The following is a 55,228-nucleotide window of genomic DNA, read 5'->3' as shown; positions in this document are numbered from 1 at the left end:
TCCTCCTCCGCCGCGGGCAGCGCGTCGGCCAGCTCGGAGGCGGCCAGCGCGACCATGTCGACGCCCTGCCGGCACATGTTGCGGGCCTGCTCGAGCGCGTCGGCCGGGTTGATGTTGCCGACCTGGATCAGCTCCCAGCCGTCCTGGCCGTCGACGAACTCCTGCGCCTTGACGACGAAGGACTCGTAGTAGCCGTTGTCGTTGAGGTCGCCGGGGCTGAGGACGCCGATCCGCACCTCGCCGTCGCCGTTGACGTCGGGCTGCTCTCCCGACGCGGAGCCGCCGCCGGAGCCGCCGCCGGAGCCGCCGCCGGAGTCGTCGGCGTTGTTTCCGCAGGCGCTCAGCGCGACGACGGCGACGGCCGCCAGTGCGGCGGTGCGCCGCAGGGGTCTCGTGGTGGACATGTCCTGCCTCCCGGTTTCTGAAAGGGGGTGGTCGGGTGGGTGGAGCCGGTGGTGCGTGTGCTGCGCGACCGGCTCAGCCGGCGCTGTCGACCAGGTCCGCATACGCGATGCGCTCCTGCTCGAAGACGGCGTCACCGGTGGCGGCGACGAAGAGGGGGAAGCCCATGCGGCCGACGGCGGCCACGCGGGTGGGGTCGACGCGGGTCTGGCTGCCGTCGGCCAGCAGCTCCTCGGAGACCCGGACGCTGACCACCTCGGCCAGCACGATGTGCACGCCCGAGAAGCAGGAGGTCGGGTCGCCGCGGTCGATGGTCTCCAGCACCCGGCACTCGAGGTGGGCGGGGCTCTCGGCCAGCCCCGGCGCGGCCACGACCTCCGAGGGGCGCGTGGTCCAGCCGACCAGCGCGGCCTCGTCCACGTCCGCCGGGTACTCGCGGGCCACGGTCTCGATGTGGTCGACCAGCGCCGTGGTCGTCACGTTCACCACGAACTCCCCGGTGGCCTCGAGGTTCACCCAGGTGTCCTTGGGCTCGGGGCTGGCCTCGCGGACGGTGCCGATCGTCACCGCGAGCGTGGGCGGCTGGCCGCAGACCGGCATGAAGTAGCTGAACGGTGCCACGTTGAAGCCGGCCGGGCCGACGGTCGAGATCATGGCGATGGGCCGCGGCACGACCAGCTGGGAGAGCAGGCCCTGCAGCTGTGCGGGGGAACGGCCGCCGAGGTCGATGGTCCTCACGCGCGAGCTCCTCCCGGGACGAGGGCGGGCCGGACCGGCCAGCTGGGGACGGGGTCGATGCCGGCCCGGCGCAGCAGCGCGGCCCGGCGGCCGGCGGCCTCCGCGCGCAGGGCGCCGAGGTCGACGGTGGTGACGCGGCCGTCACGGACGACGGGGCGGCCGTCGACGAGCACGTCGCGGACGGTGCCGCTGGGCGCGCCCCACACCAGGTGCAGCGCCAGGTCGCCCCGCGGGGTCCACGCGGGCGCCGTGCCGTCGAAGACCACGAGGTCGGCGCGCTTGCCGACCTCGATCGAGCCGATGCGGTCGCCGAGGCCGAGCGCCTCGGCGCCGCCGCAGGTGGCCACGGCGAAGGCGTCGGCGGCGGTCAGCGGCGGGTCCCCGGCGGCGGTGTCCCGGGAGATCCCGGCGAGCAGCCCGGCCGCCCGGAGCACGTCCGGGGTGTCGCCGGCGTTGTGCGCGTCGCAGCCCAGCGCCAGCCGGCCGCCGGCGCGGAGGAACTCCGCGTGCCGGGAGGCGCCGGTGTAGCCCTGCCCCAGCCGCAGGTACGCGCCGGGGCAGACGGCCACCGCGGTCCGCGTCTCCAGCAGCGCGGCCAGTTCGTCGTCGTCGAGGTGGACGGCGTGCCCGAGCACCAGCCGCGGGCCGAGGACGCCGAGGTCGGCCAGGTGGGTGACCGGGCGCTTGCCGCTGCGGGCGGCGTAGGCCCGCCCGTCGGCGGCGCTGGGCGACAGGTGCCAGGTGACCTGCGTGCCGGCCGCCTCGGCCAGCGCGGCCGCGCCGGCGAAGAGCTCGTCGCTGGCCAGGTCGTGGCCGACGAGCGTCACCCAGGCGCCGACCACGCCGTCGCCGGGGAGGTCGGCGAGCAGCTGCTCCTGGCGGGCCAGCACCTCGGCGGCGGGACCGGACCAGGGCAGGCCGGGGACGTCCCAGCCCCAGGTGCCGACCCGGGCGCGGACGCCGGCGGCCGACAGCCCCCGGGCGACCGAGAGGGGGTGGGCGACGGTGCCGGGCTCGGCGATGGTGGTCACGCCGTTGACCAGCGCCTCCACGGCCGTGAGGGCCGCCGACACCTCGTCGTCCCCCGGCTCGTGGGCGGAGTGCACCGGCACCGCCCAGTCGAAGATGGCCTGCTGGGCGTCGATGTCGTCGGGGATGGTGCTGCGGACCAGCGGATCGCCGGTGGTGTGCTGGTGGGCGTCGACCAGGCCCGGGGTGACCACGCAGCCGGCGGCGTCGATCTCCCCGGCCCCCGGGTGGGCGGCGCGCAGTTCTGCGGCCGGGCCCAGGGCCAGGATCGCGCCGTCGCGCACGGCGACCGTGGTGCGCTCCAGCACGGCCCGGTCCGCGCCCATGGTCACGACGTCGCCGTCGACGACGAGCAGGACGTCGCCCATCACGGCACCACCAGCACGCGGCCGACGGTGCTGCGCTCGCACAGGAGCTCCTGCGCGGCGCCGGCCTCCTCCAGCGGGAAGGTGCCGGCGACCAGCGCGGTTCCCCCGTCGGCGAACAGCTGCAGGGCCGCGGCCATGTCGCTGGGCAGGTAGCCGCCGGCGCCGAGCAGCTCCAGCCCGCGGTGGAAGGCGTCGGAGAGGGAGAAGGTGACCTGGTCACCGGTGGTGTTGCCGAGGAAGACCAGCCGGCCGCCGATCCGCAGGGCCGCCAGGGAGGCCGCCCAGGTGGCCGGGCCGAGGAACTCGAGGACGACGTCCACGCCGCGGCCGTCGGTGACCTCCGCGACCACCCCGGCCAGGGCCTCGCCGCCGGTGACGACGTGCTCGACGCCGACCTCCCCCAGCGCCGCGGCCTTCTCGGGGCTGCCGACCGTCGCGATCACGCGGGCCCCCACCCGCTGGGCGATCTGCACCGCGGCCAGGCCGACCGACCCGGCGGCGGCGTGCACGAGCAGCGTCTCCCCCGCGCGCAGCCGGCCGACGCGGACCACGGCGGAGTGGGCGGTCGCCCACGGGGTGGGCAGGCAGGCGGCGTCGGTCAGGTCGACGCCGTCGGGGACCGGGTGGGCGGCCGAGGCGGGCGCGACGACGTACTCGGCGAGGCCGCCGTCGACGGTGGCGCCGACGATGCGCAGGTTCGGGCAGTGGCCGCCGCGGCCCTCGTGGCACAGCGGGCAGGCGCCGCAGGGGAGACTGGGGTCGAGGAGGACGCGGGTGCCCACCGGCACCGGTGCCGCCTCGCCGGCCGCCTCGACGACACCGGCGACGTCCATCCCGGCGACGTGCGGCAGCTCGAGCCCGGGCAGGCGGACGTGCCCGCGGCGCTGCAGGACGTCGAGCTGGTTGACCCCGCAGGCGGCCACCCGGACCAGCACCTCGGCCGGTCCCGGGGCGGGGACGGGGCGGTCGACGAGGGAGAGGACCTCGGGGCCGCCGAAGGCGGTCTGCACCACGGCTCGCACGCGCTCGCCCCCTCCCTCCGGTTCGCTCGGCCGTCTCGCATCGTGGATCGACAGTTCACGATGTGGACCGGTGCGCGTCACTGTGGTCGGGGCCGCAGGCCGTGTCAACGGTCAGGCCCAGGCCGTTACGCAATCAACGCGCTCGTAACACGGGGCGACCGCCCGGTGACGCCGGTCACCGGCTCGCGGTGACCGGCATCGCCCCGCGGGGGCCCGTCGTCAGAAGGTGAGGACGGCCTTGCCCACGCGACCGGCCCGGACGTCGTCCAGGGCGCGGTTGATCTCGGCGAAGGGGTAGCGGGTCAGCAGCCCGTCCACCGGGAAGCGGCCGGCCCGGTGCAGCCCCACCAGCCGCGGCAGGAACTCCTCGGGAACGCTGGCGCCGGCGGTGATCCCGACGACCGACCGGCCGGTGCCGAGGATCGAGCGCCACTCGAAGGACATCTCCGCACTGGCCCCCACCCCGATGACGCCGCAGACGCCGAGCGGCGCCAGCGACTCGACGGCGGCACGCAGCACGTCGGCCCGGCCGGTGGTGTCCAGGCTGTACTGCAGTCCCCCGGCCACCTCGGCGCGGACCCGCCCGGCCAGGTCCGGCTCGCCGGCGACGACGGTGTGGGTCGCGCCCAGCTCCCGGGCCTGCTCGAGCTTCGCCGGGTTCACGTCGACGGCGACGATCGTGGTGCAGCCGGCCTCGACCGCGCCCAGGATCGCGGCCGCACCGACCGCGCCGGCGCCGAAGACGCCGATCGAGCTGCCCGGCGCCGGGCGCAGCACGTTCAGCACGCCGCCGGCACCGGTCTGGAACCCGCAGCCGAACGGCCCGACGACGGTCAGGTCGGTGCCCTCGGGCACCTTGACCACGCTGCCGCGCCGGGCGAGCACGTGCGTGGCGAAGGAGGACTGGCCGAGGAAGTGGCCGTGCACCGGTTGCCCGTCCTGCGACAGCGCCGTGCTGCCGTCGGGCCGGGTGCCGATGAAGTTGCAGACCCAGAAGTTCTCGCAGTAGGCCATCGCGTCGGCGCTGCAGGGGCCGCACTCGCCGCAGAAGGCGAACGTCAGCGCGACGGGGTCCCCGACCGCCAGGTCGGTCACGCCCTCGCCGACCTGCTCGACCACGCCGGCGCCCTCGTGCCCGAGCACCACCGGCGGCGTCATCATGGAGCGGAACTCCAGGTCGGTGCCGCAGATGCCGGTGCTCACCAGCCGCACCACCACCTCGCCGGCGCGGGGTGGTGCCAGCTCGAGCTCCACGAGCTCCAGGGGTCCCGCGGGATCGCGCAGGACGGCGGCGGTCACGGCAGTCGGTCGACCGGTCATGCGTGTCACGGTACGAGAGACCGTCTTGACTGACGAGATGCCCGCGCCCACGATCTCGGCATGACGACGTCCGTCCGCGAGGGCCTGCAGTTCATCGACGGGACCTGGACGCCCGCCGCCGGCAGAGGGCGCCTGGAACTGGTGGACCCGGCCACGGGGCAGCCGTTCGCCACGGTCGCCGAGGGCGGCGCGGCCGACGTCGACGCGGCGGTGGCCGCGGCGCGCCGGGCGGCCCCCGGCTGGGCGGCGACCAACCCCACCGACCGGGGCGCGCTGATCTCCCGCTGGTCGCAGCTGGTGTTCGAGAACGCCGAGCGGCTCGCCGCGCTGGAGGCCCAGGACGTCGGCAAGCCGCTGTCCGGCGGGCGGATGAACGCCTTCATCGCCGGCGGCATCATCGGCTACTTCGGCGGTGCGGCCGACAAGCTCACCGGCGTCACGCTGCCCACCCGCAGCCCGGACTTCCACGGCTACACGCTGATGGAGCCGCTGGGCGTGTGCGCCGTCATCACGCCGTGGAACGTGCCCGCCGTGCTGACCGCGGCCAACGCCGCGCCCGCGCTGGCCGCCGGCAACACCGTCGTCCTCAAGCCCTCGGAGGTCGCGCCGCTGGTCGTCCTGGCGCTGGCCGAGCTGGCCGCCGAGGCCGGCATCCCGGCCGGCGTCCTCAACGTCGTCACCGGCGGCCCGCAGGCCGGCGCCGCCCTCTCCGGGCACGCCGGCATCGACCACCTGAGCTTCGTCGGCTCGACCGCGACCGGCCGGGCGATCATGCGCTCGGCCGCCGAGAACCTGGTGCCGGTGAAGCTGGAGCTGGGCGGCAAGTCGCCGAACCTGGTCTTCGCCGACGCCGACCTGGACGCCGCGATCCCGGCGATCGTCGGCTCGATCACCGAGAACGCCGGGCAGAACTGCTACGCCGGGTCACGCCTGGTCGTGCAGGCGTCGATCGCCGACGAGGTGCGCGAGCGGGTCGTCGAGGCCATGCGCGCGGTCCGGATCGGTGCCTGGGACGAGGACCTCGACATGGGCCCGCTGGTCAACGCCACGCAGCGCGAGCGGGTGCTCGGCTTCCTGACCGAGCTGCCCACGACCGGGGCCCGCGTGCTCACCGGCGGCGGGGTCCCCGCCGACCGCGACGCCGGCTGGTTCGTCGAGCCCACCGTGGTCGACGGCGTGGGCCCGGACGCCCGGATCGTCCGCGAGGAGGTCTTCGGCCCGGTGCTGGCCATCCAGACCTTCGCCGACGACGCCGAGGCCCTCGAGCTGGCCAACCGCACCGACTTCGGGCTGCTGTCGTGCATCTGGACCTCCGACGTCTCCCGGGCGATCCGGACGGCCGCCGGCGTGCGCAGCGGCCAGGTCGCGGTGAACCAGTTCCACGACGCCGGCGTGATCGGCTTCCCGTTCAACATGCAGAAGGACAGCGGGTTCTCCCGCGGCGGCGGTTACGCCGCGATGCGGGAGTACACGCAGGAGAAGGCCGTGGCCATCCGCCTGCTGCCGCCGCGCGCCGTCTAGTCTCGCTGGTCCCGGTGGCGCGGCCGGGCAACACCGCGCGTCCCGCCTCGAGCCCCTCCGGAGCGCGAGTTGACCCTCACCGACCCCCGTACCGAGCCCGCTGCCGGATCCCCCGGCGAGCAGTTCGACCACCACTCCGCCGAGGCGAACGCCGACCCGGTGGCCTACTACCGCCGGTTCCGCCGGACGCAGCCGGTGGGGTGGACCGAGGCCCACGAGGGCTTCTTCTTCACCACCCGGCACGCCGACGTCGTCCGCATCGCCCGCGACGACGCCACCTTCTCCTCCGAGCGGGCGCCGGCGGGCGACCGCGGCATCTCGTTCGTGATCCCGTTCGGCCCGGGGCTCGAGCAGTACCCGATCGAGCTCGACCCGCCGCGGTCCACGCCCTACCGCGAGCTGATCAACCCGCTGCTGTCGTTCGAGGCCGTCGAGGCGTTGCGGCCGATGATCGCCCGGCACACCACCGCGGCGATCGACGCGTTCGTGGAGTCCGGATCGGTCGACTTCGTCCGCGACCTGACCAACCCGGTGCCGGCCGCGATCACCCTGGACTGGCTGGGCTTCCCCACCGACGACTGGAAGAAGCTCGCCGGGCCCGTGCACGACATCTTCGCCAGCGTCCCGGGCACGGAGCGGGCGATGCGCGGCGTCGAGGGCCTGATGTACCTGGAGTCCCGCATCCGCGAGCTCATCGCCGCGCGCCGGGAGGACCCGCGCGAGGACGCCGTCTCCGCGCTCGTGCACGCCGAGCACCCCGCGGGCCGGCCGTTCACCGAGCAGGAGCTCGTCTCGGTGATGTACCTGCTGGTCGCCGGCGGCGTGGACACGACGACCTCGCTGACCGGCTCGACGCTGGTGTGGCTTTCGGAGCACCCCGAGGAGCGGCAGCGGCTGATCGACGACCCGGCCCTGCTCGACGTCGCCGTCGAGGAGTTCCTGCGGGTGTTCGCCCCCTCGCAGTCGATGGCGCGGACGCTGCTGGCGGACGCGGAGATCGGCGGGGTGCCGATGCGCGCCGGCCAGCGGGTGCTCATCCCCTGGGTGGCGGCCAACCACGACCCCGAGGTCTTCCCCGACCCCGAGCGCGTCGTCCTGGACCGCAACCCGCAGCGGCACCTGTCCTTCGGCATCGGCACCCACCGCTGCGCCGGCGCCCACCTCGCCCGGGCGATGTTCGGCGAGATGATGCGCCAGGTCCTCACCCGGCTGCCCGACTACCGCGTCCTGCCCGAGGGGTTGGTCCCCTACCCCACCCGCGGCAACCAGACCGGCTGGGACGCGATCCCGGCGCTGTTCACCCCGGGGCCGCGGCTGGGCTCGGCGCCCGCCCCCGCCGCGATCGTCACCCGCGAGCTCGAGGTGACCGCGGTGCGCCCGGTGGCCACCGACGTCGTCGCGGTCACCTTCGCCGACCCGTCCGGCGCGGAGCTGCCCGCCTGGACCCCCGGGGCGCACCTGGAGGTGCGGCTGCCCTCGGGCCGGCTGCGGCAGTACTCCCTGTGCGGCGACCCGGCCGAGCCGACCTGGACCGTCGCCGTCCTGCGGGAGGCCGCCGGCCGCGGCGGGTCGGTCGAGCTGCACGAGCTCGCCCGCACCGGCGCCCGGCTGACCGTCCGCGGCCCGCGCAACCACTTCCCGCTGGTCGAGGCGCCGGACTACCTGCTGGTCGCCGGCGGCATCGGCGTCACCCCGATCCTGGCGATGGCGCGGGAGCTGACCGGTCGCGGCGCCTCCGTGCGCGTGCTCTACGGCGGGCGGACGGCGGCGTCGATGGCCTTCGCCGAGGACCTCGCGACGCTCGCCGGGGACCGGGTGCAGCTGCTGCCGCAGGACGTGCACGGCGTGCCGGACCTCGCCGCCGCCGTGGCTGCGACCGGCCCGGGGACGGCCGTCTACTGCTGCGGCCCGGCGCCGATGATCGCCGCCATGGAGGCCGCGTGCGCCGCGGCCGGGATCTCCGGGCGGCTGCACGTCGAGCGCTTCACCGCTCCGGAGGAGGAGGTGGCGGTCGACACCTCGCACGACGTGGCCTTCGACGTCCACCTCGCCCGCACCGGGACGACGGTGACGGTGCCGGCCGACCGCCGCATCGTCGAGGCGCTGCGCGACGTCGTCCCCACGCTGTCGTCGGACTGCGAGAAGGGCTACTGCGGCGCCTGCGAGACGCGGGTGCTGGCCGGGGTGCCCGAGCACCGCGACTCGGTGCTCACCGAGGAGGAGCGCGCCGCGGGCCGCTCGATGATGGTCTGCGTCGGTCGCGCGAGGACGCCGTCCCTCACCCTCGACCTCTAGCCCGTCCCCTCCAGCTCCTCGACGAGATCTGCACAGTCGTCACCATCAGGGCCGGATGCTGACGACTGTGCAGATCTCGCCCGGCTCTCAGCGGCCGAGGGCCGCGCCGATCTCGCCCACCACGGCGTCCGGCCGGCCCTGGGTGTCCGCAGAGGTGTAGCGGAGGACGGTCCAGTCGGTCAGGACGATCCCGTTCTGGCGGCGGAGGTCCCGGACGAAGACGTCGCGCTCGCGGTGCACGTCGCCGTCGAACTCGACGACGAGGCGGTGTTCCGGCCAGGCCATGTCCACCTCCGCCAGGATGCGGCCGTCGCCGTCGACGATCCGGTACTGCAGCACGGGTCCCGGCAGGCCGGCGTCGTGGAGCAGCCACCGGAGCACGGACTCCATCGGCGAACCGGCACGCGGGTTGCCGAGCGGTAGGACGTCCCGCGCCCGTCTGGCCCCCCGGCCGCCAGGACGCCGGGCCAGTGCGTCGGTGAGGTCACCGGGCGAGCAGAACCGCCTGAGCACCTGGTCGGTCACCGCGAGCAGGGCGGCGGGCTCCAGGACCGAGGCGAGGTCCCGCCACGTGCGGGCGGGCGTGGTGACGGGGAGGCCCCGGGACTCGGTGAGATCGGCCGGGACACGGGCGGTCCGGTGGATGCAGCGGTCCTGCCGGGCGCGCACCGAGCTCCCGGGGTCGACGGTCAGGTGCACCCGCGCGTCGCGCGGCTGCAGCGGGATCTGCAGCCCCCACAGCTCCGCCGCCGTCCGGTGGCTGGCGACCGCGCCGGGTGGTGCGGTCAGGAGGACGGCGGCGACCCGGGAGTCGACGTCGTCGGCCAGTGCCCGCGGCAGGTAGGTGTCCCGGGAGAGCCGGCGCACGCCCGGGTGGCGGAGTGCCCGCTCACCCAGGCCGGCGGCGAGGACCTCCGAGCGGGTGGTGGGGCCGTGGACGCGGAGGCGGGGAGAGCGGCTGGGCACCGGCGCAGGGTGCCCGGAGCGGCCCATCACGCGCTCGCGCCGTCCACAGCCGCGACGAGATCTGCACAGTGGGCGGCATCAGCCGCTGATGGTGACGACTGTGCAGATCTCGTCGAGGGGACGGGGGGCTCGGTCAGCCGAAGATGTCGCGGCGGATCCCGCAGTGCGCGCCGAGGGTGCCGTCGACGACCTGGGTGACGCCCAGGTCCATGGCGACCGAGCACAGCGAGTACGCGTCGTCGGCCGACAGCCCGACCCGCCACTGCAGCAGGGTGATCATCTCCTCGACCGCCATCCGGGCGGCCGCGTCGAGGTCGGCGCCGAAACCGTGCGTGTACCAGTGGGTGCCGGTCTCGAGCATCGGCGCGCGCAGTCGCAGGTCGTCGACCGCGGCCAGCCGCACGGTCGCGTTCGCCGAGGCCTCGATCGCCGTGCCGCACACCTCGCCGTCGCCCTGGGCGAAGTGCGGATCGCCCCAGTAGACGCCGGCGCCCTCGCGGAACACCGGGTAGAAGACGGTGGCGCCCGGGCCGAACCGCCAGTTGTCCACGTTCCCGCCGAAGACGCCCGGAGGGATGCTGGAGAGGACGTCGTCGCCTCCGGGCAGCACGCCCATCAGCCCGAAGTGCGGCCGGACCGGCACCCGCACCGGCCGGGTGAACGGCTCCTCCACGCGGGCCGACGCCGGCGTCCGCCACCCCGGGACGTCGTACAGCGCCCGCGAGGTGAAGTCGTAGCCGAAGACCGGCTGCGCGATCGTCGGGAACTCGCCGGCCGGCACCCCCTCGGAGGAGTCGAGCTCGTAGACGGTGATCCGCTCCTTGCCGTACGTGTCGTACAGCAGGCCCCAGTTGGCGGCGCAGTTCGAGCCGTAGGGCACCCGCGGGGCCATGGTCCCGATGCGGACGGCGACCGCCCCGCCCGGGCGCGCCCCGGCGACCGCGACGGGGCCGGTGAGCACGTGCACGCCGGGCCCGCGCTCCGCCTCGGGGATCGCCGCCCAGATCTCGTCGAGGGCGGCGTCCATCATCAGCTCCGGGGCGTCCCCCGCGTGGTGGGTCACCGCCTCCACCGCGACCGCGGCCCCCGAGGCGACCTCCAGGACCGGTGCGGCCGCCGGGTCGATGGCCCCCCAGCGCACCGTCGCCGGCGTCGCCGGGAGCGCGTGCTGCGAGGGGGCCGGGGCGGCGAAGGTGCGCTCGGCCTGCGGCGAGAGCGCCAGGAGCGAGGTGGCGGTCGTCATGCGTCGATCGCACCGCGCGCGCGTTACCCGGCTGTTTCCCCTGCGTGACATGTCGTATCGCATGTCGGGACGGCGTACACACTCCGCGGGACACGAGGGCCTGCCGGTGGCCTGACGGCGGACGTCCGGGCATGCGCCATACTGGAGGACCGATAACGATTCCCATGCCGAGGAGCTCCGTGCGTCGCACCCCGGCCGCCGTCCTGGCGGTCCTCACCGGCCTGGCCCTGGCCGGCTGCTCGGACGGGGACGCCGGACCGGTCACCGACGCGGGGGATCCCGCGAACTGCCCCGGGGAGGTCCTCGACGTCGTCGTCTCGGTCGCGCCGTGGGGTTCGGTGGTGGACCAGCTCGGCGGCGACTGCACCACGGTCACGACCGTGCTGGGGCAGGGCGCGGGCGACCCGCACGGGTACGAGGCGACCGAGGGGGACGTCGCGGCCTTCGCCGACGCCGACCTCGTCGTCTACAACGGCCTCGGGTACGACACCTGGGCGGCCGACGCCGCGGCCGGCGTCTCGCCGCGGCCGGTCGTCGTCGACGTCGCCGAGGTGGCCGGCGCACGGCCCGGCGACGACCCGCACCTGTGGTACGAGCCCGAGCTGCTCCCGCGCGTCGCCGACGCGGTGACGCAGGCACTCAGCGAGCTCTCCGCCGACGCCGCGCCCTACCTGCAGCAGCAGCGCCAGCGGTTCACCACCGAGCTGCAGCCCTACGTCGAGGCGCTGGCCCGGTTGCGCGAGGTCTCGGCCGGCCGCTCGTACGCGGCGACCGAGCCGGTCCTCGACCGCACAGCCCGGGCCGTCGGGCTCACCGACGCCACCCCCGAGGGCTACCGGTCCGGCGTCCAGGGCAGCGGCGAGCCGGCCCCGGGCGACGTGGCCGAGTTCGAGGCCGCACTGGTCGCCGGGCGGGTCGACGTCCTCGTCCACAACACGCAGACCGTCGTCGGGCTGCCCGATCGGCTGCGGACCGCGGCCGAGCGGGCGGGCGTCCCCGTCGTCGAGGTCACGGAATCCCCGCCGGACGACGACGGTTCGTTCGTCGAGTGGCAGGTGGACCAGCTGGAGCGACTCTCCGACGCCCTCGAGGACTCGGTGTGACCGCGGGCCTCGCGACGACCACGCCCGGCGGGACGACGCGGCCCCCGGCCCTCGTCCTGGACGGCGTCAGCGTCGTCCGCGGCGGCCGGACCGTCTGGTCACAGGGCACCCTCGCCGTCCCCGCCGGGGCGGTGGTCGGGGTCATCGGCCCCAACGGTGCGGGCAAGACGACGCTCTTCCAGGTGGCGCTCGGGCTGCTCCCGGTCGCCGCCGGCCGGGTGGAGGTGCTCGGCGCCGCCCCGCGGCGGGGCGACCGGCGGATCGGCTACGTGCCGCAGAACTACACCGCCGCCCTCGGTGACGCGATCCGCTGCCGGGACCTGGTGACGCTCGGCCTGACCGGCCACCGCTTCGGCCTGCGCCGCACGACCGCCGCCGACCGGGCCCGCGTGGAGGAGGCGCTGCGCCGCGTCGGGGCGCTCGGGTACGCCGACCGGCGGATGTCGGAGCTGTCCGGCGGCCAGCAGCAGCGCGTGGCCATCGCCCAGGCGATCGTGGACGACGCGGAGCTGCTGCTGCTCGACGAGCCGCTGGCCAACCTCGACCTGCGCAACCAGCAGGAGATCGTCACGCTGCTCGGCGAGCTGCGCCGCGAGCGGTCGGTGACGATCATGGTGGTGGCCCACGACCTGAACCCGCTGCTGCCGGTCCTCACCGACGCCGTCTACCTGCTCGACGGCCACCCGCACCACGACCCGATCGGGGACGTGGTCCAGGAGGACCTGCTCACCCACCTCTACGGGACGACGGTGCGGGTCGTGCGGACGGCGCAGGGCGACCTGTTCACCCGCGCCACCGGCCCGGACCCGTCATGAGCGCGCTCGCCGCCTCCGTGCAGTTCCAGTCGAACTGGTGGGACGTCCTCCAGACCGGCTTCATGCGCAACGCCCTGCTCGGCGGCTCGCTGGTGGCGATCGCCGCCGGCCTGCTCGGCTACTTCGTCGTCACCCGGAGCAACGCCTTCGCCGCGCACGCCCTGGCCCACATCGGCTTCCCCGGCGCGACCGGTGCCATCCTCGTCGGCGCCCCGGTCACGCTCGGCCTCGCCGTGTTCTGCCTGGGCGGGGGGCTGCTCATCGGCCTGCTCGGGCGGCGCGTGGCCGAGCGGGAGATCGCCACCGGCACGGTCCTGGCCTTCGCCACCGGGCTGGGGGTCCTGTTCGGATCGCTGGCCAGCGCCAACGCCAGCACCACCACGTCGGTGCTCTTCGGCAACCTGCTGGCGGTCTCCGACGACGAACTGGTCGTGTTCGCCCTGTTCACCGCCGCGGTCGTGGTCGTCCTCGCCCTCGTCGCCCGGCCGCTGGTGTTCGCCTCGGTCGACCCGGCCGTCGCCGAGGCGCGGGGGGTGCCGGTGCGCGCGCTGGGGGTGGCGTTCGTCGTCCTGCTCGCCCTCACCATCACCATGGCGGTCCAGGTGGTGGGCACCCTGCTGCTGTTCGGCCTGGTCGTGACCCCGGCCGCGACCGCGCTGCGGCTGACCGCCCGGCCGGGACGGGTGGCGGCGATCTCCGTCGCGATCGCGCTGCTGTCGGTGTGGACGGGCCTGGTCCTCGCGGCCATGTTCAACCTGCCGCCGAGCTTCTTCGTCGTGACGGTCTCGGTGCTGACCTGGGCCACCGTGCTCACCGCCACCCGCCGGCGCGGTCGCACCGCCTCGGGCGGCGGCGGGCACGGCGGCGGCGGGCACACCTCCGACGTCGTGCCGACTGCGAGCCGCGCAGCGGCGCTGTGAGGCACATCTCAGGGGTTCGGCTGCATCTCACTCCCGTGGGGCTGTTTCCCCGGCGGGCCGGGAGGGGAGGCTGTCCTCCATGGAGGACACGCAGCGCGAGGCCCGGGTGACCACGGAGAACGCCGTCGAGCAACTGGTGGACGAGGCCCGGGGGGACCAGTCGACCGCCGGCCCGGTGTCGCAGCTGCTCGCCAACCCCCGCCGGGTGCGCCGGGCCTGAGGCGGGCCCCCCCCGGCTCACAGGCTCGCGACGGGCCCTGCCGGGAGGCCGGCCGTCACAGACGGCTCACGCACCACCGGCGCCCCGGCTCACCCGGGCGCCTCTCGTCACCCAGTGCAACCAACCTGGGTCCGGGACCGGCGTGCCGCGAACTGCTCCGTCACGAGCCGGTGCACGATCCGGACGTGACCGCAGCCGCCCTCTCCCTCGCTCCCGCCGACGACGTCGCGGGCCCCGTCCGCCGCAGTCGCGCGGAGCGGCAGGCCATCGTGCTCGACACCGCGGAGCGGCTCTTCTCCTCCCGCAGCTCCCGCAGCGTGGGCATGGACGAGCTCGTCCGCGAGACCGGCCTGGGCAAGATGACGGTGTACCGGCTGTTCAAGAGCAAGGACGAGCTCGTCGGCGCCTACCTGGCCCGGAAGGCGGCCACCGTGCTCGGCGCCGTCGACGCCGACCTGGCCCGGCTGGACGGCGACCCGCGCGCCGCCCTGCTCGCGGTCGTGGACATCGTCGAGCGCGACGTCACCCGCGCCGGCTTCCGGGGCTGCCCCTTCACCAACGTGAGCAGCGAGTACGACGACCCGACGCACCCGGCCCGCAACGCGGCCGCGGACTACAAGTTCCAGCTCCACGCCCGGCTGGAGCGGCTGGCCGACGAGCTCCTGCCCGGGGCGGGCGAGGACCTGGCCGCCCAGATCCACCTGGTCATCGACGGGATGTACCTCTCCGGCGGGTTGCTGGGTCCCGACGGGCCGGCCGCGCACGGGCGCCAGCTGGCCGAGCGGCTCATCGACGCGGCCCCGGTCGGCTCGACCGCCACGGCCTGAGGCGCTGCGCCGGGGGTGTCCCCGTCCGGACGAGCGGCGACGCCGTGCGGACCGCAGGATGCAGGGGTGACCGACGACCGCAGCCGCCCGGACCTCGACGACACCACGGTGGAGGCCCTCGGCAAGCTCTCCGAGGCCCTCGAGACCATCGAGCAGGCCCGGGGCCAGCTCTACGGCTTCCACCAGCACTCCGGCAAGGCCGACCTCCTCCTCCAGGACGCCGTGCAGCTCTTCCGCGAGGCCGGGCACACGCAGCTGGCCGACGACCTCGACCGCGACCTCGTGGGCCGCAACGTCATCGCCGACCGGTGGACGTTCCAGATCGTCGAGGACTACGACGCCTCGTACTGGTCGGTCTTCCGGAGCTTCGACGAGCGTGCCCGCACCGAGCTCTCCGGCGGCGACCGGCACGTCTACGAGGCGCGGATGAAGCAGCGCGAGCGCACGGCCGGCCACCCGAGGCACGAGGCGGGGCCCGCGCTGGACGACTGACGGACCGGGCCGTGCCGCTGCACCGGCGTGTCGGCCGGTGCTCACGACCCCGCCGTTTCCGCGTGGTCCGGACCGGGCACCGCAGGACCATGACGATGCCCGATGCGGACGGCGCCGGTTCCGAGCGAGAGGCGCGGCCGCTGGGTGCGGACAAGGCGCCCGGCGAGGACCGGGAGTCGCTGGGCGAGACGCAGGGTCCCGCCGACGGGATCGCCGGCCCCGCCTGGCCGCCTGCCGACACCGAGCCGGACGCGAATTGATCACGAACGGTCCCGTGGCCGTTTGACCTTCCCTCCCAGGGGCAGACTCCCGGCGTGACCATGCCCCCGTCCCCCGCCGACCCCTACCCGGGACCTCCCGGCGCCTCCGGCACGCCGGGGCCTGCCGCGCCGGGCGGGACCGCACCCGGCGGTGGCCTGGCGGGCGGGACGGCCGGTGGAACGGCCGGTCACGGTCCTGCGGGGCCTCCCCGTGGCGCGACCGGCGGCCCGGCCACCCCGCGGCGCCACACCGGCCGGACGATCGGCCGGACCCTCGCGCTGGCCCTGCTCGTGTTCGTCACCGTGGTGCTGGTGCTGTTCGTCGTCTTCAACACCCAGAGCGTCGACATCAGCCTGGTCTTCGCCGACGTCAACGCGCCCCTCGTGCTCGCGCTGCTCATCGCCGCCGTCCTGGGGGCGCTGGTCTCGGCGCTGGCCGGCGCCGTCCTGCGGGCCCGCCGCCGCAACCGCTGACGTCGCGGCGGCACGCGCCGATCAGCCGAGAGCGAGGACGAGGCACACCCCGGTGAGGACGGCGGCGAGCGGCGTCATCACCAGGCGTTCGGGCCTGCTGCGCGACGCGGCGTTCATCACGACACCGAGGGCGAAGTAGCCGGTCAGGACCCACAGCGCGACGTCCACCAGGCCGTCGGGCAGGACGTCGGAGGCCGCGGCGGCCTCGAGCAGCACGAGCGCGACGGCCCCGTACACCACGATCGAGACGGCGCTCCCCACGCGCAGCGCCGCCGAGAGCACGACGTGCTGCCCGCCCCACGCGAACCGGCCCCACGGTGCTCCGGCGACGAGGGCGGCCTGGAACACGGCGAGGCAGCCCAGCACCACGACCCCGAGGGCGGCGACGGCGATCACGCCCGCACCGTAACGGCGGCGGCGGGGCCGACGGGCACGCTGCGGTCCCCGTGACCCGCGGCTCCTCCGATGGGGTCAGGTCCTCCCCTCCCCAGCGTGTCGGACCGCCGTGCGCTTGCCGTTGTTACCGACGAGTAATAGTGTTTGTTACCGACGGGTAGCAACTCGTCGGACACGGCACGGAGCACGGGAGCCACACGCGCATGAGCCACTACACCGCGAACCTGCGGGACCTCGAGTTCAACCTGTTCGAGTTCCTGGACACCAAGGACCGGTTCGGCACCGGGCCGTTCGCCCAGATGGACGCCGAGACCGCGCGCGGCGTGCTCGCCGAGATCCGCCGGCTGGCCGAGGGGCCGATCGCGGAGTCCTTCACCGAGGCCGACCGCAACCCGCCGGTCTTCGACCCGGCGACCTCCTCCGTGGTGCTGCCCGAGGGGTTCAAGAAGTCGGTCCGGGCCCTCGCCGAGGGCGAGTGGTTCCGCCTCGACCTGCCCGAGGAGCTCGGCGGCTTCGGCGCACCCGTCGCGCTGCGCTGGGCCGCCTTCGAGATGATCCTGGGCGCCAACCCCGCCGTGTTCATGTACGGGTCGGGCCCCACCTTCGGCACCGTGCTGTGGGAGCTGGGCACCCCCGAGCAGAAGAAGCTCGCCGAGCTGATGATCGACCGGCAGTGGGGCGCCACGATGGTGCTCACCGAGCCCGACGCGGGCTCCGACGTCGGCGCCGGACGCACCCGGGCCGTGCCGCAGCCCGACGGCTCGTGGCACGTCGAGGGCGTGAAGCGGTTCATCACCTCGGCCGAGCACGACCTGAGCGACAACATCATCCACCTGGTGCTGGCCCGCCCCGAGGGGGCGAAGCCGGGCACGAAGGGCCTGTCGCTGTTCGTCGTCCCCAAGTTCCACGTCGACGTCGAGACCGGCGAGCTCGGCGAGCGCAACGGCGTGCACGTCACCAACGTCGAGAAGAAGATGGGCCTGAAGGTCTCCACGACCTGCGAGGTCACCTTCGGCGACGGACCGGTCCCGGCCAAGGGCTGGCTGGTCGGCGAGGTGCACGACGGCATCGCCCAGATGTTCCGGATCATCGAGTACGCCCGGATGTTCGTCGGCACCAAGGCCATCGCCACCCTGTCGGCCGGCTACCAGGTGGCGCTGGACTACGCGAAGAACCGCATCCAGGGCGCCGACCTGGCCGCCACGGCCAAGGACGCCCCGCGCGTCCCGATCACCCACCACCCCGACGTCCGGCGCTCGCTCATGCTCCAGAAGGCCTACGCCGAGGGCATGCGCGCTCTGTACCTGTACGCGGCGACCTTCCGCGACCAGGTGATGGACGCCCAGGCCGCCGGTCAGGCCGGGAGCGAGGAGGCGCAGCTCGCGGCCCGCGTGAACGACCTGCTGCTGCCCGTGGTCAAGGGCTTCGGCTCGGAGCGGGCGACCCAGCTGCTCACCCAGGAGTCGCTGCAGACGCTGGGCGGCTCGGGCTACCTGCAGGACTACCCGATCGAGCAGTACATCCGCGACAGCAAGATCGACACCCTCTACGAGGGGACGACGGCGATCCAGGGCCAGGACTTCTTCTTCCGGAAGATCGTCAAGGACGGCGGCGTCGCGCTCACCTGGCTGGCCTCCCAGATCCAGGCCACGATCGACGCGGAGGCCGGCAACGGTCGCCTCAAGGAGGAGCGGGCGCACCTGGCCACCGCCCTGGGCGAGGTGCAGTCGATGCTCACCGCCATGTTCGGCCACCTGACCGCCGCCCAGGACGACATGGCCAACGTCTACAAGATCGGCCAGAACACCTCCCGGTTGCTGCTGGCCGTCGGTGACCTGGTCACCGCGTGGCTGCTGATCCGGCAGTCCGAGGTCGCCCTCGCCGCGCTGTCCGGGGAGGTCAGCGAGCGCGACCGGCACTTCTACGAGGGCAAGCTCGCCGCCACGCGCTTCTTCGCCACGCAGGTGCTGCCGCGCCTGGCCGGTGAGCGGGCCATCGTCGAGGCCACCGACAACTCCCTCATGGAGGTCGACGAGGCCGCGTTCTGAGCCTCCTCTCCGCCCAAGTGGCCACTGCGGCGGAGAGGACGGGGTCACGGCCGCCTCCCCCGCCCGGGGAGGCGGCCGTCGCCGTTTCCGGTTCCGGGACGGCGGGCATGCGTCTCCCGACAGCGACCGCCCCCCGGGAGGCTCGCGTGACCGACCCACGATCCGGAGGCAGAACGGACCGATGAGCGACCCCCAGAGCACCGGCTACGGCGACTCCCCGGACACCGCCGACAGCCGCGAGAACCTCGTCGACGGCCAGACCGGGGACGACGCGAGCGACCGCGGCGAGCTCGACACCACCCTCACCACCGACGACGACGCGCAGCGCGACGACTCCGTCGTCCGCGGCGGCAACGACGCCGGCTAGATCCAGCCGTGCCGCTGGGCGGCCGCCACGGCCGCGTGCCGGTTGGGCGCGCCCAGCTTCGCCGCGGCCGCGGAGAGGTGGTTGCGGACCGTCCCCGGGGACAGGTGGATGCGGGCGGCGATCTCCTCGACCGGCGCGCCGGTCGCGGCCAGTTCCAGGACGTCGGCCTCCCGCGGCGTGAGCGGGCTGTCGCCGGCGCTGATCGCCTCGGCGGCCAGTTCCGGGTCGACGTAGCGTCCGCCCCGGTGGACGGTGCGGACGACGTCGGTCAGCACCGACGACTGCACGGTCTTGGGCAGGAAGCCGCGCACCCCGGCCTCCAGCGCCCGCTTCAGGTGCCCGGCGCGCCCGTGGCCGGTCACGATGACGCAGGCGCAGCCGGGCAGCAGCCCGGCCAGCTCGGCGGCCACGGAGATCCCGTCCCGGTCGGGCATCTGCAGGTCCAGGACCGCGACGTCGGGCGCGTGCGCCCGGGCCATGGCCAGCGCCTCGGCGCCCGACGCGGCCTGGGCCACCACCTCGACGTCGTCCTCCAGGGCCAGCAGCGCGGCCAGCGCCGACCGGATGAGGTTCTCGTCGTCGGCCAGCAGCACCCGGATCACGCGACTCCCTCCACCGGCACCGTCGCGGCGAGCACGAACCGCCCGCCGTCGCGACCCGCCGTCAGCCGCCCGGAGGCGGCGGCCAGGCGCTCGGCCAGACCGGTGAGCCCGCTGCCCCACCGCGGCTCGCCCGGCCCGGCCCCGTCGTTGACGACCGTCAGCGTCGCCGAGCGGTCGCCGGCGGCGAGGGTGACCGTGCACGTGCCGGCGCGGCTGTGGCGCAGCACGTTCGTGACCGCCTCCCGGACCACCCAGCCCAGCGCTGCCTGCACGTCCTCCGGCAGGGCGCCCCCGTGCTCCTCGCCGGTCACGGTGCAGCTGACCCCTGCCGCGCGCAGCACGGAGCGGGCACCGGCGAGCTCGCCGGTCAGGTCGGCGGTGCGATAACCGCGCACCACCTCGCGCACCTCGCGCAGCGACTGCTCGGCGATCCGGCTGATGTCGGCGACCTCGTCGGCCGCCTCGGGCCGCTGCCGCCGCACCAGCTCGCCGGCGAGCTGGCTCTTCACCGCGATCGCCGAGAGGTTGCGGCCCATGACGTCGTGCAGGTCGCGGGCGAACCGCAGCCGTTCCTCGGCGACGGCGAGCTGCAGCTGCACGCCGCGGTTGCGCTCGGTCTCGACGACGACGTCGAGCACCCACACCGAGAAGCGGAAGGCCACCGCCAGCCCGCCGACGGCCAGCGCCACCGTGACCCCCTGCGCGACCGCACCGGCGGCGGGCCTGCCCACGGCCGCGGCGGCCAGGCCGACGAACGCGCCGGCCGCCGCGGCTGCGCCGGCGAGGACCCGGGAGGACCAGAGGGGGGCGGCCGCGGCCGGCACCATCGCGAGCGGCAGCCCGACCGCCCACACCACCGCCTCGGGCGAGGAGGACCCGTGCGCGGCGGCGAGACCGACCCCCGCCGTGCCCAGCGCGACGAGCCCCAGGGAGCCGAGCAGCGCCGTCGGCGCAGCCGGCGCCTGGCGGGGAGCGGACAGCCCGGCCCGGGCCAGCGCGATCCCCAGCCCGCCGACCGCGGCGCAGCCGGCCACGTGGGCGGCGACCAGCGCCGGGCCGGCCTCCGCGGCGACCGGCGCCAGGGCGAGCAGCGCCAGCGCCGGGGTGAGGCCGAGCCAGCCGTAGAAGGACCACCGGGTGTACAGGTCCAGGCGCTGGGGCGCGGTGCGGCTCTCCCACCACCGCGTGACGGTCGGCACGGCGAGGATGCTGCCGTACCGGCCACCGGTGGCGGATCCCGCGGTCACCGGCGGGGTGCCCAGCGGAACACCCGCGGCACGACGACGGCGCCGGCGAGCAGCCAGGCCGCCAGCACGGCCAGGGGCAGCGGTGCGGCGGCCCAGGCACCGGCGAGGTCGACGACGTCGCCGTCCGCGGTCCGGCCGGTCAGGCCCAGCGTGGTCAGCTCGACCACCGGCGTGAGCGGGAGGAGGCGGGCGACGTCGGCCAGCTGGCCGGGCAGGACCGACAGCGGGTAGAGCAGGCCCGACAGCGCCGTCGTCGCCACCACCAGCGGCAGCGTGGTGATCTGGGCGCTCTCCGGACTGCGCGTGAACGCCGTGCTGGCCAGCGCGAGCAGCACCATGAGGGCGGCCCCGCCGACCAGCGCGACCAGCGGCAGCACGACGTCGACCGGCGCGGCCCACTCGCCGATGACGGCGACGCCGGCCGTCACGAGGGCTACCTGCCCCAGCGTGACCAGCAGGGTCGGCGCGGCCGTGCCGAGCAGGACCTCGGCCTCGGAGAGCTCGCCGGTCCGCATCCGCTGGAGCACCAGCTCCTCGCGGCGGGCCACGAAGGTCGTGACGAGGTTGTAGTAGGTGAGGAAGACGAGCGTGACGCCGACGGCGGCCACGAGCAGCTGCGGGCCGGCGGCAACCTCGTCCCCGCCCAGGCCCAGAGCGGGCACCGCCGCCACGAGCAGCAGCGGCAGCAGGACGGAGTTCACCAGCGCGGTGCGGTTGCGCACCAGCAGCCGGGTCTCGGCGCCGGCCAGCACGCGGACGCGGCGGGTGCGGGAAGGGGTGCGGGTGGGAGCCATGGGGGCGGTCCTCCGGAGTCGGTGCGGTCAGGCGGCGCGCGCCGGGTACGGGGAGTCCTCGGGGGCGTCGGCGACGGCGAGGAAGGCCTGCTCGAGGGTCGCCGAGCGGGCCTGCAGGCCCGTCAGGGGCACACGCTCGCGCTCGGCCCAGGCCAGCAGCCGGGTGAGTGCGGGCTGGAGGGCCGGGGTGTGCAGCTCGACCCGCGGTGCCGCGCGCACCGGCCGCACGCCGGGCAGCGACGGGAGCGCGGGCGCGCCCGGGGGGAGCTCGAACCGGATCGTCGCCGGCTGGGTGGCGGCGATCTCGCCGGCGGTGCCGCTGAGCACGATCCGGCCCGCGCGCATCACGGCGATGCGGTCGGCCAGCTCCTCGGCCTCCTCCAGGTGGTGCGTGGTGAGGACGACGGCGGCACCCTCCGCCACGTGCCGGCGGACCAGCTCCCACACCGCGCGGCGGCTCTCCGGGTCCAGGCCGGTGCTGGGCTCGTCGAGGACGACGACCCGTGGCCGGCCCAGCAGGGCGAGGGAGAGGTCCAGGCGCCGGCGCTCTCCACCGGAGAGGCTGCGCACCGCGACGTCGGCCCGTCCGGTCAGACCGACCTGGGACAGGGCCTCCGCCACGGGCCGCGGAGAGGTCAGCGTCCCGGCCCAGAACCGGACGGTCTCGGCCACCGTCAGGTCGCCGGGCAGCCCGCCGGCCTGCAGGAGCACGCCCAGGGACGGCCGGACGGCGGCCCGCTCGGTGAGCGGGTCGCGCCCCAGCACCCGGACGCGGCCCGCGCTCGGACGGGCGAGCCCCTCGACGACCTCCAGCGCGGAGGTCTTGCCGGCCCCGTTGACGCCGAGGAGGGCGAAGACCTCTCCGGGCCGGACCTCGAAGGAGATGCCGCGGACCGCGGGAAAGGCCCCGTAGCGGCGCTCCAGGTCGACGACCTCGACGGCCGGCGGGCCGCCGTCCGTGGCCGGGGGGACGGGGGACGGGTGCATGGGACCTCCTGGGGCGGGGCCCGGCCGCGGCGCGGCGGGGTGCTCGGGGACACCTCCAGGCTGCCGCCGGGCGGGCCCGGGCACAGGTGCCGGCGCTCACGACCCGGCCGCCCACCTGCACGGGCGCACCCCTGACACGTGTCACGGGTGCGCCCGCCGGACGGGCCCGTCGCGAGGGCGACCTACCCTGGGTGCCGTGCCGAGCGCCGCCCGTCCCCTCGCCGGGGGGACCCGGCTCCCGCCGGCCGAGTGGGCGCGGCGAGCCGCGGCGCACGCCGAGCGGGCCGATGCGCTGACCGCCGGGCACCGCGCCCGGCGGCCCCGCGGCGAGACCCACCCGATCGAGGACTTCCTCTTCACCTACTACGACACCCGCCCGGCGCTGCTGCGCCGCTGGCACCCCGGTGCGGGCGTGGCGCTGCTCCCCGATGACGGGACGCCCGCCCCGCAGGCCGGCACCCGCTGGTACCGCACGGACGCCGACGGCGTGGTCGCCCTGGACCCGGCCGCCTACCTGGCCGACCGCGACGGCACGGTCCGCTTCGTCGCGCGCCTGCTGGCCGCGACCGCGAGCCGGGCCCCCTTCACCGGCTGCTTCGGCCTGCACGAGTGGGCGATGGTGTACCGCGCCGACGAGCGGCGCCACGCGCTGCCGCTGCGGCTGGGGCGGGCGGGCACCGACGCCGTCGTCGAGGCCTCGGCGCTGCGGTGCACGCACTACGACGCGTTCCGCTTCTTCACCCCCGAGGCCGCCGACCGCGCCGCGCTGCAGCCGACCCGCGCCACGCAGGTCGACCTCGAGCAGCCGGGCTGCCTGCACGCCGGGATGGACCTGCACAAGTGGTCGCTCAAGCTGGGACCCGCGGTCCCGGGCGAGCTGGCGCTGGACTGCTTCGCGCTGGCCGCCGACGTCCGGCTGCTGGACATGCAGGCCTCGCCCTACGACCTGCGCGCCCACGGGGAGCCGGCCGTCGCCGTCGAGACGCCGGAGGGGCGCGCCGAGTACGCCCGCCGGCAGCGCGCCCTGGCCGACCGCGGTGCCGTCCTGCGCGGGCGGCTCCTCGAGGTCTGCGACCGGCTGCTCGCTGGACGCCCGCCCGTCGCCGCGCCGTCCCCGGCTCGCCGTACCGTCGGTGCGTGACCTCTCGCCCGATGGACTCCGTGCGCACCGACCGCTGGCTGACCCTGGACGGGACGACCAACACCCGCGACCTGGGCGGCCTGCCCACCGTCGACGGCGGGACGACGCTCCCCGGGCGCGTGCTGCGCAGCGACAACCTGCAGACCCTGACCGACGCCGACGTCCACCGGCTGGTGTCCGGCCTCGGCCTGCGCGAGGTGATCGACCTGCGCAGCACCGCCGAGGTCCTGCTGGAGGGCCGCGGGCCGCTGCGGTCGGTGCCGGGGGTCGTCCACCGCCACTTCAGCCTGCTGCCCGAGCGGGGCCACCACACCGACGTGTTCGCGGTGGAGGAGACCGAGGTCCCCGAGCTGCCCGGCGGCTGGGCCGAGTCGCTGCTGCCCCGGCAGGTGGCCGAGCAGGACGAGGGCGAGCCGCCGGCCGTGCGGTCCTACCTGGGCTACCTGGAGCACCGGCCGGAGAACGTGACGGGGGCGCTGCGCGCGCTGGCCGCCGCGGACGGCGCCTCGGTGGTGCACTGCGCCGCGGGCAAGGACCGCACCGGCGTCATCGTCGCCTTCGCCCTCGCCGTCGCCGGCGTTCCGCAGGAGGAGATCGTCGCCGACTACGCGCTGACGGCGGAGATCATCGACGCGCTGGTGGCCAAGCTCGCCACCTCCCCGACCTACGCCGAGGACCTGGCTCGCCGCGACGTCGCCGTCCACACGCCGCGGGCGGAGACGATGCAGCGCGTGCTCTCCCTGCTCGACGAGCGGCACGGCGGCCCCGCCGGCTGGCTGGCGGCGCACGGCTTCGGGCCGGCGGAGCAGGCCGCCCTGCAGGCGCGGCTGCGCGGCTGAGGGCGCTCAGCCCCCGCGGCGGTCGGCCAGGGCGGCGGCCAGGAGGTCGTCGGCCACCCCCCACTCGCCGGAGTGCACGGCCACGCCCACGGTGGTGCCCACCTGCACCGGCCGCCGGGCCAGCCGGAACGGCTCGGTGAAGCACGCCCGCACGCGGGTCAGCACGGCCTCGGCGTCCGCGGGGCCTCCCAGTCCGGGCAGTAGGACGGCGAACTCGTCGGCACCGAGCCGCGCCACGGTGTCCGCCGGGCGGACGGCGGCGCGCAGCCGGGCGGCCACCTGGCGGAGCAGCTCGTCGCCGGCCTGGGCGCCGTGCTCACCGTTCACGGCGGCGAAGCCGTCGAGGTCGCAGCAGAGGACGCCGACGGACTGGTCGGCCCGCACCGCGGCCAGGGCGGTCTCCAGCCGCTCGCGCAGCAACCCGCGGTTGGGCAGGCCCGTGAGCGCGTCGTGGGTGGCCTGGTGGCGCAGGGTCTCGGCGAGCCGGGCGCGGTCCACCGCCACCGCGATCGTCGAGGCCGCGGCGCGGAGCCGGTCGAGCGGCTCGCCCTCCAACCCGGCGGGCGTGCGGCCGGCCGGCCAGCTGGCGGCGACGACGCCGAGGAAGACTCCGCCCGCGACGAGCGGCACGGCGAGCGCGTCGGTGACCCCGCCGGCGCCCAGCAGGTCGCGGACGGCCGGGCTGCACGACTCCCAGCGCAGCACCCGGGGCGCGCGGTCGGTGAGCATGCCCACCAGCTCGGGGGTCTCCTCGGCGTGCAGCTCGAGCGGCAGGGGATCGGCCGATCCGCTGCCGGCCACGGCCCGCAGCCGACCGGCCCCGGTCTCCCACAGCAGCAGCGTCGTCCGGTCGCAGCCGACGACACCGGGCAGCGCGGCGGCCGCCTCGGCGCACACGGCCGCGGCGTCGGGGGCGGCCGCCACGGCCGGGCCCAGGGCCGTGAGGGCGGCGGCGCGGGCCGCCTCGGCGCGGGCCTGCTCCAGGGCAGCCCCCCGTTCGAGAACGGCGGCGGCCAGCCCGGCGTAGGCGCGCAGCACGGCAGCGGTGTCGCCGGCGGTGCCCGCGGCCGGGGCGTCGCCCGCCGCGGGCAGGGCGGCCAGGCGCCCGTGCCAGCGGCGGCCGGAGACCACGTCGACCACGACGGCGCCGGGTGCCGGCGCGGTACCGGCGACGAGCACCGCGGCGAGGCCGGCCACCTGCTCCGCCGGGACACCGGCGGCACGCGACAGCACGCCCTCGCCGTCCGCGGCGGTCACAGCGAGGAGCACCCCGGCACCGGGCAGGGCCCGGCCGGCATGGGTCAGGAGGTCGGTCAGGGCATCGGCGGGCTCGGCGCCGGAGGCGAGGCCGCCGGCCGCGGCCTCGAGCGCGGCCAGGCGCCCGGGCTCCCGGCCGTCCCGCCCGTCGGGCGGCGGGGTCGCGCGGTGCCGGCGGCGCAGCGGCCCGCCCCGGTCAGAGGTCCTCACCTGCATCGCATCGGCACGGTGGTCATCCCGGTTGAGCGCGACCGACCCGTGCGAGGGGGGCGAGGCGGAACGGGCACGACGTCCACCCCGGAGCGGCCGGGTCCGGTCAGCGCGCCGGGGGGCCGCCGGCGGGCACGGGGCCCTCGCTCCGCCGGAGCCGCTTGTGCCGGTACATGTCGGCGTCCGCGGCACCCAGGACCTCGTCGGCCGCGCCGTGCTCGCCGGAGTGGACACCGACGCCCACGCTGGTGCCGACGCCGACCCGCCGGTTCCCCAGCCGGAACGGCTCGGCGAAGCCGGCGTGGATGCGCTCGACCACCTGCGCGGCGTCCTCGGGCGCGGACAGACGGGGCAGGACGACGGCGAACTCGTCGCCGCTGAGCCGACCCACCACGTCGCCCGGCCGGATCGCGCCGCGCAGCCGCGCGGACACCTGCCGGAGGAGCTCGTCGCCCGCGGCGTGCCCGAGCGTGTCGTTGACCTGCTTGAACCCGTCGAGGTCGCAGAAGAGGACCGCCACGTGCCGGTCCGCCGGGTTCGTCGCCAGCGCGCGCTCCAGCCGCTCGAGGAGCAGCCCGCGGCCGGGCAGGCCGGTGAGCGTGTCGTGGGTCGCCTGGTGGCGGACGGTCTCGAGCAGCCGGGCCTTCTGCAGCGCGGTCGCGCCCTGGTCGCCGACGCCGCGCAGGCGGGCGAGGACGTCCCCGTCACGGCTCGGTACCGGTGCGCCCGCCGCCCACGAGGCGGTGGCCACCCCGAGCAGCGTGGTCCCGGCCAGCAGGGGGACGGCGACGACCTGGGCGACCCCCAGGCGCGCGAGCAGCTCGTCGAGCACGGGGCTGCTGGCCCCGACGGTCAGGAAGCGCGGTTCCCGGTCGGTGAGCATCCCGACCAGTTCGGGGATCTCCTCGGCCGTGAGGACGGCCCGCGCCAGCACCTGGGTCGCCTCCAGCGCCAGCCCTTCGGACGCGGCCGTGCGCAGCGCGCCGGCGGCGGGGTCCCACAGCAGCACCGAGGCGCTGGTGGAGCCGACGACGCCCGGCAGGGCCGAGGCCACCTCCCGGCACACGGCCTCCGCATCCGGCGCCGCCGACAGCCGGTGCGCGAGCCCGAGCAGCGCCTCGGCGCGGCGGGCCTCCAGGCGGGCCTCGTCGAGCGCCATGACCAGGTCCAGCGCGGCCGCGGCGTGGCCCGCGTAGGCGGCCAGCATGTCGCGTTCCGCGCCGAGAGCGCCGTCGCCCGGCCGGTTCAGGGCCGCCAGGCGGCCGTGGTGGCGGCGGGGGGAGCGCACCTCCACCGAGACTGCACCGGCGCCGAGGTCGTCACCGGCGAGCAGCCGGCGGGCGAGCAGGGGGACCTGCTCGGCCGGGACGCCGGACGCGTGCACCAGGGGCGGGCCCCCCTGCGGCGAGGCGACGGCGAGCAGGTAGCCCGGCGCGAGGACCGCGGCCGCGGCCCGTTCCACGATCCGGTGGAGCACCGCCTCGAGGTCGTCGGCGGCGACGAGGTCCGCCGCGGTCGACTGCAGTGCCCGCAGCTGCTCGCGCAGGGCGGCCAGCTCCGCGTCCTGCCCGCCCCGCGCGCGCCGGTGCCACCAGCGGGGTCGCCGGTCCCAGGTCAGGTGGTAGACGCAGGCCGGGTGCCCGTCGGACTCGCACTCCTCGTGCACGACCGTGGCCGGCCGCAGGCCGAAGATGGTGGGGACCATGCCGATCAGGCCGCGCGCGTAGTCGCAGTCCAGCCGGGAGTGCCGGAAACCGTCGTGCAGCCGGAAGCTCACGGTGGCGTGGGTCGGGCCGCAGGCGACGATCCGCATGGTCGAGGTCGTGCTGAAGTTGCCGACCGCCCGCGGCAGCTTTCGGTAGACCTGCTGCGGGGAGCCGAGCGCGCGCACGAGCAGGACGACGGCGGGGCTCATGCCGCCGCTCAGCGACTCCGCCCCGACCCGGAACATCGTCTCCGGGTCGCCGAGGACCTCCGTGGCGGCCGTGAACAGCCGGATCCGCGTGTCGTAGCTCGTCCACCGCGAGGGCCGCGAGAGCTCCTCGGCGCTCAGCGCGATCCCGGCACGACGGAGCACCGCGTCGACGGCGGCGTCGCCGCCGTGCTCCCGCACGTACGCGAGGACCAGGGCCGTCGTGGCCCCGGACGTCTCCCGCGGCTCCTCCCCGGGACCCGGGTCAGGGCGCTCCTGCTTGTCCACGGGGGGCATATCGGCACGATGGCGTCTCGGCCGCACCCCGGCCACCCCCTCGGGGGGAGGAGCCCGCTACGACAGCGGCCCTGCACCCCGGTGGGGTGCAGGGCCGCCGGGCGGACGGCTCAGCGGCCGTTGGCGATGGTCAGCAGCTCGTCGCGCAGCGCGGGGCTGGGGGCACGGAACAGCGCACGCTCCAGGGCCCGGCGGGTGCGCGAGGCCTGCCGACGCTGACGCCAGGTGGACACGGTGCTCATTGCTGCTCTCCGGAGGTCGTCGGTGCGGTGACATCCGTAGTATAGCAGGCGAACGCCGGTCTATTCCTCAGGATCGTCGGTGAGTCACGGACGAAGCTTAAGAACGTCACCCCGCCGAGGGAGATGTGCCATCAGTCCGTCACCAGCGCCGCGCGCGCCGCGGCCCGCGCCGCCGCCGGGTCGGCGGCGGCGAGCGCGGCCTCCGCGGCGCGGCGGCAGGCGTCGTGGGTCACCGTCGCCAGACGGGCGCCGACACCGGCCACGGACGACGCCGCGCACGACAGCGACGTCACGCCCAGGCCGACGAGCACGCAGGCCAGCAGAGGGTCGGCCGCCGCCTCGCCGCACACCCCGACCGGCTTGGCCGCGCGGACGCCGGCCTCGGCGGTGTGCCGGACGAGGGTGAGCAGCGCCGGCTGCCACGGGTCGGTGAGGTCGGCGAGCTCTCCGGAGAGGCGGTCGGCCGCGAGGGTGTACTGCGACAGGTCGTTGGTGCCCAGCGACAGGAAGTCGACGTGCCGCAGCAGCCGGTCGGCGAGCAGGGCGGCCGAGGGCACCTCCACCATCACCCCGGGAACGAGGCCGCGGGCGCGCACGCGGCCGGCGAAGTCGGCCGCCTCCGCCTCGGTGGCCACCATGGGGGCCATCACCCAGGGGACCTCGCCGGTGCGCCGGGCGGCCTCCGCGATCGCGTCGAGCTGGCGCTCGAGCAGCCCGGGGTCGCGGCGGGCCACCCGCAGCCCGCGGACGCCGAGCGCCGGGTTGGCCTCGGCGGGCGGGGTGGCGAAGGCCAGCGGCTTGTCGGAGCCGGCGTCCAGCGTCCGGACGACGACGCGGCGGCCGGCGCACGCGGCGAGGACCGCGGCGTAGCCGTCGGCCTGTTCCTCCGGCGAGGGCTCCTCCGCCCGGCCCAGGAACGCCAGCTCCGTGCGCAGCAGCCCGACGCCCTCCGCCGCCGCGTCCATGGCCAGGCGCGCGCCCGCGCCGTCCTGCACGTTGGCGAGCAGCTTCACCTCGCATCCGTCCCGGGTGGCCGCCGGTCCCCGGTAGGCGGCCAGCGCGGCCGCGATCTCCTCCGCCTCGGCGACCCGGGCGCGCGCCGCGCCCTCGTCCGGACCCACCGTCACGGTGCCGTGCTCCCCGTCCAGCAGCACCGTCGCGCCGGCCGGCACGTCGTCCAGCCCCGCGACGGCGACCACGCAGGGCAGCCCGAGCTGCCGGGCGATGATCGCCGTGTGGCTGGTGGCCCCGCCCTGCGACGTGGCCAGCCCGATGATGCGGGTCGGGTCCAGACCCGCGGTGTCGGCCGGGGCGAGGTCCTCGGCGAGCAGCACGGAGGGGACCTCGGGAGCCGGCACGCCGGGCTCCCCCTGGCCGGTGAGCTCGGCGACGATCCGGTCCCGGACGTCGCGCACGTCGGTCACCCGCTCGGCCATGAGTCCGCCGAGGCCGGCGAACAGGTCGACGAACTGCTGCGCGGCGTCGACGGTCGCCACCGCCGCGGGCGCACCCCCGTCGATCCGCTGCTCGACGGCGGCGAGCAGGCCACGGTCGCGGGCCAGAGCGGCGGTCGCGGCCAGCACCTCGGCGCTCGCGCCGGTCGCGGCCCCCGCCCGGGCGGCCAGCCGGTCGGCGACCCGGCCGGCGGCCGCCGCGAACCGCTCCTTCTCGGCCGCGCGTGCGCCCTCGGCGACCGCGTCGGCCGGCCCCTCGGGCAGGCGTACCGCCCCGGAGGGCCGTACGACGGGCCCCCACGCGGCGCCGGGGACGACCGGGGTGCCGGTGAGGACGGTGGTCGTGGTGGCGGGAGCGGACATCGGTACCTCACTCGGGATGGCGGGGCGGACGGGACGCGAGACGGGACGGCGTCGACCCGTGCCGGTGACCAGCCTCACGAATCGGTGTTGACTTGTCAACGTAACCAACGTAGAACAACACCAACACAGACATGAAACCAACTACTCGGGCACAGCGCGAAGGGGGTCCGCGTGTACGCGGAAGAGCGCCAGCAGGCGATCGCCGGCCTCGTGGCCGACCGCGGTCGCATCGCGGTGACCGCGCTCGCCGAGGACTTCGGCGTCACCACGGAGACCATCCGGCGGGACCTCGCCGTCCTCGAGCGCGCCGGAGCCCTGCGGCGGGTGCACGGCGGCGCCGTGCCGGCCGGGGCGCTGACCCTCGCCGAGACCGCGCTCGGCGAGCGGACCGCGACCCGGCTGGAGCAGAAGCGCAAGATCGCCACCGCCGCGCTCGACCTCCTCCCCGACACCGACGGCAGCCTGCTGCTGGACGGCGGCAGCACCACGGCGGCGCTCAGCGAGCTGCTGCCGCCCGACCGCCGGCTGTTCGTCGCCACCAACTCCGTGCCCATCGCCGCGCGGCTGTCCACCGCGGCCGGGCTGACGCTGCACGTCCTGGGCGGGCGGGTCCGCGGGATCACCCAGACCTCGGTCGGCGAGACGCCGGTGCGCGCGCTGGGCGAGCTGCGGCTGGACGTGGCCTTCCTCGGCGCGAACGGCGTCACCGCGGCGCACGGCTGCACCACCCCCGACGAGGCCGAGGCCTCGGTCAAGCGGGCGATGGCGCGCTCCGCGCACCGGGTGGTCGTCCTGGCCGACAGCAGCAAGCTCGGCCGCGAGCACCTGGTGCGCTTCGCCCGGGCCGACGAGGTCGACGTGCTGGTGACCGACGCCGGGGCCGACCCCCAGCACGTCGCCGCTCTGGAGGACGCCGGCGTCGAGGTCGTGGTCGCGTGAGCGAGCTCGCGGACCCGGCAGGCGGCCGCAGCACCGGGCGCCGCGTCGTCACCCTGACGGCCAACCCGAGCATGGACCGGACCCTCGCCCTCCCCGGCGCGCTCGACCGCGGCGCGGTCGCCCGGCTGGGCCCGAGCTCCACCGAGCCGGGCGGCAAGGGCGTCAACGTCGCCCGCGCCCTGGCTGCCGCCGGCGGCCAGGTCGTCACCGTCCTGCCCGCGGCGCTGGACGACCCGATCGTGGCCGCGCTGCGCCGGCTCGGGCTGCCGATGGCCACCGTCGACGTCCCGGTCCCCGTCCGCACCAACTACAGCCTCACCGAGCCCGACGGCACCACCACCAAGCTCAACGAGCCCGGCGCCCCGCTCGACGCCGCCACGCGCAGCGCGCTGACCGACGCCCTGCTGCGCGCCGCCGACGGCGCGGCCTGGGTGGTGCTGGCCGGCTCGCTGCCCCCGGGGACGCCGGCGGACTGGTACGCCGAGCTCGTCGTGGCGCTGCGCCCGACCGGCGCCCGGATCGCCGTGGACACCTCCGAGGCGCCGCTGATCGCGTTGCTGTCCGCCGGACCGGCGGCAGCACCGGACCTGCTCAAGCCCAACGCCGAGGAGCTGGCCCAGGCCGCCGGCACCAGCGAGTCCGCGCTCACCGCGGACCCGGCCGCGCTGCTCGCCGCGGTCGACGGCCTGCACGCCGGAGGCGTCGGCGAGGTGCTCCTCACCCTGGGCGCCGACGGCGCCCTCCTGTCGACCGCGGCGGGCGGCCGCTTCACCGCCCGCCCGCCGCGGATCGCCGTGCGCAGCACGGTCGGTGCCGGGGACTGCAGTCTGGCCGGGCACCTGTTGGCCGACCTGGCCGGAGCACCACCGGTGGAGCGGCTGCGCCGCGCGGTCGCCTCCGGCGCGGCCGCGGCCGGCCTGCCCGGCTCCGCCGTCCCGACGCCGGCGGAGGTCGACCGCGTGGCCGCCTCCGTCGAGACCGCCCCGCTCAGCGGGCGGCAGTTCTCCTCCCCCGTCGCGCCCGCCGGGTCCGACGTCCCCTGACGCACCTGTCGAGAGGTCCGCATGTCCGCACTCATCACGCGTGAGCTCGTCACGCTGGACGCCGAACTGGGCGCCGACAAGGAGGCCGTGGTCCGCCGGCTCGCCGCGCTGGTGGCCGACGCCGGCCGGGCCACCTCCGCCGAGGGGCTGGCCGGCGACGCGCTGGCCCGCGAGGCGCAGGCCGCCACCGGCCTGCCCGGCGGCATCGCGATCCCGCACTGCCGCTCCGGCGCGGTCACCGAGGCCTCGTTGGCCTTCGCCCGCCTCTCCCCCGCCGTCGCGTTCGGCGCACCGGACGGCCCGGCGGACCTCGTCTTCCTCATCGCCGCGCCCGAGCACGGCGACGCCGACCACCTGACCCTGCTCACCGCGCTGGCGCGCGCGCTGGTCAAGCCCGAGTTCGTGGCCTCGCTGCGCGCGGCCGGCTCGGCCGACGAGGTGGTCGCCCTCGTGCAGGAGGTCGTCGCGCCCCAGCCCGCCGCCGCCCCGGCGGCTGCCACACCCGCCGCCGCGCCCGCCGCCGCGCCCGGTACGGCCACCCCACCCGCGCCCGCCGCGACCCGCAGCCTGGTCGCCGTCACCGCCTGCCCGACCGGGATCGCGCACACCTACATGGCAGCCGACAAGCTCACCGCCGCCGCCCAGGCCGCCGGCGTGGTGCTGCACGTGGAGACGCAGGGGTCGTCGGGCTCCACGCCACTGGACCCGGAGGTCGTCCGCGCCGCGGACGCCGTCGTGTTCGCCGTCGACGTCGGCGTCCGGGACCGGGAGCGCTTCGCCGGCAAGCCGGTCGTGCAGTCCGGGACCAAGCGGGCCATCAACGAGCCCGACGTCATGATCCGCGAGGCGCTGGCCGCCGCGGACGACCCGCAGGCCCGCCGGGTCCCGGGCACCGCCGGGGGCGCCGACCCGGCCGCTGCCGGACCGCGGCCGGGCACCGGCACGGAGATCCGCCGCTGGCTGCTGACCGGTGTCAGCTACATGATCCCGTTCGTGGCCGCCGGGGGCCTGCTCATCGCCCTGGGCTTCCTGTTCGGCGGGTACCAGATCGTCAGCGACAACCCCGACGCCGAGGGCCAGAGCTACGCCCTCAGCTGGGTGCTGAACAACTCGTTCGTCGACCTGCCGTCGGCCGCCGGGATCGAGGGCCTCAACGACGGGTTCGCCGGCTACCTGGGCGCCGTCTTCACCGTGCTCGGTCAGGCCGCGTTCGGCTTCCTGGTCCCGGCGCTGGCCGGCTACATCGCCTTCGCGATCGCCGACCGGCCGGGCATCGTGCCCGGGTTCGTCGTCGGCGCGGTCTCGGTCACGGTGGGCGCCGGCTTCATCGGCGGCCTGGTCGGCGGCATCATCGCCGGCTTCGCCGCGCTGTGGATCAGCCGCTGGCGGCTGCCGGTCGGCGTCCGCGGGCTGCAGCCGGTCGTGATCATCCCGCTGCTGGCGACGCTGATCTCCAGCGGCCTGATGGCCGTCGTCCTGGGCCGGCCGCTGGCCGCGGCGCTGGAGGGCCTGGGCAACTGGCTCGAGGGGCTGACCGGCACCTCCGCCGCCCTGCTGGGGGTCATCCTCGGCCTGATGATGTGCTTCGACCTGGGCGGCCCGGTGAACAAGGCGGCCTACGTCTTCGCGACGACGGGCCTCACGGCCGCCGCCACCGGCGCGCCGCTGGTCATCATGGCGACGGTCATGGCCGCCGGCATGGTGCCGCCGCTGGCGATGGCCCTGAGCACGCTCCTGCGTCCCCGGCTCTACACCCCCGCCGAGCGGGACAACGGCAAGGCCGCGTGGCTGCTGGGCGCCTCGTTCATCTCCGAGGGCGCGATCCCGTTCGCCGCGGCGGACCCCCTGCGGGTCATCCCCTCGATGATGCTCGGCGGCGCGACCACCGGGGCGATCGTGGCCGCGGCCGGGGTGGAGCTGCGGGCCCCGCACGGCGGTGTCTTCGTGCTCTTCGCGATGACCGGCATCGCCTGGTTCCTGCTGGCCCTGCTCGCCGGCACGGTCGTCGGCGCGATCGCCGTCACCCTGGCCAAGAGCATCGGCCGGCCGAAGGCCGAGGACGTCCCCGAGGACGCCGTCGACCTGACCCACGCGCACGCGGCGGTCGGCACCGCCCCCGCCCAGCCGGTCCGCGCCTGAGCAAGGACCAGCCTGCCCCCCCACCGCTCGCGAGCCCGCGGTGGGACCCTGCAGGCTGGCCGTGAACGCCGCAGCGTCCCCAGCAGCGAGGAGAGGCATCGATGCCCAGTCAGACCGTCACCGTCGGTTCCCGCGTCGGGCTGCACGCCCGTCCGGCGGCCCTGATCGCCGAGGCCGTCGCGAAGAGCGGCGTCCCGGTCACCCTGGCCACCCCCGGCGGCGCGCCCGTCGACGGCGGCTCGGCACTGATGATCATGACGCTCGGGGCGAAGCAGGGCGCAGAAGTCGTCGTCACCAGCGACGACGACGCCACCCTGGCCCGGATCGCCGACCTGGTGGCCGCCGATCTCGACGCCGAGTAGCTCCCCGCGAGATCTGCACAGTCGTCGCCGTCAGGCGCTGATGCCGACCACTGTGCAGATCTCGCCGGAACGACGACGGCGCCCGTCCCCTCGGCCGCGGGGCCGGGCGCCGGTGGCGTGCCGGGGTGGTTACCGCTGGTCGGGCCGGGAGACCTCGCCGCGCCAGGCACCGGTCTCGCTGCCGCGCTTCTCGATGAACTCCTTGAACCGCATGGCGTCGGCCTTCACCTGGCGGTCGTCGAACCCCAGCGCCGCGCCGGCCTTCTCCACGACGCCCTGCGGCTCCCAGTCGATCTGGATCATGACGCGGGTCTTCGCGTCGTCGAGCCGGTGGAAGGTCACCACACCGGCGTGCTTGGCGTCCCCGCTCGTGCTGGTCCAGGCGACCCGCTCCTCGGGGTGCTGCTCGGTGATCTCGGCGTCGAACTCGCGCGTGACGCCGTCGATGCTGGTGACCCAGTGGGTGTGCGTGTCGTCGATCTGGGTGATCCGCTCGACGCCGCCCATGAACTCCGGGAAGGACTCGAACTGCGTCCACTGGTCGTAGGCGACCCGGATCGGGACGTCGACGTCGACGGACTCCTGCACGCTGGCCACGGTCGGCCTCCTCTGGTCTCGGGATGTCGGTTCGGGATCCGCCTACCCACCTCCCCGCCGCCGGACACACGGCACGGAGTGGGCCGGCCGCCTGGTCAGCGCAGCGCCGCCGCCAGGCTGCCCCGCACCGGCCGGCCCTCGAGGAGCAGCATCTGGGCCAGGTGGTAGGCGTCGGGCTGCCCCGACCAGGTGCCCGTCGCGACGTCGCCGGCCGGGGTGAGCTCGTGGTGCCAGTTGCCGGTCGCGGGATCGGCGAACCGCTGCTCGCCGTGCGCCCGCCAGGCCCGCGCCAGCGCGGCCGCCCGGTCGTCACCGGTGGCGGCGTGCCGCACGGTGGCGGCCGCGACGGCCTCGCACAGCACCCAGTGCAGGCGCGCACCGACGACCGGCCGGTCGTCCCAGTCCAGCGTGTACGGGAAGCCGGGCTCCCCGTCGGCGGCCCAGCCGCGCGCGGCTGCGGCGTCGAACAGGCCGAGGGCGTCGTCGAGCAGCCAGGCCGGCGCCTCCTCGCCCAGGGCCGCGCGCAGGTGCAGGCACAGGCGGGCCCACTCGAACTGGTGCCCGACGGTGACGCCGTAGGGCCGGAACGGGTCGGCCGGGCGGTCGCGGTTGTGCCCGGGCAGCGGCTCCCACCCGGCGGTGAAGTGCTCGGGCAACCGCCAGTCCCGCTCGCGCGCCCAGCCGTGCACGATGCGGCCGGTGCTGCGCAGCGCCCGCTGCCGCAGGGCGGCCGCGGTGGCCGGCTCCTCGGCGGCGAGGGCGTCGGCGGCGGCCAGGGTGGCCTCGACGCCGTGCATGTTGGCGTTGGCGCCGCGATAACCGCCGCAGACCGCCCAGTCGCGGCTCCACTCCTCCACCGCCAGGCCCGCGGCGTCGTCCCAGAACCGGCCGTCCCACACGGCCAGGGCCTGCCCCAGCAGCTGCCGCCCGCCGTCGATGCCGGCGGCGGTGGCGGTGGCGCCGGCGAGGACGACGAAGGCGTGCACGTAGGCCGCCTTGGTGTCGTCGTCCTCGGCGGCCCGCCAGCCGCCGTGCTCGGCGTCGTGCAGCGGACCGTCGAGCAGCGCCGCCACGCCGTGCCCGGCCAGCCCGCCGGCGCCCGGGCGGCCGAGCAGGTGCGCCAGCCCGAACACGTGGGTCATCCGGGCGACGACGTAGGTCTCCTGCGGCCGGCCCTCCCGTTCCCCGTCGGACCCGAGGTGGCCGAAGCCGCCCTCGGGCGCCCGGGAGCGCGCGGCGAAGTCCAGCAGCCGGCCGAGGTCGGTCACCGGGGCCGCCTGCCCTCCGCCGGGGTCCACCCCCCTCACCGGCACCACCGGCCTCAGAACGCCAGCGCCGCTGCCGGGTCGTGCAGCACCGCGCCCACGTCGGCGAGGAAACGGCTGCCCAGCTCCCCGTCGACCACCCGGTGGTCGAACGACAGCGCGAGCGTGGTGACCTGCCGCGGCACGACCTCCCCCTTGTGCACCCAGGGCATCGGGCGCACCGCTCCGAAGGCGAGGATCGCCGACTCCCCCGGGTTGAGGATCGGCGTTCCGGTGTCGACGCCGAACACGCCGACGTTGGTGATCGTGATCGTGCCGCCGGCCATGTCGGCCGGGGAGGTGCGCCCCGCGCGGGCGGTCTCCGTCAGCTCGGCCAGCGCGCGGGCGAGGTCGGGCAGGGAGAGCCGGTCGGCGTCCTTGACGTTGGGCACCAGCAGGCCGCGCGGGGTCGCCGCCGCGATGCCGAGGTGCACGTGCCCGGGGACGACGATCTCGCGGGTCTCCTCCTCCCACCGGCTGTTCACCACCGGGTGCCGGCGCACCGCGAGCAGCAGCGCCTTCGCCACGAGCAGCAGCGGGCTGACCTTGAGACCGGCGAACTCGGGCCGGGCGGCGAGCCGGCCGCGCAGCTTCATCGTGCGCGTGACGTCGACGGTGAGGAACTCCGTCACGTGCGGCGCGGTGAACGCGCTGGCCACCATCGCCGCCGCGGTGTGCTTCCGGACCCCGCTGACCGGGATCCGCCGCTCGCCCGCGGCGGGGGTCCTCGCCGCCGCGGAGGCGGTCGCCGCCGCGGAGGCGGTCGCCGCCGCGGAGGCGGTCGCGGCGGGGACCGGACCCCCGGCCGCCGCCTCGACGTCGGCCCGCGTGACCACCCCGCCGGGACCGCTCCCGGCGAGTGCGGCCAGGTCCACGCCGAGGTCGCGGGCCAGCTTGCGCACCGGCGGCTTGGCCAGCGGCCGCGGCCGGCCGGTGCCGCGCGGCACCGTTCGGGCGGACGCCGCCGCCTGCTCCTCCAGGGCGTGCGCCTCGGCGGCCCGGCCGACCTCCAGCCCGCCGTGCCGGACCGGCTTGGTGTCGAGATCGGGCACGGTGGCCAGCAGCGGCGTCCGCGCCGGCGCGCTGCCCGCCGCGGGCGCCGTGACCGCGGGTGCGGTGGCGCGGGCGGCGACGGCCGTCCCGCTGCGCCGTGGCCGGCGACGGGCCTCGGTGGACCGGGGGCCGTAGCCGACCAGGTTCGGCGTCCGCTCCGCCGTCCCGCCCCCGCCCGGCGCCGGTGCTGCCGGGGCGTCGCCCCCCGCCCCGGCCGGACCGTCCCCACCCGCCCCGGCCGGACCGTCCCCACCCGCCCCACCGGTGTCGATCGTGATGATCGGCGCACCGACGTCGACCGTGCTGCCGACCTCGTGCAGCAGCTCGGTGACCGTGCCGGCGAACGGGGAGGGCAGCTCGACCGCCGCCTTCGCCGTCTCGACCTCGCACAGCGGCTGGTTGACCGCCACCTCGTCGCCGACGGCGACCAGCCACTGCAGGATCTCGCCCTCGGTGAGGCCCTCCCCGACGTCGGGGAGCCGGAACTGGCGCAGGGTGGACCGGTGCTGCGACGTCATCGTCAGAACTCCATCGCGCGGTCGACGGCGTCGAGGACCCGGTCCAGATCGGGCAGGTACTCCTCCTCCAGCCGGGCCGGCGGATAGGGGACGTCGTACCCGCCGACCCGCAGCACCGGCGCCTCCAGCGAGTGGAAGCACTCCTCGGTGATCCGCGCGGCGATCTCGGCGCCCATGCCGAGGGTCACCTGCGCCTCGTGCACGACCACGCAGCGTCCCGTCCGGCGGACGGACTCGACCACCGGGCGCAGGTCCAGCGGGGCCAGCGTGCGCAGGTCGACGACCTCCAGCGAGCGGCCCTCGCCCGCGGCGGCCTCGGCGGCCTGCAGCGCCGTCTTCACCATGGGGCCGTAGGCCAGCACGGTGACGTCGTCGCCGCCCCGGACCACCCGCGAGGCGAACAACGGCTCGGGCGTCGCGTCCAGGTCGACCTCGGCCTTCTCCCAGTACCGGCGCTTGGGTTCGAGGAAGACGACCGGGTCGGGCGAGGCGATGGCCTGCTGGATGCCCCAGTACGCGTCGACGGGGTTGCTGACCGCGACCACCGTGAGCCCCGGCGTGTGCGCGAAGTACGCCTCCGGGCTCTCGCTGTGGTGCTCGACCGCGCCGATCCCGCCGCCGAAGGGGATGCGGACGACGACGGGCATCCGCTGCCGGCCCTGCGACCGGGCCGACACCTTCGCGACCTGGGTGATGATCTGGTTCACCGCCGGGAAGACGAACCCGTCGAACTGGATCTCGCAGACGGGGCGGTAGCCGCGCATCGCCAGGCCCACGGCGGTGCCGACGATGCCCGCCTCGGCCAGCGGCGTGTCGACGACACGGGCCTCGCCGAAGTCCTTCTGCAGGCCGTCGGTGATCCGGAAGACCCCGCCGAGCCGGCCGATGTCCTCGCCCAGGAGCACGACCTTCGGGTCGTCCTCCATGGCCCGCCGCAGGCCCCGGTTGAGCGCCTTGCCCAGGGTGAGCGTCTCGGTGGCCATCAGTGCTCCGCTCCCTCGAAGGAGGCGTGGTAGGCCACGAACTGCTCGCGCTGGGCGGCCAGCGGCGGCGGCTGCTCGGCGTAGACGGCGTCGAACATGCTCACCGCCGGCGGCGGCTCCATCTCGACCGTCCCCCGGCGGATGCGCGCGGCGAGCCGGTCGCCCTCGGCCTCGACCTCGGCGAAGAAGGCGGCGTCGGCCAGCCCCTGGCGGGCCAGGTGGACCTTGAGCCGGGCGATCGGGTCGCGCAGCTTCCACTCCTCCAGCTCGTCGGCCAGCCGGTAGCGGGTCGGGTCGTCGGAGGTGGTGTGCGCGCCCATCCGGTAGGTGAACGCCTCGACGAAGGTGGGGCCCTGGCCCTCCCGCGCCGCGGCCAGCGCCGCCCGCGTGACGGCGAGGACGGCGAGGACGTCGTTGCCGTCGACCCGGACGCCGGGGAACCCGAAGCCCCAGGCCCGCTGGTAGAGCGGCACCCGCGACTGCCGCTCGATCGGCGCGCTGATCGCGTACTGGTTGTTCTGGCAGAAGAACACGACCGGAGCCTGGAACGACGACGCCCAGATCATCGCCTCGTTGACCTCGCCCTGGCTGGTGGCGCCGTCGCCGAGGAAGGCCAGGACCGCGGCCTCGGCGCCGTCCCGCTGCACGCCCATGGCGTACCCGGTGGCGTGCAGGGTCTGCGCCCCGATGACGATCGTGTAGAGGCTGAAGCCGGTCGCCGCGGCGTCCCAGCCGCCGTTGTCCACGCCGCGGAAGAGGCTCATCACGTGCAGCGGGTCCACCCCGCGCGCCCAGGCGACGCCGTGCTCGCGGTAGGTGGGGAAGGCCATGTCACCGGGTCGCAGCGCGCGCCCGGCGCCGACCTGGGCCGCCTCCTGCCCCAGGAGGGAGGCCCACAGGCCGAGCTCGCCCTGCCGCTGCAGCGCGGTGGCCTCGACGTCCCACCGGCGGACCAGCACCAGGTCCCGGTACAGGCCGCGCAGCTCGTCGGGCGAGAGGTCGAGGGAGTAGGTCGGGTCCTCGACGCGCTCGCCCTCCGGGCTGAGCAGCTGCACGAGGTCGGGCTGCGGCGGCAGGTGCGGCGCGCCGGCACCCGGTGCGGGGCCGGCCACCTGCGGGGGCACCGTGGGCATGGGGCATCTCCTCGTCGTCTCCCGCGGCCCCGGGGTCACCGGGAGGCCGCGGTCGGCTGGACGTGCGGTGGCACCGGGGTGTGGCGCCACTCACATCATCGTGACACGGCGCACCCCTCGGCGAGCACATCACCCGCTCGGAGGACTGCGCAAGGATGCTCGGACGTCCAAAGCAGAACGCTCAGTCGTTGGACGTGCAGGCATGTCAGACTGCGCAGTGTGCCGCTCGACACCACCGACGCCCGCCTTCTGCAGGCGCTGGCCGAGGACCCGCGCGCCTCGGTGATGGCGCTCTCGCAGCGGCTGGGCCTGGCCCGCAACACCGTGCAGGCGCGGCTGGCCCGCCTGGAGGCCGGCGGCGCGCTGACCCCCTTCACCACCCGCGTGCGCCCGGCGGCGCTGGGCTACCGGCTCGAGGCGTACATGACCGTGCAGGTCGTGCAGCGCAGCCTCACCGACGTGGGGGCGGCGCTCGGGGAGCTCGACCAGGTCGTGGAGGTGACCGCCCTGTCGGGGGCGGCGGACCTGCTCGTGCGGGTCGTGGCGCTCGACGCCGACGACCTGTGGCGGCTCAGCGAGCAGGTGCTGGCGATGCCCGGCGTCGAGCGGACCGACACCGCGCTGGCGATGCGCCGGCTGGTGGAGCACCGGCTGGACCCGCTGCTGCGGCGCGCCGCGGGCGGCGAGCCCCCCACCGACCCCGCGGACTGACCCCCCGTCTCGACGAGATCTGCACACTCGTCGGCATCAGCGCCTGATGCCGCCCACTGTGCAGATCTCGTCGGCGCAGATCTCGACGGCGCAGTTCTCGTCAGCGGGGACGGCGGATCCGCACCGGCCCGCGGGCGGTGGCCACGTCGACGACCGCCCCGCGCTGGGTCACCTCGACCTCACCGGCCGCGGCGAGGCGGCCGGCGGCCGCGCGGGCCGCCGGCATGAGGTCGCGCCAGCCGCCGGGGTCGACCGCGCGGGCCGCCTCCGACGGGCAGATCGAGGCGCCGGCCGCCCGGGCGTCGAGGAGCGCGGTGATCCGCTCCTCGAGCGCGCGGCCGACGTCGTCCACCCGCCCGGGGCGCGGGGTCACCGCCAGCCCCGCTCGTCCACCCCGCCGGGGACCGGGGCGTCGGGGTCGTAGGGCGTGCGGGTGAACACGAACGTCCCCAGGTCGAGGTGGTCCGGCGCGATCCGCAGCGTCTCGCCGGCGTGGTACCCGTCCAGCCCGAGCCAGGTGCCGTCCTCGCGTGGCGCGAAGCGGCTGGCCCGGCCCGGCCGGCCGGGCAGCGGCGCGAGGTCGAGCAGCCCGCTGCCCACCGCCCGCAGCACGTACGGCGCCGGACCCCAGAACCAGACCCCGAGGACGTCGAGGTCCACCGGCGGCGGCGCCGGCCGCCACTCCGCCACCACCCGGGGCTCGGCCGCGCGCAGGTCGGCGAGCAGGCCGGGCCACAGCAGGGGCAGCCCGCTGGTGGTGTTGGCCAGCGTGACGGCGCCCGCGCCCTCCTCCCGGTCCACGAAGACGCCGGCCAGGAAACCGGGCATCGACCCGCCGTGACCGGTGTAGGTGCGCCCGTCCAGCCGGATCACCTGCAGGCCCAGGCCGTAGGCCGACCAGCCCGGGGCCGAGGAGTCCACCCCGGCCGGCACCGCCATCTCCTCGAGCGTCGCCGGGCGCAGCACGTCACCGGTGTCGCCGAGCAGGAAGACGGCGAAGCGGGCCAGGTCGGCCAGCGTGGCCCACAGCTGGCCGGCGGCGGCCATCACCCCGGCGTGGTGCTCGGGCTCGGGGAGGACGACGTCGGCCCAGGGGTGCACCGCGCTCCCCGCCGCGGCCGGCGGCTGCGGGCGGGCCGTCGTCCGGGCCATCCCGAGCGGCGCGAGCACCTCGTCGCGGACGACGTCGTCCCAGGACCGGCCGCGCAGCCGGGCCACCAGTTCACCGAGCAGACCGAAACCGAGGTTGGAGTAGTGGAAGCGGCGGGCGGCGCCGAGCACCACGTGCTCGCCCCGCAGGCGGAGGTCCTCCAGGGACCCGCCGGGCACCCGCTCCCACCAGCCGCCCGGGCTCTCCGCCGACGCCCCGGCCAGGTGGGAGAGCAACTGCCCCACCGTGCGGTCCCCGAACGGGGTGCCGGGCACGTGGCGCTCCAACGGGTCGTCGAGGCCCAGCCGGCCCTCGTCGCGCAGCCGCATCACCGCGACCGCGGTGACCGTCTTGCTGATCGAGCCGAGCCGGTACTGGGTGTCCAGGACCGGCCCGGGCACCTCGCCGCGGCCGGCCGACCAGACCAGCCCGCCGTCGCGCACCACGCCGGCGACCAGCCCGGGCACCCGGCCGTCGCGCTGGGCCAGGGCCGTCCGGGCCAGCAGGGTGCGGGCGGTCGAGGGCAGCACGGGCTCGGGCATGACGGCGACCGTAGGGCAGCGGCCCGCGACCGCCCGGGTCAGGCCGTCTCGACCGCGCCCAGCCGGCCGGTCCGGCGCGCCCACAGCTCGAAGACCACGGTGGCCAGCGGCGGGATCGAGGCCGCGAGGGCCAGCAGCGTCGTCCCCGGCGACCAACGCAGCACCCGGGCCGTCAGGAGCGCGACCGCCACGTAGAGCACGAACACCGCCCCGTGGATCGGGCCGAACACCTGCACCCCCAGCTCGGACGTGCCCGGCACGTACTTGACGTACATGCCGGCCAGCAGGCCGACCCAGGTCAGCGCCTCGGCGACGGCGACGGCGCGGAACAGCGGGACGGCGGTGCGCGGGCTCATCGGCTCCCTCTCGACGGCGACGGTCCGCCCGGGTCCAACGGCCGACCGCGCCGCGGCGTCCCCACCCGGCGCTGTGACGTGCGCGGCAGGGCCCGGCCCGCGGGGCCGGCCTCCCCCGCCCTCACCGGGCGGGCTGCGGGTGGCAGGGTCGTCGGGGTGCGGGGACTGGCGCGGCGGGAGTTCTGCCTGGTCCTGCTGCGACGGATGGCCGACGTCCGCCCCGACCTGGTCGCCGACGCGCTGCCGCGGCTGTCGGCGACGCGCGGCGCAGCCCATGCGGCGCACACCCGGTGGCAGGCGCTGCAGCACAGTTCCCGGGCGCCCCGCGGCCTGGCCCTGCGGACGGCGGTGCTCGGACCGCCCGACACCTGCGTCCCCCGCCGGCACGGCGACCTGGAGCTGGAGCTGCGCCAGTGGCCGCTGCCGCTGTGGCCGCAGCTGCGCTGGCGGGTGGTCAGCGGCCCCGGCGGCGAGGTGCTCGACGAGCAGCTGGTCCGCGGTCCGGGTTCGGGGGTCCCGGCCGCGCGCCCGGGCCGGCTGCTGGTCTGGCAGCACGTCGTCGACGACGTCGCCGCCGTCCCCGGGGCCCGGCACGTGGGGGCGCAGGCGCCGGCGCACTGGGAGGTCGCGCTGCCCGACGGCCGGCGAGCCCGCTTCGTCTGGGGCCTGCTGCAGGCGGTCACCCGACCCCGGGCGGCCTCCCGGTAGGGGCCCGCCGCGAGCGCGAGCGAGCGGTGGAGGACGGGGAGGCCCGTCGACTACCCGGCGATGCGGCGGGCGCCGGAGTAGCCGCCCATGGAGTCGATCGAGGCGACCTTCACGACGTCCCCGGACGTCGGCGCGTGCACCATCTGGCCGTTGCCGATGTAGATGCCCACGTGGCTCACGGGGCTGTAGAAGAAGACCAGGTCGCCGGGGCGCAGGTCGGCGCGGGAGACGGCCTGGCCCATCTGGGACTGCATCCGGCTGGAGTGCGGCAGGCTGATCCCGGCGGCGCGGAAGGCGTACTGGGTCAGTCCCGAGCAGTCGAAGGAGCGCGGCCCGGCGGCGGCCCACACGTAGGGCTTGCCGCGCTGGGCCATGGCGGTGTCGATCGCGACCTGGGCGGCCCCGCCGCCGGTCACGACCGGCGCGGAGGGCGCCGAGGCGGCCGGCCCGGAGGGTTCCGAGGTCGCCGTCGCCCCGGTCGACTCCTCGCGGTCGTCGCGGCTGGCGGTGGTCTCGGCGTGCGCCGCTGCCGCCGCGGCCAGCGCGGCCTGCTGCTCGGCGGCGGTCAGCCGCTGGAAGTCGGCCCGGTACTCGGCGATCTCGGCCTCGAGCGCGGCCTGCTGCGCGGCGACGGCGTCGTAGGTGCGCTGCGCCTCGGCGGCCGCGGCGTCGGCGGCGGCACGGGCGGCGGCCGCCGCGTCGCCGGCGGACACGGCCGTGGTCAGCAGGTCGCTCTGGTGGTCGGCGACCATGCCGAGGACGGCGACCTGGTCGATGAACTCCTCCGGCGACTCGCTGGTCAGCAGGGCCGCCAGCGAGCCACCGGTCTGGCCGGTCCACGCGCTGCGGGCCACACCGCGCACCTGCTGCTGCGCGCCCGCGACCTGCGCCTGCGCCGCGTCGGCGGCGGTCGTGGCCTCCGCCGCGGCGGCCTGCAGACCGAGGAGGTGCTCTCGTGCCTCGTTGAACTGCTCGGTCACCGCCTCGAGCTCGTGACCGCGGGCGGCCATCAGCTCGGCGGCCTCGGCCGCGGTGCCCGGCTCCTCGGCCCCCGCGGGAGCCGGCACGAGGGTCACGCCGAGGGCCACGCCGATCGCGGAGGCCAGCAGCAGCGCCCGGCGGGTGACCGGGCTGCGGCGGGGGTGGTGCGGGCGCGCGGGGAAGGCACGCTCAGGGGTCGCCATGGTCCGGCGGCTCTCCGTTTCTCCGACGGCCGCCTACCGGGTTAGCTGACGGGTTCGGGCGGGAGAACGCCCGGTGCTCGCGGGAGGTCCGCGGGCACTGCACCCCAGGACTGCGGTGGGTCCCCGGCCCGGCGTCCCCTCGGGAGGGTCGGCCGGCTCGACGGCGTCCGCGGGGTGTCACCCAGGTCGGTGACGCTGCGCCCCTCCGGACGCACAGACGGTAAGCGCCGTGACGGGTCCGTGACAATCACCAGCGTGTAATTCGTTTGCTCACGGTGAGCGACCGATTCCGTGCCGCAACCTCCGGGACGGCGTCCCTACCCGAGGACCGGGGGGCTGACCTGCACTGACGCTTCGAACCGGCCCGCGCACCGGAGCCGTGCCGGACGGCCCCGGGGCGGGAGCCCGCGGTGACCCCGGCCACGCCCCCGGATGACGGCGTCGGGCCCTGTCGTCCGCCGGGTTTGCCGGTGCGGTCCCGCGTGCACTCTGCGGGGCATGCGCATCACCCGGCGGGCACTGACCCGCCCGCTCGTCGCCCTCGCCATCGCCGCCTCCGTGACCACCGGGTGCAGCAACACCGAGGGCGGGACGAACACCGACGTGGACCGCAACGAGCAGGAGTGCGGCACCGCCGAGAACACCGCCGACTGCGCCGAGACGGAAGGCCCGTCGACCCAGACCTCCGAGTCCGAGGGCTGAGCACCTCGGGCTCCCCGCTGCCCGCGGGGTCCGCGTGGACCCGAGCCCGGGTCCGCGCGGAGCTGCGCTTCCTCGGGGCCACGGTCCGCGACCGGCTGCGCGGCCGCGACCTCGCGCTGATCGGCGCCGGGCTGACGTTCTACGCCGGGATCGCCGTCATCCCCCTGCTGCTCGTGGCCGTGCGGCTCACCGGCCTGGTGATCGGCGCGGACGAGGTGCAGCGGCTCACCGACCGCCTGGTCGAGGTGCTGCCGGCCGAGCTCGGCGCCCCCGACGTCGTGGTGGACCTGGTGGACGCCGGCCTGGGCATGGACGTCCTGGGCTTCCTGCTGGCCCTGCTCCCGCTGTCGTTGTACGGGGAGGGGCTGCGCCGGTCGCTGCTGCGCTTCAGCGGGCGGCACGACACGCTGACCGGCTGGCGGGGCCGGCTGCTCGGGCTGCCCCTCGTGGTGGTCACCCCGCTGCTGCTGCTCCCGCTGCTGCTGGCCGCCGAGAGCATGGCCGAGCTGGGCTCCCAGGACGGCGCCGGCGCCGCCATCGGCCGGTTCGCGATCGGCTACTACTCGGTGCTGCTCGTGCTGACCGTGCCCCTGGCCTGGGGCTTCGGCGTGGTCGCGGCCGGCCGGATGCGCTGGCCCGCCCTGGTCTGCGGCTCCCTGTTCACCGCCGCCTGCCTGTCGGGCTTCCTGCAAGGCTTCGCGTTGTTCCTGTCGCTGCCCCTGGACCTGGGGGCGCCCTTCGGCGGTCTGACACCGGTCGGGGCGGCGGTCGCCCTGGCCCTCTGGCTCTTCCTGCTGCACCTGGTGCTGCTCGGTGGCTGGCTGCTCACCGGGGCGCTCGAGGTCCGGCTGACGTCGGGCCGACCCGGCCCGGCCGGAGCTCAGTCGTCGTCGGGCGGCGCCGGGACACCGGGCTCGACCGGCGGGCCGCCGGGAGCGGGTCCGCCGTCCGGCGGGGGCGGCGGCTCGGGAGCCGGTGCGGGGGTGGACGGCGGCGGCGGCGCCGGCGTCGACCCGCCCCCGCCCCCGCCCCCGGGCGCCGGATCGGGCGCGGGCGCGGGCGCGACGTAGTCGGCGCCGTTGCTGATCAGGATGGTGACCACCTGGCCGGGCACCGCGCGGCCGCCGCGCGGCGGGCTGGTGCCGACGAACGACCCGGCCGCCAGCGAGCTGTCGACCCGGAGGCGCGCCGTGGCGAAGCCGGCGTTGCGCAGCGTCGTCTCGCAGGCACCGGCCGAGGAGCAGCCGGGCACCGGTCGGGTGTTGCCGCGGACGACGGCCGGATCCGCCGGCGGGAAGTCGCTGCTGCCGCGCGCCTCGAGGACCGGGGCCATGGCGTCGTGCCAGATGGTGGCGCCCTTGCCGCCGCCGAAGCCGCCGACGTCCTGGTTCTGCTTGGGGTTGAGCACCATGACGCTGGCGGTCACCTCGGGCGTGTACCCGACGAAGGCGACCGAGAAGTTCTCCTGCGAGGTACCGGTCTTGCCGGCGATCTGGTGGCCGGGGACGTAGGCGCGGCGGCCGGTCTGCCCGCCGAACCCGGGCTCGACGTCCTTGCGCAGCATCTGGTTGAGCGTGGTGGCCACGCCCGGGGGGATGGCCTCGGGGGTGCACCGGTCCCCGACCGCGAGCGGCTCGCCGTCCGCGCCGACCGCGGGCTCACCGGTCGGGTCCAGCACCGCCGTCACCGGCACGACGTCGCACTGCGTGCCGCTCGCCGCCAGCGTCGAGTAGGCGCTGGCCAAGCCCAGCGGGCTGGTCGCCTCGGGACCGAAGGTGAACGACCCCCGGTTCTCGTCGATGATCTGCTGGGGCAGCTCCGGCGGGCTGAACTGGAACAGGCCCATCGCCTCGGCCATCCGCACCGGCTCCTCGACGCTGCCGAGGGCGTCCTCCAGCGCGAGGAAGTAGGTGTTGGAGGACTGGTAGAGCGCGGTCTCCATGTCCAGCGTCGCCCGGTAGGAGCCGACGTTGCGCACGTCGTAGGGGCCGGCGCCGTCGCGGTACACGCGGGAGGTGTAGGGGTTCGACGTCGTGAGGGTGTAGGACGGCGAGTAGCCGCGGGCCAGCGCGGCGGCGGCGACGAAGACCTTGTAGGTCGACCCCGAGCCCTGGCTGGGGGCGACGTTGAGGTTGTAGGACTCCTGCGCCGGGTCGGACTGGTCGTAGCCGAAGACGCGGTTCACGCTCATCGCGAGCAGGTGGCCGGTGCCGGGCTCGACGGCGGTGAACATGGCCGCCAGGGGATCGCCCATCGGGAGGGTGGCCAGGACGGCGGCGTCCCCGGCGCGCTGCAGCTCGGGGTCCAGGGTCGTCCGGATGACGTACCCGCCGTTGTCCAGCTGCTCCTGGGTGAGACCCAGCTCCTGGATCAGGTAGCGCTGCACGAAGTCGCAGACGAACGCCCCGACGCTCGCTTCCGCGCAACCGCGGCGCGGCGCCGGCGCGGGGGCGAGCCCGAGCGGGGCGGCCTGGGCCTGCGCGGCCTCCTCCGGCGTCACGTAGCCCTGGGCGGCCATCCGGGACAGCACCACGTTGCGCCGCTGCGTGGCGCGCTCGGGACGGGTGAAGGGGTCGTCGTTCGTCGGGCTCTGCACCAGGCCGGCGAGCAGGGCGGCCTGCGGGAGCGTCAGCGCGGAGGCGTCGACCCCGAAGAACGCCCGCGCGGCCGGCTGCACGCCGTAGGCGTTCTGCCCGAAGTACACGATGTTGAGGTAGCGGGTGAGGATCTCCTCCTTGCCGTACTCGTCCTCCAGCGCCAGGGCCAGCCGGGCCTCCCGCAGCTTGCGGCCGACGGTCTGCTCGGTGGCCGCCACCCGCTCCTCGGGGGTGTCGGCGGTCTGCAGCAGGGTCTGCTTGACCAGCTGCTGGGTGAGCGTCGACCCGCCCTCGGCGACCTCGCCGGCGGTGATGTTGCGGATCAGCGCCCGCAGCGTGCCCTGCACGTCCAGGCCGCGGTGCTCGTAGAAGCGCGAGTCCTCGATCGCGACGATGGCGTGCTGCATCACCTCGGCGATCTGGTCCGGCGCGACCGGCTGGCGGTTCTCCTCGTAGAAGTACGTGATGGGCTCGCCGTCCGCGGCCAGCAGCACGGTGTTGCCCGGCGGCGTCCGGTCGGTGAGCTCGACCGGGATGTCGCCGAGCAGGCCCGTCGACTGAGAGGCCAGCAGCGCGGGCCCGCCGACCCAGGGGAACAGGAGGCCGGCGACCAGCGCCCCGGTCGCGACGATCGCGGCGGCGAGCCTGAGCAGGATGCGGAGCCGCACGCGCCGGTCCATGGTCCTCCCTCCGGGGTGCGGTCCTCCCTCCTGCCGACGGCACACCGAAACAGAGTCGACGGGCGGCCACAACCACCCGCGCCGCGCGGGGGCACGCGGGACGGTCGGGAGGATGCGGTGTGCGACCGGAGCACGACGCTCGGCGACCGGGTCCCAGGTGTGGTGCCCGGTCCGCGAGGGGAGGAGCACTGCATGTCCGACACGATGCTCGCCGGCCGGTTGAACGTGCGCACGAGGGAGTTCGCGGTGCGCGAGGTGCCCCGGCCCGCGCCGGGGCCCGGCCAGGTGCTGATCCGGGTCCGCGCCGCCGGGATCTGCCTGTCCGACGTCCACCTGATCGAGGGCCAGCTCTCCCCGCTGTTCCTCGCCGGGGAGGAGGTCACGCTCGGCCACGAGGTCGCCGGCGAGGTCGCCGGGCTCGGCGAGGGCGTCACCGGCACCGCCGTCGGCCGGCGGGTGACCGTGCAGGCCGGCGAGGAGATCGGCGGCTGGATCCACACCCGCGGCGTCGACTACGACGACGGCTGGGCCGAGTACGCGCTGGCCACCGTGCCGACCCTGGTGCCGATCCCCGACGACATGCCCTTCGAGCAGGCCTGCATCGTGCCCGACGCCGTCTCCACGCCGTGGGCGTCGATCGTCCGGACGGCCGGCGTCCGCGCCGGGGAGCCGGTGGGGGTGTGGGGCATCGGCGGGCTCGGCGCGCACGCGGTGCAGCTGCTACGGCTCGCCGGGGCGGCGCCGATCGTCGCCGTCGACCCGGTGGCGGCCGCCCGGGAGCGCGCGCTGGCCTTCGGCGCGGACGCGGCGCTGGACCCGTCCGAGGACGTCGCCGCCCGGGTCCGCGAGCTCACCGGCGGAGCCGGCCTGGCCCACGCGTTCGACTTCGCCGGCGTCGCGCCGGTGCGCGAGCAGGCCGTGCGCTGCCTGGAACGGGACGGCGGCCTGGTGCTCGTCGGCCTGACCGACCAGCCGCTGACCATCCGCAACGGCACCCAGTTCAGCTACTTCGGCCAGCGCATCCTCGGCCACTACGGGTCCGAGCCCCAGCACGTGGAGCAGCTCGTGCGGCTGGTCCGGCACGGCCGGCTGGACCTCTCCCGGTCGATCTCGGGCACCCTGCCCCTGGCGGACGCCGCCCGGGGCGTCGAGCGGCTCGCCCGCAAGGAGGGCGACCCGATCCGCCTGGTGCTGCACCCCTAGATCGAGCCGCCCCGGCTCGGTGCCGTCCCGCCTCAGCCGGCCCCGTGCGCTTCCCCGGGCTCGACGATGTGGACGTCGACGGCGCGGAACTGCTCCGGGGTGTCCAGCAGCACGGCCTTGGTCGGCTCCCCGACCTCGACCGGGGTGGTGCGCGGGAGATCGGCGAGCGGGCGCAGCCGGGGGTCGGACAGCACGTCGTCGACCAGCCCGCGGTCGCCGCCGGGCACCAGCGCGACCAGACCCCCGGCGTGCGGCAGCAGCACGCGGGCGGCGGTGTCGGCGGCCGCGGCCACCACCGCGGCGGTCTGGTTGTCCCGGCGGCGGGCGAAGCGCTGCTGCGACCAGCCGCCGGCCGCCGTCCGGCCCTGCACCAGCCGGCCGTCGACCTTGGAGGCGACCAGCCCGGACCCGTCGAAGACCCCCACCGCCCACCGCCCACGGCGCACCAGCAGCACGGCCACCCGGGCGGGACGGCGGGCCGCCGCGCCGAAGGCGGCCAGCAGCGGCGGCTGCGGCGTCCACCCGAAGGGCGCCCGCAGGGTGACCGCGGTGCCGTCGGCGCAGACCACCTGCAGGGCGTCGCCCTCGGCCGACACTGCCGTGAAGGCCCCGTGCCGCTCGGCGACGCCGTCCAGCCACCGGCCCAGCCGCTCGGGAGCCACCCCCAGGCGGCGCCCGCCCCCGGCGGCGGGACGGGGCCGGGTCACGGCCGTGCACCCCGCCGACCGAGGTGCGGCGCGGCCACGGGGCGGCGGGAGCTCACCGCCGGCTCACTCGCCGCGGATGACCGGCAGCCCGGCGGCCTTCCACGCCTGGAACCCACCGATCACGTCGGTGGCGCGGTGCAGGCCCAGGGCCCGCAACGAGTCGGCGGCGAGGCTGGAGGAGTACCCCTCGTCGCAGAGCACGACGACCTCGACGTCGTAGCCGGTGGCCTCGGGCACCCGGGCGTCGCTGGCGGGGTCGAACCGCCACTCGAGGTGGTTGCGCTCGATCACCAGCGCGCCGGGGACCGCCCCGTCGCGGTCCCGCTGGGAGGCCGGCCGGGTGTCGACGAGCACCGCGCCGGCCGCCGCGCGGGCAGCGGCCTCCCGCGGCTCCACCCGGCGGAGCCGGCTGCGGGCCTCGGCGAGCAGCTCGTCGACCGTCCGGGCCCCGGCCGGGCGGTCCGGGTCGCTCATCCGGCCATCACCTTCTCCGCCTCGGCGTTCTGGGCGGGCACCTCGAGCACCCGTTGGCAGGCGCCGACGACGACGGCGGCCACCCCGGCCGCGACGACCGCGACCAGCAGCGAGGCGTTGGCGCCCTGCACGTCGACGATCAGGCCGGCCAGCGAGGCACCGACGGCCACGCCCAGGCCCAGCGCCGTGCCGATCCAGGTGAACGCCTCGGTGATCGCCGAGCGCGGCACGAGCAGCTCGGCCAGGGTGAAGGAGCTGATCAGCGACGGCGACACGGCGATGCCGGCGATCATGACGAACGGCAGCATGAGCCAGACGTCGCCGATGAAGAGCAGCGGCACGACGAGCACGGTGAGGGCCGACAGCGCCACGACCAGGCGCAGGCGCAGCGGGGACCGCCAGTGCACGGTGCCCCAGCCGATCCCGCTGGCCATCGAGCCGACGGCGAGGCCGGCGATGAGCACCCCGGACAGCGACATCCTGCCGACCTCGTCGGCGAACGCCACGAGGGCGATCTCCAGGCAGCCTAGGATGGCGCCGACCGCGGCCCCGACCACGAAGAGCACCCGGATGCCCGGGGTCCGGATCGCCGACGGCCCGCTGCGGCTCACGTGGCCGTGCGGCGGCGGCTCGGTGCGGCCCTGCGCCGCGAACAGCAGGCTGCCGACGATCGCGAGGACGAAGGCGGTGACCACCCCCGACGTGGCGTGCCCGGTCGTGGACAGGAACGTGACCAGCACGGGGCCGACGATGAAGACGAACTCGTCGACGACGGACTCCATGGCCAGCGCCGCCGGCAGCCGGTTGGTGCCGCGCAGCAGGTGCGTCCAGCGGACCCGGATCATCGACGCGACCGGCGGGATGCACGCTCCGGCCAGGCCGGCGAAGACGAAGACGGTCCAGGTGGGCCAGTCCCGCTTGACCGCGGCGAGGAAGAAGGCTCCCGAGGCGGCGAAGACCGCCGTCACCGGCAGCAGCGTCCGGCGCTGGCCGATGGTGTCGGCCAGCCGCCCGAGCAGCGGCCCGACCGCGGCCGTGCTGACCGCACCGACGGCGGCGACGGCGCCACCGAAGGCGTACGAGCCCGTCTCGCTCGCGATCAGCAGGACGCAGCCGAGGCCCACCATCGACAGCGGCAGCCGGCCGATGAACGCCGCCAGGACCATCGGCACGGCATGCGGCGTCCGCAAGACGTGCAGGTAGGGAGACACAGGAGCAGGAGCCCGTCGTGGTCAGGGAAGGGGAGGGACCTCCGCCACGCTAACCCAACGGCCGCGCCCGGGCCGCCGGACGGCGGCGGCCACGCCGTCAGCCCGCCGTGGAGTACCCCGGCCCGACGGCGGCGACGAAGGCGTCCCAGTCCGCCGGGAACTCCCCACCGGTGAGGACCGCGTGCAGCCGGTCCAGGTACCAGTGCCAGCCGGCCGCGACGTCCGCGGCGCCGAGGTCGCCGTCGAGCACCTGCTGGAAGGTCAGCGTCGTCGTCCCGTCGTCCTCGGCCAGGTCCACCTCGATCCGCCACCCCATCTCGTCGAGGAACTGCACCACCAGCCGCCGGGGCGGCTCGCACTCGACGATGCGCAGGCCCGACCGGGGGGCGCCCTCCTCGGCGGTCATGGTGAACGTGCCCTCGGCGCCGGGGCCGTGCGGACCGTCGTACCGGCCGATCCACCGGGCCGAGCGCTCGGGTTCGGTGAGCGCGGCCCACACGCCCGCGGCCGGGTCCGGCCACGAGCGGCGGAAGACCAGGCGGCGCCGCCCGTCGGGATCGGTCGTGATCTCTCCGCGCCGGTCGCCGGGGACTGCGGTCATCGGGTCTCCTCCCGGGTCGCCGCCCGCCGTCCGCGGGCGATCTCGGTGTCCAGCGCGTCCAGCCGCCGCGCCCAGAGGTCGCGGTAGGGCTCCAGCCAGGCGTCGATCTCGCGCAGCGGCCCGGGGTCCAGCGCGTACAGGTGCCGCCGTCCCTGGACGCGGGCCCGGACCAGGCCGGCCTCCCGCAGGACGCGCAGGTGCCGGCTGACGGCCGGCCGGCTCACCGGGAACCGGCGGGCGAGCTCACCGGCCGCCACCTCGCCTCCGGCCAGGAGCGCGACGATCTCCCGCCGGGTCGGGTCGGCCAGGGCCGCGAGCGCCTGCACCCTCGATGTGTAACACATCGCTGACACGTTCGGGCGCGATTGCCGCAGCCGGGTCGGGGGAAGGCAGCCGCCCATGACCGTCACCGATCCCGACGTGCCCGACCCGCTCAACGACCCGCGCACCCTGCAGGCCGACCCCGGCGCCCACGGCCAGGGCGACGACCTCGCCTCGGCCGCCGACGACCCCTCCGCCAGCGGCGAGGACGAGCTCACGGCGGGACGGGACGAGGCCGACGACGCCGGCGGCGGGAACGTGACCGGCGGGGCAACCCCCGGTGATGGCGCCACCGCTCCGATCGCTCCCGCCGGGGCGGCCTCCGGGGACTCGGCGGGCGGGGACCCGCTCGGTGAGGACCTCGCCGGTGGTCCGCTCACCGACGGCGGGGAGACCGCCGGCGGCATGTCCTGACGACCGGACGGACCGGTCCGTTTCACGCCGGCCCACCGGGGGAACGCGAGCTGCGTCACATCCGACGACGGGACGGGAGGACGCCATGGCCACGGGTGAGACCGGTTTCGAGGACGTCACGTACGACCTGATCTCGGTCCAGTACCACTCGCTCAAGGCGGGGCACGACTACGGCCAGTACGTGCGCGACGCGGAGAACGCGGGCCTGGACGACGTCGCGAGCTTCTTCCGCGAGGTCATGGAGCAGGACTCGGCCCGCGCCAGGCGGTGCCACGAGCTCCTGCGGCAGCTCTCGGGCACCGATCAGGGCGGCCCGGCGACCCGCTGACGACAGGAGGCCCTGCTCACCGGGGGTAAGCGGGGCCTCGCCGGGCCGGTCCCTCGCCGGCGACTCAGACGGTGCAGCCGTCCCCCGCGCAGCCCTCGGCGGCGGGGACGGTCCGCAGCGGCTGCGCGTCGGCCCAGGCCCGCTCGAGCACCTGCAGGAGCAGCTCCGCGGGCTGGGCGCCGGAGGCCCCGTAGCGGCGGTCGACGACGAAGAACGGCACGCCGGTGGCGCCCAGCGCCCGCGCCGTCGCGACGTCCTCCTGCACGGCCGCGCGGTACCGGTGGTCGGTCAGCGCGGCGCGGACCTCGGCCTCGTCGAGCCCCACCTCGACCGCCAGGGCGACCAGCGAGTCGACGTCGAAGACCGAGCGCGCCTGCTCGAAGTACGCGTGCAGCAGCCGCTCCTTCACCACCGCCTGCAGCCCGTGCGCAGCGGCCAGGTGCAGCAGCTCGTGGGCGAGCAGCGTGTTGCCGCTGACGCCGTCGGCCAGGGTGTAACTCAGGCCCTCCCCGGCGGCGGTCTCCTCGACGTGCCGCATCATGCCGCGCATCTCCTCGACGCTGCGGCCGTACTTGGCGGCCAGCGCGGGCAGCGTGGGGTGCGTCTCCCCCTCGGGCACCGTCGGGTCGAGCTGGAAGGAGCGCCACACGACCTCGACCTCGTCGCGGTGCGGGAACCGCTCGAGTGCGGTCTCCAGCCGCCGCTTGCCGATGTAGCACCAGGGACAGACGACGTCGCTCCACACCTCTACGCGCACGCCCCGCGCCAACCCCGGCCGGCCGGACCTCATTCCGGCCGGACCGCTCGGCGCAGTGCGCCGGTCCGGGCATCGCGTGCCCCGTGTCCCCCGCCGCCGGCTCCGCGCGCGGCGCGCGGGCCGCCCGACGTGCGACGGGGTGGCCCGCCGCACGCCGGCCGTGCAGCTAGTGCCGGGTCAGGCAACCTTCGCCCGCTTGATGGTTGAGGCCCGCTTGATGACCTTGCGGAGCTTCGGGTCCGTGACGTGGCCGTTCCGCCAGGCGATGTAGCGGCGGATCATGCGCGCCTGCTCGCGGTGGGACTCGTGGTCGGTGCCGTCGAGGGTGAAGTAGCGCAGC

Annotated in this window: 56 protein-coding genes, 1 pseudogene and 1 riboswitch (1 of these 58 cut by a window edge); of the genes and pseudogenes, 25 read left to right on the top strand and 32 right to left on the bottom strand. The window is 76.1% G+C overall.

Annotation, left to right across the window (positions count from 1 at the left end):
• The 5 genes from ACK586_RS00285 to ACK586_RS00265 form a co-directional block, all read right to left on the bottom strand.
• On the bottom strand, positions 1–404 hold the start of the coding sequence (locus ACK586_RS00285) for a BMP family ABC transporter substrate-binding protein (RefSeq protein WP_409328459.1). It extends 688 nt beyond the left edge of the window; 404 of the gene's 1,092 nt are visible here — the first part of the coding sequence; the start codon lies at positions 402–404; its stop codon lies beyond the left edge, outside the window.
• 73 nt (positions 405–477) lie between these two features.
• Entirely contained in the window at positions 478–1,140 is a 663-nt protein-coding gene (locus ACK586_RS00280) for a flavin reductase family protein (protein WP_409328458.1), read from the bottom strand.
• Positions 1,137–2,537 (bottom strand): amidohydrolase family protein, encoded by a 1,401-nt coding sequence (locus ACK586_RS00275; protein ID WP_409328457.1) that lies wholly within the window; start codon positions 2,535–2,537, stop codon positions 1,137–1,139. The genes ACK586_RS00280 and ACK586_RS00275 overlap by 4 nt, the downstream gene beginning before the upstream one ends.
• Positions 2,537–3,559 (bottom strand): zinc-binding dehydrogenase, encoded by a 1,023-nt coding sequence (locus ACK586_RS00270; RefSeq protein ID WP_409328456.1) that lies wholly within the window; start codon positions 3,557–3,559, stop codon positions 2,537–2,539. The genes ACK586_RS00275 and ACK586_RS00270 overlap by 1 nt, the downstream gene beginning before the upstream one ends.
• A 219-nt stretch (positions 3,560–3,778) precedes the next feature.
• Entirely contained in the window at positions 3,779–4,879 is a 1,101-nt protein-coding gene (locus ACK586_RS00265) for an NAD(P)-dependent alcohol dehydrogenase (RefSeq protein ID WP_409328455.1), read from the bottom strand.
• A gap of 60 nt (positions 4,880–4,939) precedes the next feature.
• Here ACK586_RS00265 and ACK586_RS00260 point away from each other — a divergent pair, with 60 nt between their 5' ends.
• Positions 4,940–6,400 (top strand): aldehyde dehydrogenase family protein, encoded by a 1,461-nt coding sequence (locus ACK586_RS00260; protein WP_409328454.1) that lies wholly within the window; start codon positions 4,940–4,942, stop codon positions 6,398–6,400.
• A gap of 69 nt (positions 6,401–6,469) precedes the next feature.
• Positions 6,470–8,695, top strand: coding sequence for a cytochrome P450/oxidoreductase (locus tag ACK586_RS00255; RefSeq protein ID WP_409328453.1), 2,226 nt, complete (start codon positions 6,470–6,472; stop codon positions 8,693–8,695).
• 87 nt (positions 8,696–8,782) lie between these two features.
• Here ACK586_RS00255 and ACK586_RS00250 read toward each other — a convergent pair whose 3' ends face one another.
• Positions 8,783–9,661, bottom strand: coding sequence for a DUF559 domain-containing protein (locus ACK586_RS00250; protein ID WP_409328452.1), 879 nt, complete (start codon positions 9,659–9,661; stop codon positions 8,783–8,785).
• Positions 9,662–9,794: 133 nt separating this feature from the next.
• Positions 9,795–10,904 (bottom strand): acetamidase/formamidase family protein, encoded by a 1,110-nt coding sequence (locus ACK586_RS00245; protein ID WP_409328451.1) that lies wholly within the window; start codon positions 10,902–10,904, stop codon positions 9,795–9,797.
• Positions 10,905–11,083: 179 nt separating this feature from the next.
• On the opposite strand from ACK586_RS00245, the gene ACK586_RS00240 reads away from it, so the two are divergent.
• The 8 genes from ACK586_RS00240 to ACK586_RS00205 all read left to right on the top strand — a co-directional run bounded on the left by ACK586_RS00240 (position 11,084) and on the right by ACK586_RS00205 (position 16,015).
• Positions 11,084–12,007 carry a metal ABC transporter solute-binding protein, Zn/Mn family gene (locus ACK586_RS00240; protein WP_409328450.1) on the top strand — a complete coding sequence of 308 codons (924 nt, stop codon included), beginning with the start codon at positions 11,084–11,086 and terminating at the stop codon, positions 12,005–12,007.
• Positions 12,004–12,822: a metal ABC transporter ATP-binding protein gene (locus tag ACK586_RS00235; protein WP_409328449.1), complete on the top strand. Its 819-nt coding sequence runs from the start codon at positions 12,004–12,006 to the stop codon at positions 12,820–12,822. Before ACK586_RS00240 ends, ACK586_RS00235 begins: the two co-directional genes overlap by 4 nt.
• Positions 12,819–13,742: a metal ABC transporter permease gene (locus tag ACK586_RS00230; protein WP_409328448.1), complete on the top strand. Its 924-nt coding sequence runs from the start codon at positions 12,819–12,821 to the stop codon at positions 13,740–13,742. The genes ACK586_RS00235 and ACK586_RS00230 overlap by 4 nt, the downstream gene beginning before the upstream one ends.
• Before the next feature lie 79 nt (positions 13,743–13,821).
• Positions 13,822–13,962 carry a hypothetical protein gene (locus tag ACK586_RS00225; protein ID WP_409328447.1) on the top strand — a complete coding sequence of 47 codons (141 nt, stop codon included), beginning with the start codon at positions 13,822–13,824 and terminating at the stop codon, positions 13,960–13,962.
• A gap of 185 nt (positions 13,963–14,147) precedes the next feature.
• A complete protein-coding gene (locus tag ACK586_RS00220; RefSeq protein WP_409328446.1) occupies positions 14,148–14,789 on the top strand; it encodes a TetR/AcrR family transcriptional regulator in 642 nt (213 codons plus the stop codon).
• A gap of 66 nt (positions 14,790–14,855) precedes the next feature.
• On the top strand, positions 14,856–15,281 hold the full coding sequence (locus ACK586_RS00215) for a hypothetical protein (protein WP_409328445.1): 426 nt from the start codon (positions 14,856–14,858) through the stop codon (positions 15,279–15,281).
• An 89-nt stretch (positions 15,282–15,370) separates the two neighbouring features.
• Complete coding sequence (locus tag ACK586_RS00210; protein ID WP_409328444.1) at positions 15,371–15,541, top strand: hypothetical protein; 171 nt, start codon at positions 15,371–15,373, stop codon at positions 15,539–15,541.
• A gap of 60 nt (positions 15,542–15,601) precedes the next feature.
• Complete coding sequence (locus tag ACK586_RS00205; RefSeq protein ID WP_409328651.1) at positions 15,602–16,015, top strand: LapA family protein; 414 nt, start codon at positions 15,602–15,604, stop codon at positions 16,013–16,015.
• Between the two features lie 21 nt (positions 16,016–16,036).
• Here the strand turns inward: ACK586_RS00205 and ACK586_RS00200 are convergent, their stop codons facing one another.
• On the bottom strand, positions 16,037–16,411 hold the full coding sequence (locus tag ACK586_RS00200; protein ID WP_409328443.1) for a hypothetical protein: 375 nt from the start codon (positions 16,409–16,411) through the stop codon (positions 16,037–16,039).
• A gap of 203 nt (positions 16,412–16,614) precedes the next feature.
• Between ACK586_RS00200 and ACK586_RS00195 the strand changes: the two genes are divergently transcribed.
• Together ACK586_RS00195 and ACK586_RS00190 are read left to right on the top strand one after the other, a co-directional pair.
• A complete protein-coding gene (locus ACK586_RS00195) occupies positions 16,615–18,459 on the top strand; it encodes an acyl-CoA dehydrogenase (RefSeq protein ID WP_409328442.1) in 1,845 nt (614 codons plus the stop codon).
• Between the two features lie 181 nt (positions 18,460–18,640).
• A complete protein-coding gene (locus ACK586_RS00190; RefSeq protein ID WP_409328441.1) occupies positions 18,641–18,826 on the top strand; it encodes a hypothetical protein in 186 nt (61 codons plus the stop codon).
• Here ACK586_RS00190 and ACK586_RS00185 read toward each other — a convergent pair.
• The 4 genes from ACK586_RS00185 to ACK586_RS00170 are packed head-to-tail and all read right to left on the bottom strand — an operon-like array spanning position 18,823 to position 22,456.
• Positions 18,823–19,428 (bottom strand): response regulator, encoded by a 606-nt coding sequence (locus ACK586_RS00185; protein WP_409328440.1) that lies wholly within the window; start codon positions 19,426–19,428, stop codon positions 18,823–18,825. The two genes, ACK586_RS00190 and ACK586_RS00185, sit on opposite strands and share 4 nt — an antisense overlap.
• Positions 19,425–20,675, bottom strand: coding sequence for a sensor histidine kinase (locus ACK586_RS00180; RefSeq protein ID WP_409328439.1), 1,251 nt, complete (start codon positions 20,673–20,675; stop codon positions 19,425–19,427). The genes ACK586_RS00185 and ACK586_RS00180 overlap by 4 nt, the downstream gene beginning before the upstream one ends.
• A complete protein-coding gene (locus ACK586_RS00175) occupies positions 20,672–21,469 on the bottom strand; it encodes an ABC transporter permease (protein ID WP_409328438.1) in 798 nt (265 codons plus the stop codon). The genes ACK586_RS00180 and ACK586_RS00175 overlap by 4 nt, the downstream gene beginning before the upstream one ends.
• A gap of 27 nt (positions 21,470–21,496) precedes the next feature.
• Entirely contained in the window at positions 21,497–22,456 is a 960-nt protein-coding gene (locus ACK586_RS00170) for an ABC transporter ATP-binding protein (RefSeq protein WP_409328437.1), read from the bottom strand.
• A 196-nt stretch (positions 22,457–22,652) separates the two neighbouring features.
• Here ACK586_RS00170 and ACK586_RS00165 point away from each other — a divergent pair, with 196 nt between their 5' ends.
• Together ACK586_RS00165 and ACK586_RS00160 are read left to right on the top strand one after the other, a co-directional pair.
• The gene (locus ACK586_RS00165; protein WP_409328436.1) at positions 22,653–23,597 is read left to right on the top strand and encodes a 3-methyladenine DNA glycosylase; all 945 of its coding nucleotides are present in this window, start codon (positions 22,653–22,655) and stop codon (positions 23,595–23,597) included.
• Positions 23,594–24,436, top strand: a complete 843-nt coding sequence (locus ACK586_RS00160) for a tyrosine-protein phosphatase (RefSeq protein WP_409328435.1) — start codon at positions 23,594–23,596, stop codon at positions 24,434–24,436. Before ACK586_RS00165 ends, ACK586_RS00160 begins: the two co-directional genes overlap by 4 nt.
• A 6-nt stretch (positions 24,437–24,442) precedes the next feature.
• Here ACK586_RS00160 and ACK586_RS00155 read toward each other — a convergent pair whose 3' ends face one another.
• The 4 genes from ACK586_RS00155 to ACK586_RS00140 all read right to left on the bottom strand — a co-directional run bounded on the left by ACK586_RS00155 (position 24,443) and on the right by ACK586_RS00140 (position 30,171).
• The gene (locus ACK586_RS00155; RefSeq protein WP_409328434.1) at positions 24,443–25,903 is read right to left on the bottom strand and encodes a diguanylate cyclase domain-containing protein; all 1,461 of its coding nucleotides are present in this window, start codon (positions 25,901–25,903) and stop codon (positions 24,443–24,445) included.
• A 106-nt stretch (positions 25,904–26,009) separates the two neighbouring features.
• Complete coding sequence (locus ACK586_RS00150; protein ID WP_409328433.1) at positions 26,010–28,112, bottom strand: diguanylate cyclase domain-containing protein; 2,103 nt, start codon at positions 28,110–28,112, stop codon at positions 26,010–26,012.
• A 110-nt stretch (positions 28,113–28,222) separates the two neighbouring features.
• Positions 28,223–28,354: a hypothetical protein gene (locus tag ACK586_RS00145; protein WP_409328432.1), complete on the bottom strand. Its 132-nt coding sequence runs from the start codon at positions 28,352–28,354 to the stop codon at positions 28,223–28,225.
• A 131-nt stretch (positions 28,355–28,485) separates the two neighbouring features.
• Positions 28,486–30,171, bottom strand: coding sequence for a phosphoenolpyruvate--protein phosphotransferase (locus ACK586_RS00140; protein ID WP_409328431.1), 1,686 nt, complete (start codon positions 30,169–30,171; stop codon positions 28,486–28,488).
• 171 nt (positions 30,172–30,342) lie between these two features.
• On the opposite strand from ACK586_RS00140, the gene ACK586_RS00135 reads away from it, so the two are divergent.
• The 4 genes from ACK586_RS00135 (at position 30,343) to ACK586_RS00120 (ending at position 34,654) form a co-directional block, all read left to right on the top strand.
• Positions 30,343–31,110 (top strand): DeoR/GlpR family DNA-binding transcription regulator, encoded by a 768-nt coding sequence (locus ACK586_RS00135; protein ID WP_409328430.1) that lies wholly within the window; start codon positions 30,343–30,345, stop codon positions 31,108–31,110.
• Positions 31,107–32,153 carry a 1-phosphofructokinase family hexose kinase gene (locus tag ACK586_RS00130; protein WP_409328429.1) on the top strand — a complete coding sequence of 349 codons (1,047 nt, stop codon included), beginning with the start codon at positions 31,107–31,109 and terminating at the stop codon, positions 32,151–32,153. The genes ACK586_RS00135 and ACK586_RS00130 overlap by 4 nt, the downstream gene beginning before the upstream one ends.
• A 21-nt stretch (positions 32,154–32,174) precedes the next feature.
• Entirely contained in the window at positions 32,175–34,292 is a 2,118-nt protein-coding gene (locus ACK586_RS00125; protein WP_409328428.1) for a PTS fructose transporter subunit IIABC, read from the top strand.
• Positions 34,293–34,393: 101 nt separating this feature from the next.
• A complete protein-coding gene (locus ACK586_RS00120) occupies positions 34,394–34,654 on the top strand; it encodes an HPr family phosphocarrier protein (protein ID WP_409328427.1) in 261 nt (86 codons plus the stop codon).
• Positions 34,655–34,783: 129 nt separating this feature from the next.
• On the opposite strand, the gene ACK586_RS00115 is transcribed toward ACK586_RS00120, so the two are convergent.
• The 5 genes from ACK586_RS00115 to pdhA form a co-directional block, all read right to left on the bottom strand.
• Positions 34,784–35,251 carry an SRPBCC family protein gene (locus ACK586_RS00115; protein WP_409328426.1) on the bottom strand — a complete coding sequence of 156 codons (468 nt, stop codon included), beginning with the start codon at positions 35,249–35,251 and terminating at the stop codon, positions 34,784–34,786.
• A 95-nt stretch (positions 35,252–35,346) separates the two neighbouring features.
• Complete coding sequence (locus ACK586_RS00110; RefSeq protein ID WP_409328425.1) at positions 35,347–36,519, bottom strand: AGE family epimerase/isomerase; 1,173 nt, start codon at positions 36,517–36,519, stop codon at positions 35,347–35,349.
• 53 nt (positions 36,520–36,572) lie between these two features.
• A complete protein-coding gene (locus tag ACK586_RS00105; protein WP_409328424.1) occupies positions 36,573–38,126 on the bottom strand; it encodes a dihydrolipoamide acetyltransferase family protein in 1,554 nt (517 codons plus the stop codon).
• A 2-nt stretch (positions 38,127–38,128) separates the two neighbouring features.
• Complete coding sequence (locus ACK586_RS00100) at positions 38,129–39,109, bottom strand: alpha-ketoacid dehydrogenase subunit beta (protein ID WP_409328423.1); 981 nt, start codon at positions 39,107–39,109, stop codon at positions 38,129–38,131.
• On the bottom strand, positions 39,109–40,242 hold the full coding sequence (gene pdhA / locus ACK586_RS00095; RefSeq protein ID WP_409328422.1) for a pyruvate dehydrogenase (acetyl-transferring) E1 component subunit alpha: 1,134 nt from the start codon (positions 40,240–40,242) through the stop codon (positions 39,109–39,111). Before pdhA ends, ACK586_RS00100 begins: the two co-directional genes overlap by 1 nt.
• A gap of 219 nt (positions 40,243–40,461) precedes the next feature.
• Here pdhA and ACK586_RS00090 point away from each other — a divergent pair, with 219 nt between their 5' ends.
• Positions 40,462–40,953 (top strand): Lrp/AsnC family transcriptional regulator, encoded by a 492-nt coding sequence (locus ACK586_RS00090; RefSeq protein WP_409328421.1) that lies wholly within the window; start codon positions 40,462–40,464, stop codon positions 40,951–40,953.
• Positions 40,954–41,053: 100 nt separating this feature from the next.
• On the opposite strand, the gene ACK586_RS00085 is transcribed toward ACK586_RS00090, so the two are convergent.
• The 3 genes from ACK586_RS00085 to ACK586_RS00075 are packed head-to-tail and all read right to left on the bottom strand — an operon-like array spanning position 41,054 to position 43,001.
• On the bottom strand, positions 41,054–41,326 hold the full coding sequence (locus tag ACK586_RS00085) for a DUF3253 domain-containing protein (RefSeq protein WP_409328420.1): 273 nt from the start codon (positions 41,324–41,326) through the stop codon (positions 41,054–41,056).
• Positions 41,323–42,645 (bottom strand): serine hydrolase domain-containing protein, encoded by a 1,323-nt coding sequence (locus tag ACK586_RS00080; protein ID WP_409328419.1) that lies wholly within the window; start codon positions 42,643–42,645, stop codon positions 41,323–41,325. The genes ACK586_RS00085 and ACK586_RS00080 overlap by 4 nt, the downstream gene beginning before the upstream one ends.
• A gap of 38 nt (positions 42,646–42,683) precedes the next feature.
• Entirely contained in the window at positions 42,684–43,001 is a 318-nt protein-coding gene (locus ACK586_RS00075; protein ID WP_409328418.1) for a DUF3817 domain-containing protein, read from the bottom strand.
• A gap of 156 nt (positions 43,002–43,157) precedes the next feature.
• Between ACK586_RS00075 and ACK586_RS00070 the strand changes: the two genes are divergently transcribed.
• Positions 43,158–43,709 carry a hypothetical protein gene (locus ACK586_RS00070; protein ID WP_409328417.1) on the top strand — a complete coding sequence of 184 codons (552 nt, stop codon included), beginning with the start codon at positions 43,158–43,160 and terminating at the stop codon, positions 43,707–43,709.
• Positions 43,710–43,759: 50 nt separating this feature from the next.
• Here ACK586_RS00070 and ACK586_RS00065 read toward each other — a convergent pair whose 3' ends face one another.
• Positions 43,760–44,893: a C40 family peptidase gene (locus ACK586_RS00065; protein WP_409328416.1), complete on the bottom strand. Its 1,134-nt coding sequence runs from the start codon at positions 44,891–44,893 to the stop codon at positions 43,760–43,762.
• 35 nt (positions 44,894–44,928) lie between these two features.
• A riboswitch (cyclic di-AMP (ydaO/yuaA leader) is annotated at positions 44,929–45,021 on the bottom strand.
• A 370-nt stretch (positions 45,022–45,391) separates the two neighbouring features.
• Between ACK586_RS00065 and ACK586_RS00060 the strand changes: the two genes are divergently transcribed.
• A complete protein-coding gene (locus ACK586_RS00060) occupies positions 45,392–45,595 on the top strand; it encodes a hypothetical protein (RefSeq protein WP_409328415.1) in 204 nt (67 codons plus the stop codon).
• Positions 45,517–46,377, top strand: a pseudogene (locus tag ACK586_RS00055) (YhjD/YihY/BrkB family envelope integrity protein); the annotation flags it as partial. The gene ACK586_RS00060 and the pseudogene ACK586_RS00055, both read left to right, overlap by 79 nt.
• Positions 46,378–46,475: 98 nt before the next feature.
• On the opposite strand, the gene ACK586_RS00050 reads toward ACK586_RS00055, so the two are convergent.
• A complete protein-coding gene (locus ACK586_RS00050) occupies positions 46,476–48,860 on the bottom strand; it encodes a transglycosylase domain-containing protein (RefSeq protein WP_409328414.1) in 2,385 nt (794 codons plus the stop codon).
• 204 nt (positions 48,861–49,064) lie between these two features.
• Between ACK586_RS00050 and ACK586_RS00045 the strand changes: the two genes are divergently transcribed.
• A complete protein-coding gene (locus tag ACK586_RS00045) occupies positions 49,065–50,075 on the top strand; it encodes a zinc-binding dehydrogenase (RefSeq protein WP_409328413.1) in 1,011 nt (336 codons plus the stop codon).
• Positions 50,076–50,107: 32 nt separating this feature from the next.
• Here the strand turns inward: ACK586_RS00045 and ACK586_RS00040 are convergent, their stop codons facing one another.
• From ACK586_RS00040 to ACK586_RS00020, 5 genes are all read right to left on the bottom strand, one after another.
• On the bottom strand, positions 50,108–50,782 hold the full coding sequence (locus tag ACK586_RS00040; RefSeq protein ID WP_409328412.1) for an acVLRF1 family peptidyl-tRNA hydrolase: 675 nt from the start codon (positions 50,780–50,782) through the stop codon (positions 50,108–50,110).
• Between the two features lie 63 nt (positions 50,783–50,845).
• Complete coding sequence (locus tag ACK586_RS00035) at positions 50,846–51,256, bottom strand: rhodanese-like domain-containing protein (RefSeq protein ID WP_409328411.1); 411 nt, start codon at positions 51,254–51,256, stop codon at positions 50,846–50,848.
• Positions 51,253–52,422 (bottom strand): MFS transporter, encoded by a 1,170-nt coding sequence (locus tag ACK586_RS00030; protein WP_409328650.1) that lies wholly within the window; start codon positions 52,420–52,422, stop codon positions 51,253–51,255. Before ACK586_RS00030 ends, ACK586_RS00035 begins: the two co-directional genes overlap by 4 nt.
• Positions 52,423–52,564: 142 nt before the next feature.
• A complete protein-coding gene (locus ACK586_RS00025) occupies positions 52,565–53,068 on the bottom strand; it encodes an SRPBCC family protein (RefSeq protein ID WP_409328410.1) in 504 nt (167 codons plus the stop codon).
• Positions 53,065–53,394, bottom strand: coding sequence for an ArsR/SmtB family transcription factor (locus ACK586_RS00020; RefSeq protein ID WP_409328409.1), 330 nt, complete (start codon positions 53,392–53,394; stop codon positions 53,065–53,067). Before ACK586_RS00020 ends, ACK586_RS00025 begins: the two co-directional genes overlap by 4 nt.
• Before the next feature lie 73 nt (positions 53,395–53,467).
• On the opposite strand from ACK586_RS00020, the gene ACK586_RS00015 reads away from it, so the two are divergent.
• A complete protein-coding gene (locus tag ACK586_RS00015) occupies positions 53,468–53,803 on the top strand; it encodes a hypothetical protein (RefSeq protein ID WP_409328408.1) in 336 nt (111 codons plus the stop codon).
• An 85-nt stretch (positions 53,804–53,888) separates the two neighbouring features.
• Complete coding sequence (locus ACK586_RS00010; RefSeq protein ID WP_409328407.1) at positions 53,889–54,131, top strand: acyl carrier protein; 243 nt, start codon at positions 53,889–53,891, stop codon at positions 54,129–54,131.
• Between the two features lie 64 nt (positions 54,132–54,195).
• On the opposite strand, the gene ACK586_RS00005 is transcribed toward ACK586_RS00010, so the two are convergent.
• Complete coding sequence (locus tag ACK586_RS00005; RefSeq protein WP_409328406.1) at positions 54,196–54,888, bottom strand: DsbA family oxidoreductase; 693 nt, start codon at positions 54,886–54,888, stop codon at positions 54,196–54,198.
• Positions 54,889–55,228: the final 340 nt, after the last annotated feature.

It is taken from the genome of Trujillonella humicola, from assembly GCF_046233715.1.
GTDB lineage: Bacteria > Actinomycetota > Actinomycetes > Mycobacteriales > Geodermatophilaceae > Trujillonella > Trujillonella humicola.
Note: the sequence above shows the minus strand (reverse complement) of the source record. Positions and strands in the feature narration are given on the sequence as shown.

What these genes read in the sequence shown, in the direction of transcription:
- ACK586_RS00275 (WP_409328457.1), bottom strand. Translation starts at nt 2,537, where the DNA reads ATGGGCGACGTCCTGCTCGTCGTCGACGGCGACGTCGTGACCATGGGC.
- ACK586_RS00265 (WP_409328455.1), bottom strand. Translation starts at nt 4,879, where the DNA reads ATGACCGGTCGACCGACTGCCGTGACCGCCGCCGTCCTGCGCGATCCC.
- ACK586_RS00260 (WP_409328454.1), top strand. Translation starts at nt 4,940, where the DNA reads ATGACGACGTCCGTCCGCGAGGGCCTGCAGTTCATCGACGGGACCTGG.
- ACK586_RS00245 (WP_409328451.1), bottom strand. Translation starts at nt 10,904, where the DNA reads ATGACGACCGCCACCTCGCTCCTGGCGCTCTCGCCGCAGGCCGAGCGC.
- ACK586_RS00230 (WP_409328448.1), top strand. Translation starts at nt 12,819, where the DNA reads ATGAGCGCGCTCGCCGCCTCCGTGCAGTTCCAGTCGAACTGGTGGGAC.
- ACK586_RS00225 (WP_409328447.1), top strand. Translation starts at nt 13,822, where the DNA reads ATGGAGGACACGCAGCGCGAGGCCCGGGTGACCACGGAGAACGCCGTC.
- ACK586_RS00210 (WP_409328444.1), top strand. Translation starts at nt 15,371, where the DNA reads ATGACGATGCCCGATGCGGACGGCGCCGGTTCCGAGCGAGAGGCGCGG.
- ACK586_RS00205 (WP_409328651.1), top strand. Translation starts at nt 15,602, where the DNA reads ATGCCCCCGTCCCCCGCCGACCCCTACCCGGGACCTCCCGGCGCCTCC.
- ACK586_RS00195 (WP_409328442.1), top strand. Translation starts at nt 16,615, where the DNA reads ATGAGCCACTACACCGCGAACCTGCGGGACCTCGAGTTCAACCTGTTC.
- ACK586_RS00190 (WP_409328441.1), top strand. Translation starts at nt 18,641, where the DNA reads ATGAGCGACCCCCAGAGCACCGGCTACGGCGACTCCCCGGACACCGCC.
- ACK586_RS00175 (WP_409328438.1), bottom strand. Translation starts at nt 21,469, where the DNA reads ATGGCTCCCACCCGCACCCCTTCCCGCACCCGCCGCGTCCGCGTGCTG.
- ACK586_RS00170 (WP_409328437.1), bottom strand. Translation starts at nt 22,456, where the DNA reads ATGCACCCGTCCCCCGTCCCCCCGGCCACGGACGGCGGCCCGCCGGCC.
- ACK586_RS00150 (WP_409328433.1), bottom strand. Translation starts at nt 28,112, where the DNA reads ATGCCCCCCGTGGACAAGCAGGAGCGCCCTGACCCGGGTCCCGGGGAG.
- ACK586_RS00145 (WP_409328432.1), bottom strand. Translation starts at nt 28,354, where the DNA reads ATGAGCACCGTGTCCACCTGGCGTCAGCGTCGGCAGGCCTCGCGCACC.
- ACK586_RS00140 (WP_409328431.1), bottom strand. Translation starts at nt 30,171, where the DNA reads ATGTCCGCTCCCGCCACCACGACCACCGTCCTCACCGGCACCCCGGTC.
- ACK586_RS00125 (WP_409328428.1), top strand. Translation starts at nt 32,175, where the DNA reads ATGTCCGCACTCATCACGCGTGAGCTCGTCACGCTGGACGCCGAACTG.
- ACK586_RS00120 (WP_409328427.1), top strand. Translation starts at nt 34,394, where the DNA reads ATGCCCAGTCAGACCGTCACCGTCGGTTCCCGCGTCGGGCTGCACGCC.
- ACK586_RS00105 (WP_409328424.1), bottom strand. Translation starts at nt 38,126, where the DNA reads ATGACGTCGCAGCACCGGTCCACCCTGCGCCAGTTCCGGCTCCCCGAC.
- ACK586_RS00100 (WP_409328423.1), bottom strand. Translation starts at nt 39,109, where the DNA reads ATGGCCACCGAGACGCTCACCCTGGGCAAGGCGCTCAACCGGGGCCTG.
- pdhA (WP_409328422.1), bottom strand. Translation starts at nt 40,242, where the DNA reads ATGCCCACGGTGCCCCCGCAGGTGGCCGGCCCCGCACCGGGTGCCGGC.
- ACK586_RS00080 (WP_409328419.1), bottom strand. Translation starts at nt 42,645, where the DNA reads ATGCCCGAGCCCGTGCTGCCCTCGACCGCCCGCACCCTGCTGGCCCGG.
- ACK586_RS00075 (WP_409328418.1), bottom strand. Translation starts at nt 43,001, where the DNA reads ATGAGCCCGCGCACCGCCGTCCCGCTGTTCCGCGCCGTCGCCGTCGCC.
- ACK586_RS00065 (WP_409328416.1), bottom strand. Translation starts at nt 44,893, where the DNA reads ATGGCGACCCCTGAGCGTGCCTTCCCCGCGCGCCCGCACCACCCCCGC.
- ACK586_RS00060 (WP_409328415.1), top strand. Translation starts at nt 45,392, where the DNA reads ATGCGCATCACCCGGCGGGCACTGACCCGCCCGCTCGTCGCCCTCGCC.
- ACK586_RS00045 (WP_409328413.1), top strand. Translation starts at nt 49,065, where the DNA reads ATGTCCGACACGATGCTCGCCGGCCGGTTGAACGTGCGCACGAGGGAG.
- ACK586_RS00035 (WP_409328411.1), bottom strand. Translation starts at nt 51,256, where the DNA reads ATGAGCGACCCGGACCGCCCGGCCGGGGCCCGGACGGTCGACGAGCTG.
- ACK586_RS00030 (WP_409328650.1), bottom strand. Translation starts at nt 52,422, where the DNA reads ATGGTCCTGGCGGCGTTCATCGGCCGGCTGCCGCTGTCGATGGTGGGC.
- ACK586_RS00025 (WP_409328410.1), bottom strand. Translation starts at nt 53,068, where the DNA reads ATGACCGCAGTCCCCGGCGACCGGCGCGGAGAGATCACGACCGATCCC.
- ACK586_RS00015 (WP_409328408.1), top strand. Translation starts at nt 53,468, where the DNA reads ATGACCGTCACCGATCCCGACGTGCCCGACCCGCTCAACGACCCGCGC.
- ACK586_RS00010 (WP_409328407.1), top strand. Translation starts at nt 53,889, where the DNA reads ATGGCCACGGGTGAGACCGGTTTCGAGGACGTCACGTACGACCTGATC.